Source organism: Nocardia sp. NPDC050710, assembly GCF_040654375.1.
In the GTDB taxonomy this organism is placed as follows: Bacteria; Actinomycetota; Actinomycetes; order Mycobacteriales; family Mycobacteriaceae; genus Nocardia.
This window is the reverse complement of the sequence record NZ_JBFAHV010000006.1, coordinates 114,694-172,364: the sequence shown is the minus strand read 5'-3', so window position 1 is coordinate 172,364 and position 57,671 is coordinate 114,694. Positions and strand designations below refer to the sequence as shown.

Below are 57,671 nucleotides of genomic sequence, written 5' to 3'. Positions count from 1 at the left end.
AGCCGCTCGGCCTGCATCACCGTCTCGACGCTATCCGCGATCACCTCGCGCGAAACCAAGGAGAAGTGCATACCCTCATGGCCCATCGAGATGCCGTCGGAGACCGAGATGGTGCCGAACTCGAGCGGATAGCCCCCGCCCTCGAAGACGCCGTCCTTACACGCCTTGGCCAACCGGTCCAGCGACAGATTGCACGGCGTGATCTCGTTCCACGAGGAGGCGACGCCGATCTGGGACTTGGCGAAATCGGCGTCGCCCATCCCGACCGCGCGCAGCATCCCGCGCGCGGCGGTCTTCTCCAGTCCGTCGGTCACATCGCGGCTGCGCGGCTTGATATCCGCATCGGCCTCGGTTCGGTTCGTCATGCAGATCTCCTCTCCCCTGGGTCAGCGCGGGCCTCGGACATACCGTCGAGCAGCGTCCGATCTGCAACGTACCCCGGTTCGCCGGGCGCCCGGCGCTACGACGCCGAACCGACCGTCGGACGCGGTGCGCCGCGGGAGGTATCGGGGCGGATATGCCGGGGTGGTAGCGCCGATTCCGGTCCGAACGGATTACCCGGCGCGCCGGGGTCGAACTATCGGCGAACGATCCAGCGCCACCACCGTGACCGGCGGCGGCGTGCGGCCGGTTCGGTGGAACGCGGCGCATCGGTGGTGAGGGCGGATTGTTGCCCCTTCGGCGGCGCCGGTACGCGCTCGGCCCGCCACCGCGCGACGACCTCGTCGGCGTCGACCGGGGCGATCGGCACGCGCGGACCCTCGGGGAGCCGCAACCACTCGACGATGCGCATGTTCAACTCGGCGCAGGCCCCGCGCACCTCCGCCTCGGTGTCGAAATCACGCACCAGTTCCGGCAGTCGTTCGGTATCGCGGCGCAGCAGCAGCGACGCTGGGAGCATGACATCGCTGCTCACGCCCTCGCGGCGCAGATAGCCGCGCAACCACCAGTTCTCGTCGACCGGAGCGCCCGCCCCGGGAATCGGCTCGCCCGCGCCCCGGAGGTTGTCGAACTCACCGCGTTCGGTGGCCTCGCGTATCTGCTTGTCGATCCACGATTCGAAGGTGCTGCCCGCCGGCTTCCGCTCGGTCATGGCCGACGGTCTCAGTCGTGGGCGTGGATCCGCGCTTGCACCTCGGGGCGGCGCAGCGGCGGCACGGTCTTCGGGGGCACCTTGCGGTCCGGGAGTTGGGCGAGCAGCCGGCTCGTGGCGGCCGCGATCTCGGCGACGGCGGCATCCACGGCCGGGCGGGTCGCGGCGGAGATACTGGACAGGCCGCCGACCTTGCGGACGTACTGCAGGGCCGCGGCATCGACTTCCTCGGGGGTCGCCGCGGGCTCCAACCCGCGCAGGGCGGTGATATTTCGGCACATACTTCGAGGCTAGCGCGGCGGTCACGACCCCGCGACGGGGTCAGCGGACCCGCAGCACCGTCAACCGCCATCCGTGTGCCGGGGTGCAGACGATGCGCGCCGCGAGCGCCAGGTGGCGCGAGCCGCGCTGATATCGAGCGCAGATCTCCGCGGTCGCGGCATCCACCATGACCACATCCACCCGGGCCAGCACCGCGACACCGAGTCCGCGGGCCGGGACGAGGTCGCCGCTGACCAGCGTTCGCATCGCGGCGACCACCGAGGGTTGCGCGACAGCCGCCAATTGTCCGACCGGCCTGCGATGGTCGAGTACCTCCAGCACGATCCGCAGCGACCGTTCGGCGAATCTCCGTGCGTCCGAATAGGCGTGGCCGGCCGCGGGGGCGGGCCGTACGGGCTCGGTCCGGACCGGACGGCGCGACCGGGACGCCTCGGCGCGGCACGGCACCGCCCGGGGCGACGCCGCGGACTTTCGCATGCGCTCGTACCCGCCGCTACCGCGCAGCGGCGGTTCGAAATTCGGTACCGATGACAATGCCCTGTGGCATTCGGCCATCCCGTGCTCCCCCTCACCCCGGACCCGGCCCGCGACCGGATCTGACCACCCCGTGAATTCCCGCCGATTCTGCGGTGCGGCCCCCGGAGCGGCCCGAGTAGTCGACTACCTGTTTCGACCAGGCACGTTGGTGATGACGAAGATCACCGCGGCCGAGCCCGCGGCTACCGCCGGATCGTCGTTTCCGGGCTTGCCGTGACGTCGACGTCAAGGTTTAGCGTCGTCATCGGGCTGGAAAATGTCTCGCCCACAATGGATATCGGGAGACCCCATGATTCAGACAGACGCCGTTGTCACGGTGACGGATGCGAGCTTCGCCGTGGAGGTCCTCGAGGCCGAGCGGCCGGTGCTCGTCGACTTCACCGCGAGCTGGTGCCCGCCGTGCCGGATGATCGCGCCGGTGTTGGCGGAGATCGCCGCGGAGGAGGGTGAGCGACTGAAGGTCGTGACACTGGATGTCGACGAGAATCCGGCGACCGCGTCGGCCTACAGCGTGCTGTCCATGCCGACGCTCATGGTCTTTCGCGGCGGCGAACCGGTGAAATCCATGGTCGGCGCCCGTGCCAAGCGACGCCTGCTCCAGGACCTCGCCGACGTACTCTGACGCTCAATCCTTGCGCGCGACACCGCCGTAAGCACCCGACTGCCACGGGTGCTCGCCCACATCGGCCGGATTCTCGGGGCGCCACAGGGGCAGGTGGACCAGGCCGGGGTCGACCAGGGACCAGCCGTCGAAATAGGTGGTGATCTCTTCCTTGGCGCGCAGCACGATTTCGGTGGAGGTGCGGCCGGACAGTTTCTGCGCCTCGAGAACCTCGGCAGGCTGCCCGTCGGCGGTGGCGTGGGTGATCGCCAGATAGCTACCGGGGACGACCGCATCCCGCAGCCGCGCCACGCAACCGGCGGGATCGGCGTCGTCGGCGACGAAATGCAGTACCCCGAGCAGGAGTACGGCGACCGGCTTCTCGAAGTCGATCAGGCCGGTCACCTGAGGATCGTTCAGGATGGCGTCGGGCTGGGCGGCGTCGGCGTGGATCACCGCCGTATTCGGGTTGCCATCGAGGATGGCGCTGCTGTGCGCGACCGCGACCGGGTCGATGTCGACGTAAACCACCCGCGCCGAAGGGTTTCCGGACTGCGCGACCTCGTGCACATTGCCGACGGTCGGGATGCCGGAGCCGATGTCGAGGAACTGGGTGATCCCGGCGTCGACGAGGAACCGCACGCAGCGGCGCAGCAGTTCCCGATTGGCGCGCATGGTCTCCGCGATATTCGGGGTGAAAGCCGCGATCTGCTGCGCCAGTTGACGATCGATCTCGAAGTTGTGCATGCCGCCGACGAAGTAGTCGTACACCCGCGACGCACTGGGTCGATCCAGGTCGATTCCCTCAGGAGCCCAACTCGGTCTGGTCATGGATCCCGAAATCCTTTCGCACCGCCCCTATTTCGCCGACACCGCGCGTCGGCGTCAGCATGGTATCCCAGCGCCGAGCGTGATGGGTGGTGTCCACTAGTATGGCTACCCATGGGTTGGGACGCCGGGCCCGGACCAGATCCGGATGGCCCGCACGCCGACCTCGCCGGACGCTGGGCGGCAGCACTCCGTGAGGGGGCCCGTGATCACATCGTGCCGATGAGTGCGGCCGAAGCACGCCTGCTGCTGTCGGAGCTGGTCGCCGAACTCGACGATGCCGCGGAACGCACGCCGCTGCCCACCGATCGGATCGCCGCTGTCGGCGCCCGGCTGGCCCGTTCGCATTTCGTCGGTAACGAGGTGCTCGGACGCAGCATCGCCGTACTCGGCGCGCATTTCTCCGCGTCCGGCAGGGTGGTGGAACTGCTCGGCGCCTTCGCCACCGGCTATCTGCGGGCGTTCCGCCGCTGGCTGCTGACCGAACAGGAGAGTGTCCGGGCCGCTGAGATCGCCGCCCGCCGGGCCGCCGAGGAGCAGCTGCGCACCAGCGAGGCTCGGCTGCGGGCCGTATTCGCCCAGGCCGGGATCGGTACCGGCCTGTCGGATATGGCCGGACGGATCATCGAGGTCAATACCGCGTTCGCGCATATGCTCGGCTACGAGCCCGCCGATATGTGCACACTCTCGGTCACCGATCTCAGCCATCCCGACGACCCTCCCGGCATGTGGGAGCTCTACAGTGCGCTGCTGCGCGGCGAACACGACAATGTCCAACTGGAGAAGGCGTATCCGCATCGCGACGGACACGCGGTGTGGACCAATCTCAATGTCTCGCTGATCCGCGACGAGCACGGCGATCCGCAGTACACCTTGGTTCTGGTGGAGGACATCTCCGAGCGGCGCGCACTACGCCAGCGGCTGCACTACCGCGCCCACCACGACGAGCTCACCGGCCTGCCGAACCGGTCCCGCTTCATCGACGCGCTGACCGTCGCATTCGCCGACCCCACCGCCCGGGTCGGGCTCTGCTACCTCGACCTCGACCATTTCAAGAGCGTCAACGACACCTTCGGACACGCGGCGGGCGACGAACTGCTGATACAGGCCGCCGTCCGCCTGCGTGCCTGCACCGCGCGGCCCAGCGATCTGGTGGCCCGGATGGGCGGCGACGAATTCGTCATCCTGGTGCCACACGCAATCGGCCCGGGGGCGGTGGCCGAATTGGCCCGTACCGTACTCGACGCGCTGGCCCGGCCGTTCGACGTCCAGGGCCACCACCTCACCGTCTCCGCCAGCATCGGGGTGATCGAGGACCGCACCGCGCACGCCACCGCCGACGAATTCCTCCAGGCCGCCGACACCACCATGTACTGGGCCAAGGCCGCGGGGCGCGATCGGTTCGCGGTATTCGACGCCGATCGCGGCAGGCACGAGCACACCCGGGCCGAGCTGTCGGCCGCCATGCCCGCCTCGTTCACCCGCGGTGAGTTCTTCCTCGACTATCAGCCCATCGTCGCGCTCCCCGATCGGCGGCTGGTCGCGGTCGAGGCGCTGGTGCGCTGGCGGCACCCGGATCTGGGCATCCTGCCTCCGGCCCGGTTCGTCGATCTCGCCGAGGACAACGGTCATATCGATGCGCTCGGCGCACTGGTGCTGGAACTGGCCTGCCGTGACAGCAGGCGTTGGCACGACCGCTTTCCCGGCCGCACGCCGACCGTCAGCGTCAATGTCTCCGCCAGCGAGGTGGCGGATCCGGGCTGGCTGGATCGCGTGCAACGCATCATCGCCGACACGGGTGTGCCGCCGGAGCACCTACAACTCGAACTGACCGAGCGCACCTTCATGCAGACCACCGGGCGTCCGCTGGATGCCCTACGAACCCTGGCCGATACCGGAGTCCGTATCGCCATCGACGATTTCGGAACCGGCTACTCCAATCTCGCCTATCTCGGCCAACTACCACTGCACGTCGTCAAGCTGGCGGGCCCGTTCATTCAGCGCATCCGCACCCCGGATACCCCGAGTCGCACCGATCTGGTGGTCCTCGAAACCATCATCGACCTCACCCACGCGCTCGGCCTCACCGTCACCGCCGAATGCGTCGAGACTCCGTACCAGGCCGAGTGCCTGCACGATCTGGGCTGCGACAGCGCCCAGGGCTGGCACTTCCACCGGCCCATGCCCGCCCACCAGATCACCGAACTCCTCGCCGCGTCCGAGGTCGACCCGGTCCATTAGTACAGTGCGGGGCCTATCTCGATATGCAGTCCGCCGGGGCCGTCGGCGACCGATCGCACCGTCCAGATCCGCTCCGGCACCACCGTCCCCGCGCTCGTGGTGTATCCGGCGACCTCGAGCACCTGCTGCCCACGCGCATCGTGTGCGACGGCGGCATCGGTGATCGACCCGTCGGCGAAGAGCACCTGATACTCGTCGGCCGAATCATCCACGCCGACAATGACTCCGGGAAACAGATGGGAATAGTCGACCGTCATCCGGCCCGGCGGGCCGGAACCCGCGCGATGCTGTGCCATGGACCCGCTCCTCCTCGTCGCCGAGCCGACAGACCCCATACCTCCCACAGCAGGGCGGCGACAAGGCCCGAAGCAACTCAACAGATACCATGATCCGGCCCCGGATATCGGCGGATCGCACCGGTTCGCGAATCCGGTTCTCGCACCGAACGCGTCGCCCGGAAACCCGCACGCTGGGCATATCTCCGCACCCGCCGCCGCGCACGGTGGCAGCGACAACACGGCGCGCATCCCGCGTCACCGGTTGCCAGCCCATAACCCGAAAGGGTGGCTCCCATGGTCGCGATCGGTGTCGAAAATATCCCTGGGCATGGGGTGGCGTGCGCTGGCATGCTGACGAGGTGGACACCGGGGAGATCACGATCGACTTCGCACCCGAGCTGGCGCTATTTGTGGGTGCGGCGCGCCGGGGTGTGCGGTCGGCCGCGCGGGTCGACGGCGTGTCGACCCTCGGGCATGTGGTGGAGTCGCTGGGGGTGCCACTCACCGAGGTCGGCGCACTGAGGGTGGACGGACACGCGGTGGATCCGTCGCATGTTCCGGCCGCCGGGGAGACCGTCTCGGTGCGTGCGGTGCCGCGACCGCAACGCCACACCGAACCGCTGCGGTTTCTGCTGGATATCCATCTCGGGACGCTGGCGCGGCGGCTGCGGCTGCTCGGTATCGACGCCGCGTACGAGAATCCCGATATCGGCGACGCGGCACTGGCCACCCGGTCCGCGACCGAGCGCCGGGTGCTGCTCTCGCGCGATCGCGGACTGCTGCGGCGGCGCGAGATCTTCGCGGGCGCCTATATCTACAGCCACCGTCCCGCCGATCAGCTCGACGATGTGCTGTCCCGCTTCGCACCGCGGCTGGCGCCGTGGACCAGGTGCACCGCCTGCAACGGCGTGCTGCGGACGGCGGATAAGGAGTCGATGCGCGGGCAACTGCCGGACAGCACCGAGCAGACCTACGACACCTTCGCGCAGTGCGTCGAGTGCGGGCAGGCGTATTGGAAGGGGGCGCACCACGCGCGCCTCGACGAGATCGTGGCGCGCGCCACGGCGAAGTTCGGAGCCTGACCGACCGGTCTGTTTCCGTTCTGGAAAATACTTCTGCCGCAACGCATTCCGGACAACAGGATGTCCTCGATCTGTCCGGGCCCGCCGCCACGAATACCGACTGATCGCAGTTTTCTCCGATCACGCGTCGGTCCAGAGGAGGGTGGAGCGCTGCCATGGCTCAGGAACTGATCATTTCCCTCGTCGCCGCGGCCCTGGCGATGACCGTATTCGTGGCCGGGGACCGGGTGCGCCCGGAATCCTGGCGACAGACCGGGGACGAGGCCGCGGGCACCCTGGTACTCGACCTGATCAAGACATTCTTCACGGCCGTAGTCGCTTTCGTGGTGGTGATCAGCTGGCAGCAGTACCAGAACGCGCGCAACCACACCATCGCAGAGTCCAAGGCGCTCGTCGACACCTATTGGGCGGCGCACGCCATGCCCGCTCCCGAGAAACTCCGAATCCAGGGCCTGGTACGGGATTACACCGAGCAGGTGGTGGGGACCGAATGGGCGGTGATGGATCGCGACGGACGGCTCAGCCCGGATACACAGAAATCCCTGGACCAGCTCCGCGATGCCGTGGCCATGCTGAGCTCCCCCGATGCGAATGTCTCCGAACTGCGCGCGGAGGCCATGGCCGGCCTGGACCGGGTGGCGCAGGCCCGCCAGGACCGCGCCCTGGATACGCGCGAGGGGCTGCCCGGATTCCTCTATGTCGCACTGATTTTCGGTACGCTGCTACTTCTGCTCAGCCCGGTGCTCTCCGGTGTCCGGGTGACGCGGCGCAGCGTACTGATGACCGGACTGCTCGGCGTCGTGGTCGGGTCCGCGCTGCTGCAGATCCACAATCTCGATCATCCGTTCTCCGGCGGCAATATCGTCTCGAGGGATGCCTTCGACCTCGCGCTGGCCCGCTTCGAGCAGATCAGTTAGCGACGGCGCGGATGAGATCGGGCATATCACGCAGCAGGGCAGGGGTATTCGCGGTGCTCTCGCTGGCCGCCGTGGGCGCGGGCGCACCCGCGACCGCCGATCCGACATTGCCGATCACCCCGGGCGATATCGTGTCCGGCAGTGCGATCCGGGTGGATCCCGGGCTCGCGACCGGCAGTTCCGGGCTCGGCATCCCGCTGAGCCTCGAACCGGCGCCTTCGATGCGAGGATTCGCCGGAACCGGCGGCGCCGCCGTCGAACCCGCCGCGCCGATCGAGGCGGCGATCCCGGATCCGGTGGCGGCGAGCCCGGCCGAGGCCCTGGGGCTCGACACCGGCAGCGTCGCCACCGCGTGCACCGGCAGCGCGGTCATCGGAAGCGCGGCGATCCTGCTCGGAATGGCAACCGGCAGCGGATCGATCGGACCTGCTCTGATCGGTCCGGGCTCCAGCGGATCCGGCCCGGGCAGCGCCGCGGTCGGCAGCGCCGCGACCGGCAGCGCCATCCTGACCTGCCTGCTCTTACTTCCCGGCCCGCCCGCGCCCGCACCCGGCATCCCACTCCGACTCGGCCCGCCCCCGGAGCCCGCACCGGCGGTCGTCCTCGCGCCGCCGGAGCCCGCCGCCGAACCCGCCCCGCGGGCCGAAATCCCCTTCGTCGCCATGCCACCACGGATCAGAGAGGCGGAACCCATCGAACCGGTGGCGGATCTCGTCGCCTGGAACCTGTTGGAACTGGTGACCGTTCTGGTCGTCACGGTCATCGCTGCCTTCCGCGGCGGTCGGACACCGGGCAGCGGCGATCGATCCGAAAGGCGTACGGACACAGCCTGACCGGGACAGAACGCCCGCCTCAGGAGAGTTTGCTGGGCGCGATCCTCCCATGAATGGCGAACAGCGCGACCGCGATATAGCATCGGCCCGCTCCTCACATTGCACAAGGCGGGACAGAACGTGACCAGTGGTATTCAGCGCGCCGCCTCGTCGCGCCGAGTTCGGCCGCGCCGAATGGCGACAGCGCAGGCGCCGACGCTCGCGATGTTGCTGACCGCGGCCGCGGAGTCGAATCCGGATGGGGTCGCGGCGTGTTGCGGCGAGGACACGCTCACCTATCGCGCGCTCGACGCGCGGTCCTCCCAGCTGGCCCGGATGCTGCTGGCGCAGGGCGCCGGGCCCGAGAATGCCGTCGCGATCGCCTTGCCGCGGTCGATCGATTCGGTGCTCGCGGTCTGGGCGGTGGCGAAGACGGGCGCCGCCTTCGTGCCGATCGACCCCGGATTTCCGCAGCCCCGCATCGAATTCCAGGTTCGCGACTGCGGCGCCCGGATCGGCCTGACGCACCGCGATCATCGGTCGACCCTCCCCGGCGACGTGCGCTGGTACGCCCTGGACGACCCCGAATCGGACGCCCTGGTGTCGGCCGAACCGGCCAACCCACTGTCCTATCTCGATCAGGCCGCGCCGGTGCGAATGTCGAATCCGGCCTACATCATCTACACCTCCGGGTCGACCGGTACGCCCAAAGGTGTGGCGGTCACCCACGCCGGGCTGGCCGGCCTGTGCGCCGAACAGATCGCGCGATATGCGCTCACCCACACCGCGCGCACCCTGCATTTCGCCTCGCCGAGTTTCGACGCCTCGATACTCGAACTGCTACTGGCCGTCGGCGCGGCCGCGACCATGGTGATCGCGCCCCCCACCCTCTACGGCGGCGCGGAGCTGGCCACGCTGCTGGCCGAACACGAGATCACCCACGCCTTTCTGACGCCGTCGGCCCTCGCCTCCATCGAACCGGCGGGTCTGGACGCGCTGCGCGTGGTCATTGTCGGAGGCGAACCCTGTCCCCCGGCCCTGGTGCGACGCTGGGCATTCGGCGGACGCGGCTTCCACAATGCCTACGGGCCCACCGAATCCACGATCGTGGCCACCATCAGCGCCTCGCTGACAACCCAGGCACCGGTGACCATCGGGACGGCGGTACCGGGTCTGCGCTGCCAGGTGCTCGATTCGCGGCTACGCCTGGTCGGGGTGGGTGTGGCGGGTGAGCTCTATCTTTCGGGTCCGGCGGTCGCCCGGGGCTATCAGGGCCGTCCGGGGCTGACAGCGCAGCGCTTCGTGGCCGATCCCCACGGCACACCCGGCACCCGGATGTATCGCACCGGCGATCTGGTCCGATGGGGCGCCGCGGGCGAACTCGAATACCTCGGGCGCGGCGACGACCAGGTCAAGATTCGCGGCTTCCGTATCGAACTCGGGGAGATCGACACCGCGCTGGCCGCGCTGCCCGGAATCCGGTCGGCCGTCACCGTCGACCGGAAGACCGTCGTGGGCGAGACCGAACTCGCGGCCTTCGTCGAGGCCGAGCCCGGCAGTGCGCCGGAGCCCGCCGAACTCGCGCACGCGATGGCGGGACGGCTACCCCGGTTCATGCTGCCGAGCTCGATCACCGTCATCGACCGGATACCGCTGACCCCGACCGGCAAGACCGACCGGGCGGCACTGCGCGCCCGGGTGACCGAACAGCAGACCTCGCGACGACTATCCGGTCTCGGCGAGGAACTCGTCGCTGCCGTCTTCGCCCATGTACTCGGCCGGGAGCTGGTCGGCGCGGATTCCGATTTCTTTGCGGCCGGGGGCAATTCGATTCTCGCCACCCAGGTCGCGGCGCGCCTGAGCGAGACCTGCCGATTGCGGATTCCGGCCCGGCTGGTGTTCGACCATCCCACCGTCGCCACGCTGGCGAAGGCCATCCAGTCCCAGCGGTTCGACAGCGCCCGCCCGGCGCTGCTGGCCCGCACGCGCCCCGGACGAATCCCCCTGTCCCCGGCGCAATTGCGGTTCTGGCTGCGCAACCAGTTCGACACCGACTCCGCGGTGGACAATATCGGCTTCGCGATGCGCGTCTCCGACACAGAACTCGACGTGGCGGCATTGCGCGCGGCGTTCGCCGACACCGTGGCACGGCACGAGGCGTTGCGCACCCGGTATCCCGCCGATGCCGATGGACCCCGCCAGCAGGTGCTCGATACCGACAGTGTGGTAGGCGAATTCGCCATCGAGGAGGTGCCCGCCGAGGCGGTCGAGTCCCGGGTACGCGAGATATTGCGCCGCGGCTTCGACGTGGCTGCCGAAGTGCCGCTGCGCATCCGGCTGCTGCGCACCGAGGGCGGGTACGTGCTGGCCTTCACGGTGCACCACATCTGCGCGGACGGCTCGTCACTGGCTCCGCTGGCCGTCGACATCGCCACCGCCTACGCCGCGCGCAGTTCGGGCGCGGCACCGGGCTGGCGTCCGTTGGATGTGCAGTACGCCGACTACGCCCTCTGGCAGCAAGAGGTTCTCGGCGACCGCGCCGATCCGAATTCGCCACTGTCGCGGCAACTCGACTACTGGACACGGGAATTGGCCGGGTTGCCCGATGAGCTCGATCTGCCCGCCGATCGGCCACGGCCCGCCACGGCATCGCTGCGCGGCGCGGCCGCGCAGCGGACGACCTCCGCGCCCCTGCACCGCGACCTTCTCGCCGTCGCGCGGGGGCATAAGGCGACGCTGTTCATGGTGATGCGGACCGCGCTGGCGGTACTGCTCGCCCGGCTCTCCGGGACCACCGATATCGCCATCGGCGTGCCGATGACCAATCGCGCCGAACCCGCGCTGGACCATCTCGTCGGAATGTTCGTCAACACCACGGTGTCCCGGACCCGGATCGACCCGGCGGAAAGTTTCGCGGAGTTGCTCACCCGGACCAGGGAGCGCGACCTCGCGAATTTCGCGCACGCCGAGGCGCCGTTCGAGCACATCGTGGATGCCGTCGACCCGGTGCGCTCGCCGGGGCGTCATCCGCTGTACCAGGTCGGTTTCGCCTTCCAGAACTTCGCCCAGGCCAGTCTCGAACTACCCGGGCTGAGCTTCTCCTTCGTCGATGTCGATGCCACAACGGCCAAGACCGACCTGCATATCGTGGTGGTGGATACGATCGGCGTCGACGGCAGTCCGGGGCCGATCGCCATCCGGTTCTGTTATGCCACCGACCTTTTCGACGAGGAGACGGTGCAGCGGTTCCTCGACTGTTATCTGCGCGTACTGCACGAAGTGGCGGCGGATCCCACGGTCACGGTCGGCGATATCGATATCGTCGACCCGGCCGAGCAGCGGCGGATCCGGACCTGGTCCACCGGACCCGAACGCGGGGTCGCGACGGAGACGCTGAACGCCGCATTGGGACGGCACGCCAGTACGACACCGGATGCGGTCGCCGTGATCCGCGGCGCGGATTCGGTGACCTACGCGCAGCTCTACCGCCGCGGAAATCGACTGGCCCGCTGGCTCATCGCGCAGGGCGTCGGCCCGGAGACGGTGGTCGCGGTGGCGATGCGCCGCTCCATCGACCAAGTGGTGGCGCTCTGCGCCATCGTGGCGGCGGGCGGTTGCTGGGTGCCGATCGATCCCGACCATCCTGGCGACCGCATCCGATATGTGGTGGAAGCCGCCGCACCGCGCTGCGTGCTCACCACCGTCGCGGACGCGTTCGCGGTCACCGCCGCGCATCCGATCGACACCCTGGACCTGACGCCGTTCAGCCCGGAACCGGTGCTCGACGCCGAACGCCGCGCACCACTGTGCGGGGCCAACCCGGCCTACGTCATCTACACCTCCGGTTCCACGGGTCGCCCGAAAGGCGTTGCGGTCAGCCACGATGCGATCGTCAACCAGCTGGCGTGGATGCAGGACCGCTACCGGGTCGACGCCGCGGACCGCTACCTGCAGAAGACCCCGGCGACATTCGACGTATCGCTGTGGGGGTACTTCCTGCCGCTGCGCGCGGGGGCCACGATGATATTGGCCGGGCCGGACGAACACCGAGATCCGGCGGCGCTGGGCCGGTTGATCGCCGAACACCGAATCACCCTCACCGATTTCGTGCCGTCCATGCTCTCGGTCTTCGCGACACATGCCTCCGCCGCCGAACTCGCCTCGCTGCGTGCGATTTTCGTGATCGGCGAGGCGCTGCCGCCGGAGACCGCGCGGGCATTCGGTGCGGTCTGCGCCGCCGAGGTGCACAACCTGTACGGTCCGACCGAGGCCGCGGTGAGCATTACCGAGCATCATGCGCGGGCCGCCGACCAGGTCGCGGCCGCGGTGCCGATCGGTGTGCCGGAATGGAACTCCCGATGCTTCGTCCTGGACGAGCGCCTGCGCTCGGTGCCGATCGGCGCGGTCGGCGAGCTCTATCTGGCGGGTATCCAGCTCGCTCGCGGCTACCACGGAGCGCCCGGGCTCACCGCCGGTCGCTTCGTCGCGAATCCGCTCGACGACACCGGTGCGCGGATGTACCGCACCGGTGATCTGGTGCGCTGGAACCCCCGCGGCACATTGGATTACCTCGGGCGCACCGACTTCCAGGTGAAGGTGCGTGGACATCGGATCGAACTGGGCGAAATCGAAACCGCACTGCTCGCCGATCCCGACGTCGGCCAGGCGGCGGTGGCGGTACAACCGTCCGAGGGCGGGGTCCGGCTGGTCGGCTATGTGGTGCCCGCGCCCGGCGCCTCGGTCGATCCGGATGCGTTGCGGCGCTCGGTTTCCCGGGTGCTGCCGGGATATATGGTGCCCGCGGCGGTGATGTCTCTGACATCCTTTCCCGTCAATACCAGTGGCAAACTCGATCGGAAGGCCTTGCCACGGCCGGTATTCGCCGCGCGTGAGGGAGCCGCACCGTCGACGCCGCTCGAACGCGCGATCGCCGAGGTCTTCGCCGAGGTGCTCACCGTATCCCCGATCGGGGTCGAGGACGACTTCTTCGAGCTCGGTGGCTCCTCGCTGATGGCCTTCACGCTGCACCAACGGCTCTCGGCCCGGCTCGGGCGCGATGTGCCCATGTCCGCGCTGCTCGCCACCCCCACGGTCGGCGCGCTCGCCGCATCGTTCGCCGGGTCGGCGGCACCGGTCCGCGACACCGCCGCGGCCGCCGACGCCGTCCTGGAACCCGAGATCGCCCCCGGTGACACCACGCCGATCCACACCGGACCGGTGCGCGAGGTCCTGCTGACCGGTGCGACCGGTTTCCTCGGCGCACATCTGCTCCGGGAACTGCTGGACCACACCGACGCCCGGGTGTGGTGTCTGGTCCGTGCGGCGGGCGTGGACGCCGGGACCAATCGGATCCGCCGCGCACTGACCCGGTACCGGCTGTGGGATGCCGCGACGGCCGACCGGATCGTCGCCGTCCCCGGCGATCTCGCCGCACCGCGGTTGGGATTATCCGACGCCGATCACGATCATCTCGCCTCGACCATCGACGCGATCTATCACAACGGCGCGCGCGTCAATCACGTCGACCCGTATGCCCGGCTGCGTGCCGCCAATGTCGAGAGCACCAGGGAGGTGCTGCGGCTCGCGTCGACCCGCCGGATCAAGGCGGTGCATTTCATCTCCACCATCGGCGCCACCGTCGGCACCCAGCCGGTCGACGGGCCCATCGCGGAGACGCTGCGGCTGCGCGCCGATCAACTGCCCGACAATGGCTATGCCCAATCCAAGTGGGCCGCAGAAGAATTGGTCCGGCAGGCGGGCGCGCGCGGTATTCCCGTCGGCATCTATCGCCCGGGGACCATCTGCGGTGATCCCCGCGCCGGCGTGAACAGCGCCGACGACTCGTTCTGGAATATGATTCGCGCCGCCGCGATCCTCGGCATGGCGCCCGAGATCGGCGACGCGACCGTCTCGCTGGTTCCCGTGAGCTATGTGGCCCGCGCGATCGTCGAGATCGCCGCGACCGAACCGTCCGCGGCGGTGTATCACCTGGTCAATCGGATCCCGGTGCCGGTAAACGAGGTCTTCGACAGCCTGCGCGAACACGGCTTGCCCGTGGCGATCGAACCGCTGGAGGTCGTCTCCGCCGCGCTGGACCGGGAATCCCGGTTGCGCAACGCCGCGGGCGACGACTCCCTGGTCCGCGCCGCGCTGCTCAGCGCGAACTACGCCGGGCTCGCCGCCGACCTCGACTGGTCCGATTCCGACGCCAGAGAAGCGCTGCGCGGCACCACCATCGAGTGCCCGACGGTGGACCGCCCGGCACTCGACGCCTACATCAGGGAGTTCCTGGTATCCGGATTCCTCCCGGCGAACTGAGCGGTCCCGACACCGAGTTCACTGCGGCTCAGTGCAACCGATAGCGGCTGGTGGGGATGAGGTCGAGATCACGGTCCGCGCCGAAGGTGGCGACGCTGCGCATCATGCGTTCGATGCGGCGGTTCAGCTCCTCGGGGGCGCCGCCGCTGCCGTAGAAGGCGTGCGGATCGGCCAGTGCCTCGATCGGGAACTGTTCCTCGACGATCGCTGCGATCTCGGGCGCGCCCACGGTGGCGGGGGCGAGGACCCGATTCTGGACATAGCCGAAGGTGGCCTGGGTTTCGATGGCGACGGGAGTGTGATGGGTGCGCCAGCACTCGAGCCATTCGTCGTAGGGCTGGGATTCGGGGCGACGCAGGAAGGCGATATTCGCCAGGCCGGGGGTGCGTTCCCCGACCGGGAGCGCGGGGAGTTCGAGCAGCACGCGTTCCTCGACCTGCCAGCCCGCGCTGCGCGCCGCCGCCGACCCGACCGCCTCGATCACCGCTGCCGGATCGCGATCGGCGGGCAGCCAGACGCTCACCACCGCCTGGATCGGGTCGTCGAAGGTGGTGAGCCGCAACATGGCCGAGGCGACGGCGGCATCGGAGACATTCACCTGTAGTCGCCGCGCACCGGCCGCGACACATCGGGCGGTGAACCCGGGGTCCAGTAGGTCGCGGACGCCCCAGAGCGCGAAGACGAGCTTTGTCGAAGCCACCGAACCACCCTCGTTCTGTAACAGGTTTCAGTTTGTTCGCGCAGCGTAAATCGCCATATCCCGGCGGTCAACGATCCATCCCGGAGAACGAGCTATTGACGATAGGGTGCGCCCGCCGCGCCGGCGGCCGCGGTGAACGCCTGCCTGATCTGCGGCCAGAACAACGTGTCGACGCAGGAGTACTGCGGAAAGAAGCCGTTGCAGCCCCCGTCACCGCGCGGTCCGATCTCGATCACCAGCGCGGCGACACCCAGCGCGCCGTACGCCTGGTCCAAACTCGTGCCAGAGACCGGGTAACCGACGGTCTCCTCCGGGGTGCCCGTGCCGAAGCCGGGCGGCGCGATCCGGTCGGCGAGGCGGCGCAACTGCGCGCCGTCCTCGGGCCCGGTCACCGCGGGGGTGAGGACATAGTTGCCGTAGGAGTGCAGGTCGATGATCAGGCCGGAGGCGGTATCGGGCACTTCGACAGGATCGGAACCATCGCGCTGATCGGCGAAGATATTCGACATCAATCCTTCGAGTGCCCGGGTCTCCGGCTCCGAGGTGGGATGTGCGCCGCGATAGTCGCTATCGCACGGCTCGGCGCTGGAACCCGGCTCACCCCACCGTTCGGTGAAGTTCCGTTCCAGATCGACGCCCCGTTCGTAGTAGCGTGCCTCCTCCGTATCGTCCAGACAGGACTCTGGCGGCGCATCGAGATTTTTGCGCTGGAATCCCGGCTGGTCCCCGCCGGATGACACCACGTCGACGCCGTCGGGGTTGGCCACCGGGACGATCCAGACCTCGGTCTCGTCCAGGATCGCGGTCGCCACGGGATCCACGCCGTAGCCGTCGGCGAGATAGTCGATCCAGCGCCACATCAGTTCCCCGGTCGCGAGCTCCCTGGCGTGAATCTGGGCGATCAGCAACAACTTCGGTTTGCTCGACGCCTTCGACATGACACACCCGGCCGGTCGGAACAACCCGAGCCCCACCTTCGCGACCGCCTTCACCTGCGAACCGGCACCCGGTTCGACACCGGTCAGACAGAGCGCCCGCAGCGGATGGCCACCGCGTCCCTGGGTCGCCAACCAGGACTCGCCGATGCCGTAGGCCGTCGCGATTCCCGGGTAGGCCCGGCCCACAGTGTCGACGTGCCGGAGCATATCCGCCGCCGTGTGATACCCGCCGTAATAGGTCGGCCCGTACACCGTGCAGATCGGCCCGGAGCACACCAGCGGTTCCTCCGCGACCGCGCTACCCGCGCCGACGGCGACCAGCAGCCACCCCACCACCGCGGCGACCCACCCGCGCGAAACCCACATCGTCGTCCTCCCCTCCCGTGGATGCCAGGATACCCGGCCGCGAAAGTCCGCCCCGGCGTTCACAATCCGCGCACGCCCGTCAGGACTGCTCGTTCAGCGCGGGAGGCCGCCAACTACCGTCGAGGACCGAGAGTTCGGGCGCGTACAGGCGCATGGTGAGGGAGAACGGACCCGAGGCCGGGATGGGCAGCCAATTGCCGGTCGGTACGTCGGCGCCGGGATCGTCGTGCTGGACCGCGATCTCCACCGACCCGTCGGGTTCCGCGACCACCGGAACCTGATGTCCGACGGCGTAGATATCCGCCGGGTTGTCGATCAGGAAGCTGTCGGCATCGTAGGCGGTGATGGACCAGAACGCGCCGACCGGCGGCAATTGTCCCGGCGCGAAACGAATTCGGAACCGACGTGGTGTGCCGTTGACATCGGCATTGCCGAAGATGGTCGGATATACGGCATCCCGGGGCAGATTGGCGCCGAGCCCACGCAGTGCGACACTGGCGCGGACCAAATAGTCGGTGCCGTAAGCGCCGACATCGACGGCGAACTGCCAGCCGTTCTCGTCCTGGATCTTCGCATCGACGAAGGCGGCGATCCTGCGCTGAGCCTCGGCGGCGGCCGCGTCGAGAGTGTCCGCGGGCTGATTCACGGTGCCGCCCGGGGCTACACCGATGGTCGCGAAACGCTTCATCGCGGGCGCGTCCTCCGGCGCGGGCGGATCGGCGGCCATCAGCGCGTTCATCTTGGCGAAGAAGGTCGAACCGTCCATCGCCGCGACCTGCGCGGTCGGCGAGACCGACTTGTCCGACGGCGGTGCGGCGGCGGTCGGCTCGAGTGGACCATTGTTCCATCGGCTCACCGGTACCAACCTCATCTGCCGTTGTATGGCCAGGACCTTGTCGACATCGTCCTGACCGTCGACCTGGATCCGACCGATCAGCCACGCGATATTCGTCGGCATCGACAGCTGGATGGTGTTCGCGGGCAGCGCACCGGACCATCCCGGGCCCGTGATGACATAGGTATACGGCGGGGTCGCCGCGCCCGCCCGGGTCTGCGGTTCGATGCTGCTCGGATCATGACGGGTATTGCTCCACGCGTCCAAGATCTGCATCAGCCAGTACCGCCCGGCCTCCATCGCGGGCACCTGGAGCACCATGGGCTCGGCCCTCAGATCCAGCCAGGCCTGCGAGTAGAGGGTGTCCAGGTTCAGCCGGACCACTTGGCGGTCGTCCGGGGTGGGCAGCGAAGTCGCGTGATCGAAGGTATTGGCCGGGGCCGCCGTTGCCCGGGTCGCATCCATCAGCACCAGCGGATATCCGAATACGTAGGCGTCGGTGGCTATCGACTTCGCGTCGTCGGCGTCGGCAGGTGGGCTGGGAGTAGTGGCCGAACCGTCACCGTCCGAAGCGCATGCGGTGGTCACCAGTACCGAGACCGTCAGCGCCGCCAGCGCGAGTAGCGACCCGTTCCTCGGGCGTCCACGTCTGCCGAAGACCATCGGCTCTCCTTCGCTCGGTTCGAAGACCTGGGGAACACCACGCACAACCGGCCTGTCGGTACGCGCCCTGATCCGACCGTATGGGCCGGATTTCGGCCCGTCCTCACACATTCCGGATGAGGTGCACGCGCGACGCCGCGCCGGAGTGCGTCACATACCGACCGGTTGCCTCGTGAGGCTCACCGCATTCGGCACGCGATTGTGTTCCGGATTACTCCGCCGTAACATGCATCTGAGACCGGCAAGTGTCACATCATGGGGTGGGCGCCGGCACCGGGAATTCGAGTGAGGAGACCTCGACGATGGGGTTCGGTACAGCGATGCGCTGGATCGCGGCAATCGGCTGCCGCCCTCCGACCGGATCTACTTCAGCCCGGACCTACTTCAGCGTGGAGCGCAATGCCCGCGCGAACGCATTGTCCTGACAGCTCTTCCGCGCAGAAAGTGCCCGTATGAAGTTCCGCCGTAGTACCTGGATGGGTGGATTCGCTGCCACCGTGCTCCTCACCCTGTCGCTGGCATCACCCCTGGCCGCCGCGCAACCCGAGACGACATGCGCCGAGCCGGGGATGGGCGCGGTTTTCGAACGCCGGGACGCGGACGCGGTCGGCATGGATCCGGCCGCGGTCAGCGACGCGATCGAGTTCGGCGCGAGCACCGGCGGCTACGCCGTGCAGATCTACCGGCACGGATGCCTGGTCGGCGAGCGCACCTCGACCGGGAATGTTCCGATGCCCCTGGCCAGCGGCAGCAAAGGGGTCGCCGCGGTCGCGGTGGGGCGGGCGGTCTCGCTGGGCTACTTCGGCGTGGACGATCGACTGGGGCGGTTCTTCCCGCAGGCCGATCCGGCGCATGCGGCGCTGACCGTGCGGCAGGTGCTGACCCAGACCACCGGCCTACACTTCAGCTGGCCCGCGGATATCGCCGGGATCTACACCGACGAGGTATCGCAGAACCTCAACGCTCCCTTCGATTACGAACCGGGCACCACCTTCCAATACGCACAAGCGGTGCTCGCGCTGCTACCGAAGATCATCGAGATCAGCACCGGCATCGACTTCCAGGAGTTCGTACAGCGAGAACTGATGGGGCCCTTGGGCATCGACCGCGACCAATGGGTGTGGCTGCGCGACCGCAGCGGCAACACCGCGGTCAACGGCGGGCTCGCCATGCGGCCGAGCGATCTCGCGCGGATCGGGCAACTACTGCTGCAACAGGGCCGCTGGCGGGACGAGCAGCTCATCGACGCCGACTATCTGCGGCAGGCGGTCGAACCGACCGAGGCCAACGGCGGCTACGGATTCCTGATGTGGCTCAACGCGGGTGACACCTATCGCGGAGTTAATGTTCCTGTCCCCCAGCACTATTCGCATTCAGTCTTCGTCGGCTCGCCGCGCGATATGTACGCCTTCTCCGGAGCGCTCGGCCAGTTCGTCGCGGTGGTGCCGAGCCGGGATCTGGTGATCGTGCGGTTGGGCATACCCAGCCGCGTCGACCCGAGCAATATCACCGGGTTGCTGACCGGCACCTCCAATCCGGATAACAAGGAGTACTTCCGGAGGGTCAATGCGGCGGTCGAGGATATGGCCGACGAACCGTTCGCCGACCCGTATGCCGTCACCGATCCCACCGTCCCGCTCGTCCGGAACCCGGAAGACCTCGCCGAACTCGCCGACCCGCTGAACGCCGCCGCCATCCTGCTCGGTGTCGGCCCCTACGCCTCGACGAATTGCAATGTGCTCTGGTGCAATGGAAAACCGGTGCCCGTCGACGTATTCCGGCTGCTCCTGGATGTGGGCGGCCAGGTGGCGGCCGCGGTGCAAGCCCTCGGCGACAGCCCGCGATAACAGGTCCGCCGATTTCCCACGTGCCGGGTCCGGGTTTCGAGTAGCCCCCTCCGACAACTCGAACCCACAGACCCGGACGCGACATTCGGCCCGCTCGCGGAACGGCGAGCGAGCCTTCGCCGTTCGGCCACGTTGCCGAACGGCGAAGGTCTCATCCCTGGCCCAGGGAGTACAGCGGCACCAACGTGCAGGGTGGCGGCACCGGATGTGCGGGGTCGAGGGCATTGCCGATCAATGCGACCGCGGTCGGTGAATACGGCTGGGCGAAGTGCTGGGAGAAGTCCGTCGGGCAGATGTCGTCGATGTACTGCGTGGTCGTATTCACCGCACCGTCCGGCGCTCGCATGCCACCGAAGAAGCCGATTTCGTCGGCGCGGCCGGTGATCTGGGTGTACCGGATATTCGGCCGCAGCACCTGCGCGGCGACGACCGACCACGGATCCAGGAAGTTGAGACCGAGCGGCGGTACCAACCCGTTGTAGAGGATCGCGTCGTACAGCGGCTTCGGAATCACCTCGCTCGCCACCGCCGCCACATCCACCGGCAGCCCGGTCATGGTGTAGGGCGAGGAGAGCAGCACCACCTGATCGACCTTGTCCTCGCCGCCGGTTTCGTTGACGAAGTACCGCGCGACCAGACCCCCTTGGGAATGTGCGACCAGGTCCACCTTCGACGCACCGGTCGCGGCGAGCACTCGATCGACCAGCGCGCCGAGCTCGGACGCCGACATCGGCATCGGATCCATGCCGTTCAGACCCGGCGGGACCCGGTACATCGAGCGTCCGTAGTTCAGCGTGAAGACACAGAACCCGTGGTTATACAGGTACGGCGCGAGCGCGGTCCAGTTCACCGCGGCGGAGAGGAAGGTCGAGCCGACCAGCACCACCGGCTCCGGATGCTCGACGGAGGCTGTACAGGAGTAGTCGTTGGCACCGGAAACCGCACCGTCCCAATCGGTATGCGCGATCTGCAGCATGCGGTCGTTGCCGTAGTACACCGGCAGTTCCGCCGTGGCGGCGGACCCGCATCCGAATATCACGGCAATGGCGGTGACCATCAGCACTGGTAGCGAAAGAGACTTCATCAGGGACCTTCACATGACGCTGGACGTTCCGGGCGACACGCTAACATGAACATGATTCAGGTTCATATACATCACCGATATTTCCGACCCCGTGGAAAGATGTATGCCGTGCCCTCCGAAGTACCGCTACGCCGCCGCGAACCGATCCAGCGCCGCAGCCGCGAACGCGTCGAGCAGATCTTGCAGGCGGCCCGGGAGTTGCTGGATGAAGGCGGCCCCGCCGCGGTGACCACCCGCGCCCTGGCCGCGCGCGCCGGGGTTCCGGTTGCCACGCTGTACCAGTACTTCGCCAATCGCGAAGCGGTGCTGCAAGAACTGACCCTGCGCAGCGTCGGCCAGATGGATGAGCAACTGTCCGGAAAGCTGGCCGGCATCGAAGCGAAAACCCTCGCCGAGGCGGTGGATCAGATCGTCGCCCTACATCACGCGCTGTATCGCGCGCACCCGGAAATGGTGACGATGTACTACTCACGCCGTGAATCCGGCCAATTCCCGGACGGTTATGAACATCGAATGCGGCTGGCGGGCATGGTGCACGCACTGCTGCTGGATCGCGGGCTGCTGCGCCAGGGAACCGACCGGCTCGTCACCGAGGTGGCCGTCGAACTCGGCGATCGAATCCTCGAATTGGCGTATCGCCGCTCACCCGAGGGTGATCCGACGATTCTCGCGCAGGCTCGAGTGGCGATAACGCGCTATCTGGCGGCGTACGCGCCCGCTGTCAGCGCTTGAAATCGCCCTCCAGCCGGTTGCGGGAACCGGGGTGGATCAATCGGGCGGCGCTCACCAGTCCGTGTTCGGACCAGGTGCGCCTGCGGATCAGCAGACACGGCTCGCCGCGATCGATCTGTAGCAGCCCGCATTCCTCCGGACTGCCGAGCACCGCCTCGACGACGTGCTCGCCGCGCACCAGCGGAGCCACCCGGCTCAGGTAGTCGTTCGGGGTCACCGCGGCGAAGTCCTGCTCTAGATATCCGGGCGCCTCGGTCGGGTTCACGAATCGGTCCTCGACCTGGATGGGGATGTCGTCCTCGTAATGCACGAGCACCGAGTGGAAGGCGCGCGGCCCGATCGCCTCCCGCACGAAGGCCTTGGCCTGCTCGGTCGATTCCTCGCGCACCAGAATCACCTCGGTGCGATGCCGGTGCCCGCACTGCTGGATCTCATCGGCGATGTTCTTGACCTCGAACAGCGGTGAGGACGTCTTGGTGCTGGCGACGAAGGTGCCGACCCCCATCATTCGCACGATCAGCCCCTCGGCGGTGAGTTCACGCATGGCCCGGTTGATCGTCATCCGCGACAGTCCCAGCGCGGTGACGAACTGGTTCTCCGACGGCAATTGGTCGCCCTCGGACCAGCGCCCGGACCGGATCTGGGCGGCCACCAGGTTCTTCACCCGCTCATAGGCGGGCGCCGACGAGCCGCCGACCTCGTCGTACAGCGCGGCGAGTGCTGCGTCCCCGTCGATCATCGCCATCCTTTGCACCCGTCTGTTCGGCCACCGCAGTCTAGCGACCGGAATCGGCCGCCGAGCGGCGCGAATCGAGTTGCCGCGCCACCGAACTCACCCTCTCGTCGATGAACTCCACTCTTGACAGATTTGTATATACAGGAATATACAACTTCCGGACGCAGATTGCGATCCAGCGCACACTCGCCGCCGGTCGTGTTCCGGGCCACGACGCCACCCGGACCGACCGGCAGCGGGCCGCATCCATCGCCGACTGGCCGCTGAATGCCCTGGTCAACACGGCCTCCGGCGCGTCCTGGGTGTCGATCCACCACGGCGGCGGCGTCGGTATGGGCCGATCCATCCACGCCGGTCAGGTGTGCATCGCCAATGGCACTGATTGCGCCTGGAATGTCACAGCCCTGACCTGCTACGGGCTCGGTATCGTCGTCCAGATCCCCTTCCTGGCGCAGAAGTTGTATACCGGTCCGGTCACCGACCTGCTCGGCGGCGCGGATATCTCGTGGATCGTCGGCATCCTGTTCACGGCGGCGATCTACTACCCGCTCGCCGCGCGCACCAGCAACCCGCCCGCCGCCATGATCTATCCGGCACACACCGAGATGGTCGACTCGCGGGCATGAACCAGCGAGGACATACCGTGCCCGACAGCGGTTCCCGGACCACCGTCCTGACGAATATCGGCACCCTCGTCACCAACGACCCGACCCTGGGCGATGGCCCGCTCGGGCTGCGCGACGACGCCACGATCGTCTTCGACGGCGGGGTGGTCGCCTGGGTCGGCGATGCGGCCCACGCACCCGCCGCCGATCACCGGGTCGACCTCGGCGGCCGGGCGGTGCTGCCCGGTTTCGTGGAAAGCCATTCGCACCTGGTCTTCGCCGGGGAACGCGCGGAGGAATTCGCGGCCAGAATGTCCGGCGAGAAGTACGCGGCGGGCGGTATCCGCACCACCATCGCGGCCACCCGGGCCGCCACCGACGAGCAACTCGCGGACAATATGCGCCGGTTGCTCGCCGAGGCGCTGCGCTCGGGCAGCACCACGGTGGAGTGCAAGACCGGATATGGCCAGACCACCCCGGACGAACTGCGCAGCGCCCAGGTGGCGGGCCGGTTCACCGACGAGGTGACCCTGCTTGCGGCGCATGTGCCGCCACCGGAGTACGCGGGGCGGGCCGACGACTACGTCGCGATGGTATGCGAGGAGATGATCGATGCCTGTGCGCCGCACGCGAAATGGATCGATGTCTTCTGTGAGCGCGGCGCCTTCGATCGGGAGCAGGCGCACGCCGTGCTCAGCGCGGGTATCGCGAAAGGGCTGGTGCCGCGAGTGCACGGCAATCAGCTCGGCCACGGTCCCGGCGTTCAGCTGGCGGTCGAATTGGGCGCGGCCTCGGTCGACCACGTCACCTACATCTCGCCCGCGGATATCGATGCCCTCGCGGGCAGTTCGACGGTGGCGACGCTGCTGCCCGGAGCCGACTTCTGCACGCGCAACAGCTATCCCGACGCGCGGGCGCTGCTGGACGCGGGCGTCACCGTGGCATTGGGGGCGGACTGCAATCCCGGCACCTGCTACACCACCAGCCTGCCGTTCTGTATCGCGCTCGCGGTGCGGGAATCGCGGATGACCCCGGCCGAGGCGGTGTGGGCGGCGACCGCGGGCGGCGCGCGGGCGCTGCGGCGCACCGATGTCGGGTGGCTCGGCATCGGGGCCAGTGCCGACGCCATCTCCCTCGACGCGCCGTCGTACCTGCATCTGGCCTATCGGCCGGGGGTGGCGCTGGTGCGCGAGGTGTGGAAGGACGGCCGCCTCGCCGTCGATCCGGAACCGAACGCGGAGGGAATGCGGTGACCGATCTGATCGCGCCGCCACCGTGGACCGGACGATCCGACGGCAGCGGCCTCGAACATCTGCGCTGGCATCACGTCGTGCGGCCGTACGAACCGGACAATGTCGCCGAAAATGGTTGTGTCGTTATCGGTTTCGCCAGTGACGAAGGGGTGCGCCGCAACCGGGGCCGCCCCGGGGCCGCCGCCGGGCCCGATGCCTTGCGGGCGGCGTTGGCCGGGCTGGCCCTGGACCGCGCGCGTTCGATCGAGGACGCGGGCACCCTCGCCGTCACCGCCGGCGAACTGGAGGCCGGACAGGCGGCGCTCGGCCGCACCGTCGCGGCGGCCATGGACGCGCACCGCCTGCCGGTGGTGCTCGGCGGCGGCCACGAAGTCGCCTACGGCACCTATCTCGGCGTCGCCGCCTCGCGGCTGCGGCAGGGCCGACCCCGGCTCGGAATCCTCAACCTGGACGCGCATTTCGACCTCAGGGGCGACCCGATCCCGAGTTCGGGCACACCGTTCCGGCAGATCGCGGCGGCCGAGCGGACCGCGGGCACCACCCACCGCTACGACGTGCTCGGCATCAGTCAGCCGAGTAATACGACGGCCCTGTTCGACACGGCACGGCAACTCGGCGTCCGCTACCTCCTCGACGAGCACTGCGGCAGCTCCGACCGCGACCGCGTGGATGTTTTCGTGACCGACGTCCTGGACGCCGTTGACCTGGTGTATCTGACCATCGACCTCGATGTACTGCCCGCGTCCGTCGCCCCCGGCGTCAGCGCCCCCGCAGCCTTCGGTGTGCCGATGGAAATCATCCAGCGGGTCTGCGACCGAGTCACCGTCAGCGGCAAACTGGCCGCCGTCGACGTCGCCGAACTCAACCCCGCCTTCGACATCGACAACCGCACCGCCCGCACCGCCGCCCGACTCATCCACCGCATCGTCGTCGGACACGTACCGCCCGTGCCAACGACGTGAGGGCATGCTTCGCGACCCGAGCCGCCATTCACGGCGCAATGTCTCATATCAACGAGTCGAGAGAAGATACAATGGCATATCCATCTCGAGCGTGAGTATCGGCAGGTCAGGTGAAGATAGATGGTTCCCGAATACTGGTAACTGGAGCTGCTGGATTCATAGGCTCACAGCTGACCGAGAAGTTAGTCCGGTTGGGTGCCACGGTAACCGCAGTTGACAATTTGCAAACGGGCAGAATTGAAAACTTGAATGACTGCCTGAGTGATATCGAATTCATCGAGCTGGATATTCGCGACTTCGAAGGCGTCCAGCGTCACGGCAGGCATCGAGATGCTATCGTGAACCTCGCCGCAAATGCATCGGTACCGAAGTCTATAGACAGCCCGAAAGCAGACTTCGATATCAATGCCGGGGGCATGGTAAGCATCCTGGAGACGGCCCGACTATGTGGTATAAGACACGTCGTTCAAGCGTCATCCGCAGCCGTTTACGGCCTACCCGAATACCTACCGATCGACGAGAAACACCCACTCAGACCAGTCTCTCCGTACGGAGCTTCGAAATTATCTGCTGAAATACTAGGCAACACCTTCGAAGCCACATACCATCAAACCTTCTCGCCATTGAGAATATTCAACGCATATGGTGGGCGCCAGCGTAAGCATGTGATCTACGATCTCTTGAGTCAGATACCGGCACCACAACGCACTATCCGGATGATGGGACATAGGGACCATATACGTGACTTCATCCATGTAGACGATGTGACGAACTCATTCATCGCATTGATAGAACATCTCGATAATTCTGGAATAGTATGCAATTCCGGAACCGGGAGACCGACCAGAATTTCGGAACTTGTGGAAATTGCGTTACGATCCTCTGGAATCAGCGACCACCGAGTCGAGTTCACGAATCGAAGTTGGCCGGGCGACGTGCCCAGCCTGCTATCCGATACATCCCGAATGAATGGAATTCTCGGAATCAACGCCGGGACCACAATAGAGAAAGGAATTGCAGCACTGGTGAACGATCGTCAAAAGTTCACAACAGTTACATAGCGAGCGGATCGAGTTCGAAACGGGGCTACGAAAAATCCAGCCTCGTTCCGGTAGATTTCAGATGCTCGAACTGCTTCATCAGTGGAACCAATAGAGCAAACTTCTCGTCTGCCCGCTCCATGACATACAGGGGAGCATGGGATGCCGAGCGATCCGATGGATAGTAGCCGATGTACCCAATTTTTCCGTCGATGATCAGCATATGCCATATGGGAAAGGAATCGTACGTATAGAGCTCCAACCGAAGCTCCGGCTGTTTGGTCTTGAGATCACGAAAGCGGGCAATCGAGGCATTGATGTCATTAACCCATATCGAAGGCTCCTCCCCTTCATCTCGAGCCTTCAACTGCAGGTTGTCCGAATCAGGATCAAGTATCAAAAAGGTCACTTGGACACGATTCAGACTCGCCGCAATCAATGCGTCCCGGAATACGCTTTGATTGCTCCACAAAATCTTATGTGAAATCCCCAGAACACTAACCGAAGATTTCGCTCCGCGAATGGCATCGATCTCATCCTGCTCACTGGCAGCGTTGCGACTCTCGTACAGCTCCCTGATCGACGCCAGTTGTACTGCAACCCGCCCGCGCCTCGGACGAAATCGAAGAGCGAAGGTTATGAGCACTGCCGCGATAATTGCGGATATCAGCACTGTTGCAACCAGACTGGCCTGCACAAGCTTCGTAACAACAGCAGTGAGAATAATTGCGGCAGTTGGGACAAGAGCACCCGAGATCAGGCGCTGCTTCAGATCTGGGTCCATGTTAAGATTCTTCTCCAAGAATTCTATCAATGACAGGCCCGAGCAAATGCAGTTGATCGAAATCGATCGAACCATCGCCCGGAAGATCAATTTCCGCACTGTTCAACCGACGGCCAGTACGAACCCAAACGGTTTTCATACCGACCCGCTTCGCTCCCGCTATATCCCGATATGGATCATTTCCAACCATAACAACATCCGATGCCGACATTCCTGTCTCGAATAGAAGCCTTTCGAATATCCTGGGATCAGGCTTAAGAACACCGACCTCTTCACTGATCACAATAGGATCGAATAGTTCGATAATACCCATGCGATATAGTGTCAGTATCTGGTCGTCGATGGATCCATCCGAAACTATAGCGAGCCGATGTTTGGCACGCATATCTTTCAACATTTGCGTCAGATCACTTTTTGGCTCAATGGCTCGCAGCACCGTATCCCGATATACCGATAGCGCAAAGTAGAGCGAAGACCTGCCCGAAAGTTCGATGCTGTCCAACGTTCGCTTCATAATCTCCATCGGCTTGGAGAACAAATGGTTTACAGCAGGTCCGGATATAGACTTCTCAACACTCGCGTACGCGTCGAGGAAATCCGATCGTGAACCTATGAGGTGACGCTCGACCAGCGCATCTGTTGTGGACTGAAGCGCGCGGTCTTGGATCCCATCCACGTCAATCAGGGTGTTGCCGATGTCGAAGGCAACAGTGAAGGATTGCGCCATACGTGCGAATGCTACCGATGGCCTTCCAGGCGGACACCAGCTTTGGGAGCAACGCCCTAGAATCTCGGCCTCTCATCGACTTTGGCGCAGGCATCCCCCGATCGAATCGTAAAGGAGCCTGAACAGCTGGCGACGTCGATTGTAGGCGACGGCAGGGATCATTCCGAGCACTCCAGACAACCATCACCACTGACTGCCACAAGGTTCGCGAGTGGCCAGTGCGTCTCATTCGCCAAAGGACGCGGTCAGTCCACGGTCGGCTCAGGCTTCGATTCTGCGCTCGGCCGAGGCCGGTTCAGAGCATACTCATCACTGTGAACATTGCTATCTCCGGGTACACCGCAGCCGGAAAAACAACCCATGCCCGACTTTTGGCGAAGGAATTAGGCTATGAGATCGTGTGGGCATCCGGAATTCTACTGGAACGACTAGGGTTCGACAGCACCGACGAGAGTCGACTCTGGTTCAATAGAGGAGCCGAGATAGCCCGCCGGCGAGAACTGCACAAAGACGTCGATATCGAGCTCGATCGGTATCTGGCGGAGCGTGTTCGCGATGGTGTCGACCAGATATTCGATGCGCGATTCCTACCGTGGATGTCCGATTCAAAATGCATTCGAGTGTGGGTCGAGTCCGATCTACCTTCGCGAGCAAGAAAGTGCCACGCCTCGCTGGGGAACGAATCATCGCCAGTTCAACAATGCGCGATAAGCATCTACCAGAAGGATTCCGTTGATATCGCCCGGATTGCCCGAGTGTGCGACTCTGTATTCGGTCCGGACCGAACCCTGTTCGACGTCATAATCGACAATTCCAGCCTGACTGCGACATCCGATAGGACCGCTGCGGCCGATGGCATTGCTCGCTGCCATCGGTACCTTTCCGCTGCCGTCGCATCCGTCATCGACGGCAACACCACAGTGCTGGCGAGCCTCGAAGATGCGGATCCGACAGAGTTTCACGACGTCGTGCGGTACGTCCGCGCGTAGATCCTGTACACGAGAATCCCACGGCTGCAAAGTGATCTGTGCGCGTCTTCGGGTTGCCGGTTGTACGAATCAGACGCCGGTAGCGAAATGGTGCCGCCAGGACGGCGGATTCCCACGATCGATGCACGAGGTGATATCGATAACCGCGCAGCCGCCCTGCACTGAGGATCCCCGGGACCGGACGCGCGGGGCGCGTTCTCAGGCGTTGATCGCGGCAGCGCGTCCGCGATAGGCGCGGGGCGGGCCGCCGGTCCAGCGCCGGAAGGCGTGGGTGAAGGCGGCGGTTTCGGCATAGCCGACGCGTTCGGCGATTTCGGCCACCGAGAGGTGGGTTTCGTCGAGGAGTTGCTCGGCGACCTGGCGGCGGACGTCATCGAGTAGCGCCCGGTAGGACAGACCCTCTTCGATGAGGCGGCGACGCAGGGTACGCGGGGTCATGAACAGCGCGGCAGCCACCTGGTCGCCGGTCGGCGGACGGGCGGGGTTGCCCAGCAACAGATTTCGCACCTGACCTGCCACGCCGGTCGCGCCCTGGCGTTCGAGCAGTTCGCGGCACTGCTGTTCGGCCATCGCGGCGGTATGCGGTTCGGCCAGCGGTAGGGGGTCCGCGATACGCGCGATGTCGAACGAGGCGGCGTACCGACCGGCGCGGTACCTCGGCGACGCTCCGAGCAGCGCCCGAATCCCTTCCGGTGCTGCGGGATTCGGCATGGCATAGGGCAGGTCGATGCGCCGGAAGGTCGCCGAGGGTCCGACCAGTTCGCGGTAGAGGGCGGCGGTGACACCGATATCGCGCTCGGCGACGAAGCGGCGCACCGGTTCCGGCGCGGGCTCGGGGTCGACGACCAGGCTCAGGATCGCACCCTCCTCGTGCGCGGTGATGCGGCAGAAGGAGAACGACAGATCCAGGTAGCGCAGGCCCAGGTCGATGGCGTCGCCCAGGGTGCGACTGCTGATCAGTGCGTAGCCCCAGATGCCGTGGGTGGTGACGTGGTACCGAACGCCCGCCGCGATCCCGAGCCCAGGGCGGTCGTCGAGAGCCTCGACGATATTCGCGATGACCACCAGTTCCTGGTCGGGGGATACGACAAGATCGGCGTCGGCCAGCCGCTGCGGGCGCAGACCCGAGCGGCGCAGGCACGCCTGGGCGGACATGCCGTACTCGGCGGCGAACTCCACCAGTAGTCGCACACTCGGCGCCCGGCGTGTCGTTGCCGCGGACCCGGCCATGAGATACCTTCCGATGAACCCTGCATTCGTGGCCGAATCTATCAAATTTCTGTCCGCTGCCACCCTGGGTTCGGCATACCGCCCGGTCGTACATTGGTCGAATGCACGTGACGCGAGTCACGCCAGATCGATGAGGAGACGTGAGTGGCCGAGCAGGATTCCTTCGACTACGTGATCGTCGGCGCGGGTAGCGCGGGCTGCGTTCTTGCCAATCGGTTGAGCGCGGATTCGAAGGTCTCGGTGTTGCTGCTGGAGGCGGGCGGCGCCGACGATGCGGACGAGATCCACATTCCGGCGGCGTTCTCCAGTCTGTTCAAGACCAAATGGGACTGGAACTACGAGACCACCGAGCAGAAGCATATGGACGGCCGGAAAGCGTTCTGGCCGCGTATGAAAGCACTCGGCGGCTGCTCATCGATGAACGCGATGATCTACATCCGCGGCAATAGGGTGGACTACGACGGCTGGCGCGACAACTACGGCGCGACGGGCTGGGGTTACGACGATGTGCTGCCGTACTTCGTGCGCTCGGAGACCAACACCCGGTTCACCGGCGTGCACCACGGCGACAACGGCCCGCTGCACGTCGAGGATCGGCGCTACACGCACGAACTCACCGATGCCTGGGTGCAGGCGGCGGTCAGCAACGGGCTCAAGCCCAACGACGACTTCAACGGCGACTCCCAGGAGGGCGCCGGCCGATACCAGGTGACCTGCAAGAAGGGACACCGCTGGTCGACGGCCGACGGATACCTGCGTCCAGTACTCGACCGGCCGAATCTCACGGTGCGCACGCACGCGTTCGCCACCAAGGTGCTGCTGCGCGGAACCCGAGCCATGGGCGTGAGCTATCGGCGCGACGGCGTCGAACACATCGCCTACGCGGAGCGGGAAGTGCTGCTGTCCGGCGGCTCGATCAATTCGCCACAGCTGCTGATGCTTTCGGGTATCGGCCCGGCGGCGCAGCTGCGCGAGTTCGGCATCGATGTAGCCGCGGATCTGCCCGGTGTCGGCGAGAATCTGCACGACCACCCGGTGGTCCCGATGCTCTGGTACACCAAGGGCACCTCGGATCTGTCCGACTATGTGAACCCGGGCCGGTTGGTGCAGTGGCAGCTGACCGGTCGCGGTCCGCTCGCCTCCAATGTCGGTGAGGGCGGCGCGTTCTTCGCCTCCCGCGAGGGGCTGGCCGCGCCCGATATCCAGATCCACGTAGCGCCGACCGGCTTCTACGACAACGGATTCCGTGAACCGATCGCGCCGATGTTCACCGCGGGCGTCACCCTGGTGCATATCGCCAGCCGCGGCAGGCTGCGGCTGCGCTCGGCCGATCCGGCCTGGAAGCCGGAGTTGGATCCCGGATACTTCTCCGATCCGATCGATATGCGCGCCACCATCGCCGGAGCCCGCCGCACCATCGATATCGCGACGGAGTCGTCCATCGGCCGGTATCTCGACCGGCCGTTCATCCCGGCCCGCACCGCGGGCGTCACCGACGACGACCTCGCCGACCACATCCGGAAATGGGCCCAGACCCTGTACCACCCGGTCAGCACGTGTGCCATGGGCGTGGGCGAGCACGCGGTGGTCGATCCGCAGTTGCGGGTCAACGGGTTCGAGGCCCTGCGCGTGGTGGACGCGTCGGTCATGCCGGAGATCGTCCGCGGCAATACCAACGCGGCCACCGTCATGATCGCCGAGAAGGCCGCAGACCTGGTCCTCGGCCGCACCGCCTAGATCCGAAATACCCACTAGGAGAAGTGAAATGACCGCAATCTCGGAGCAGACCTCGGCGCCGACCTTCGACTCGCTCGACCCGTCCACCGGCGATATCGTCGGCACCTACTCGGTGCACGACGCCGACCATGTCGACGCGGTGGTGGCCAAGGCGAAGGAAGCCGCGGATTGGTGGGGCGGTCTCGGTTTCGCCGAGCGCGGCAAGCGATTGCGCGCCTGGGCCGGTGTGCTGACCCGCCGGATCAACCAGCTCGCCGATGTGGTGCATGCGGAGACCGGCAAGCCGCATTCGGATGCGACGCTCGAGGTCGCACTGGTGCTCGATCACATCGCCTGGGCCGCCAAACACGCGCCGAAGGTGCTGGGCCGCAAGCGGGTATCGTCCGGGCTGGTGATGTCGGATCACTCCGCGTCGGTGGAATATCTGCCGCTGGGCGTGATCGGCGTGATCGGTCCGTGGAACTATCCGGTCTTCACCCCGCTCGGTTCCATCACCTACGCGTTGGCGGCGGGCAATGCGGTGGTCTTCAAGCCGAGTGAATACACCCCCGGGGTCGGCGCATGGCTGGTCGACGCGTTCGCCCAGGTGGTGCCGGAACAGCCGGTGCTGCAATTGATCACCGGCTTCGGTCCCACCGGTGAGGCGCTGTGCCGGTCCGGGGTGGACAAGATCGCCTTCACCGGCTCGCCCGGTACCGGCCGAAAGATCATGCACGCCTGCGCCGACACCCTGACACCGGTGGTGATCGAGGGCGGCGGCAAGGATGCGCTGCTGGTCGATGCCGATGCCGATATCGCCAAGGCCGCCGACGCGGCGGTCTGGGGCGGACTGGCCAACGCGGGTCAGACCTGCGTCGGCGTGGAGCGGGTCTACGTGCACGAACAGGTCTACGACGCATTCGTGAAGAAGGTCACCGATCTGGTCGAGCCGCTGCGGGCGGGCTCGGACGCGTCCGCGAAGATCGGCCCGATGACCATGCCCAGCCAGCCCGAGGTGGTGCGCCGCCACATCGCCGACGCACTCGAGCGCGGCGGTCGCGCCATTATCGGCGGACTCGGCGCGGTCGGCGAACGCTTCGTGCAGCCAACGGTTCTCGTCGACGTACCGCGGGACTCGCTCGCCAATACCGACGAGACCTTCGGCCCGACACTGACCGTCGCCAGGGTCGCCAGTATGGACGAGGCCGTGGAGCTGGCCAACGATTCGAAGTACGGTCTCGGCGCCACCGTCTTCTCGAAGAAGCGCGGCAAGGAACTCGCCCGGCGCATCCGTTCCGGGATGACCGCGGTGAACTCGGTGATCGCCTTCGCCGCCATCCCGTCGCTGCCCTTCGGCGGTATCGGTGAGTCCGGCTTCGGCCGCATCCACGGCCCCGACGGCCTGCGCGAATTCACCTACGCCAAGGCCGTCGCCAGCCGGCGCATGCCGGGCCTGATGAACCTCACCAGCTTCGCCAGGACCGCGTCCAACGACAAGACCCTCACCACGCTGGCGAATCTGCTGCACGGACGCGGCTGACCCGTCGGCCATCCGCCCCGATCCGGTCGTACCGGATCGGGGCTTCGGGTGTTCCAGAAGGCGGCGACCGAGCCCGGAACGCCGATCGGCCGGACGCTCAGTCCCCTTGGATCGCCAGCAGTTCCGCGCTCATGACGCGCAACGCCTCATCGATGCCGGGGCGAGCGCGTAACTGCGGGATGAGCGCGATGTCGTTGATCATCGTCTGCGCGGCCTGCACCCGGATACGTGCGCTGATCGGGTCCCAGCCGGGGTGTACTTCGGTGGCCAGGTGCACCCACTCCGCGATATAGGTGTGCTGCGAGGATCGAGCGCGGTGCCGGTCCGTCTCGGGCAGATGCGCGGTCTCCGAGACCAGCAGCTGGATCAGGTCCGGATTCTCCAGAACGAACCGGGTGTAGCTCGCGACGAGCCGACGCAGCCCGTCGCGGGCGTCGGCCGCCTGGGCGAATACCCGATTCATATCCATCCGCAGCCACTCGTCGCCGCGGTACATGACCGCGGCCAGAATGTCGGTCTTGGCCGTGAAGTGGTTGTACAGGCTCGGGCCCGCGATGCCGACGGCCGCGCCGATATCGTCCATGCTGACCCCGGCGAACCCGTTGCGGGCGAACAGCCGGGTAGCCTCGGCGAGAACGGCTTCGCGCCGGGACTGAGTCGCCAGCGGACGGCCGGATTCCCCGGCGGACGCGGGGGCCGGCAGCACGATCGGGGCGTCGACGATATCGGCGATGAGTTCGCTGAGCAGGGCGGTGAATCCCGGCTCCGGCAGCGAAAGGCTGTGGAACGAGACACTGTTCGCGGTCGCCAGCGCGCACCATGGCAGGAGCTGGGCCTCGGCGACGCCCAGCTCGGCACGGCGTTCCCGGATCAGCTCGGTCATCCGAGTGCCGACGCGTTTGGTCTGGGTGCGCAGCTCCGCCCTGCGCTCCGGGGTGAGGTGACGCGCCTCGCGCTGCCAGAGCACCCCGACGCGGCGGTGCGCCAGGGTGACGGCGGCCAACCGGTCGGCGATATCGTCGGGGGTGGCCACGGCCAGCACCGCGTCCAGCGTGCGCACCGCGTCCGCCACGACGGTGAACAGCAGATCCTGCTTGCCGCGGAAATGCCGGTACAGCGCCGACGGCCCGATGGCCACCGCCTCTGCGACCTCGCCCATGCCGACCTTGGCATAGCCCTTGCGGTAGAAGAGGTCGGCGGCCGCCCGCACGATCAGCTGTCGCCGATTCGCGGGTCGGGTCCCGCGAGCCGGGCTGCGCAGCGCTTGCCCGTCCGTCACACCGACCATCTCCTCCTCCGATCCTCGCCCCGGTAATGAGCGATCATTCTCTCATTACCCGGAAACGAGCAGGCCTAGATGTTGAAGCCACCGATGCTGCCCGCGATCCGCGCCGCCTACGAAGGACTCGTTGCGGTGATCCACTGCGGGGACGGGCCGACGCCCGAGGGCACGGTCTCCTATGAGGAACTCATCGTGGGGGCCGACCCGATCCCCGACGCCCGTCGCGGCGGCGGCGAACTGGCCGGACTGTTCTACACCGGTGGCACCACGGGCTTTCCCAAGGGCGTCATGCTCAGCCACACCAATCTGTTCGCTTCGTCGCTCGGGTCGATCGCCAGCGGCTACCTCTTCAGCCCCGGCGGCCGATACCTGCACGCCGCGCCCATGTTCCACCTCGCGGACCTGGCTGGCTGGCCGAGGTCGCACTCGGCGGCACGCACGTCATGATCCCCGCCTTCGATCCGGTGGCGACGATGCGAGCGATCGAAACCCACCGGGTGACCGACGCACTGCTGGTTCCGGTGATGATCCAGATGCTCGTCGACCACCCCGAGGTCGCCGAGCACGACCTGTCGAGTGTGCAGCGGATCATGTACGGCGCCGCACCGATCGCCCAGGCGGTCTTGGAACGCGCCATGAAGGCCTTCCCGAACGCGGGTTTGACCCAGGCCTATGGCATGACCGAATTGGCCCCGGTCGCCACGCTGCTCGGCCCGGCCGACCACGCCGGTGGACTACTCCGGTCGGCCGGACGGGGCGCCCCGCATGCCGAGGTGCGCATCGTGGACGCCGACGACAATGAGGTGCCGCGCGGCACTGTCGGCGAAATCGCGGTGCAGGGCGACCATGTCATGCTCGGTTACTGGAACCGGCCCGAGGAGACCGCGGCCGCGATCCGCGACGGCTGGATGCACACCGGCGACGGCGGGTACATGGACGAGCAGGGCTATGTGTACGTGGTCGACCGGATCAAGGACATGATCGTCAGCGGCGGCGAGAACGTCTACTCCGCCGAGGTCGAGAATGCCGTCGCCGCACACCCCAGCGTCGCCGCCTGCGCGGTCATCGGGGTGCCGGATCGGGAGTGGGGCGAACGCGTACACGCCGTGATCGTCTGTCTGCCGGGCACTTCGGTGACCGTCGAGGAGATCCGCGACCACGCCAAAACCCTGATCGCGGGCTACAAAGCGCCGCGCACCATCGAAGTGGTCGACAGTCTGCCGGTCTCCGGCGCGGGCAAGATCCGCAAGCGCGAACTGCGCGAGCCGTACTGGGCAGACGCCGACCGCCAAGTGCACTGAGCGCCGCGACGTGAGTCGCCCGCGATCAGTCGGACAACCCGGCCGCGCGCCGGTGCAGGGCTCGGACCTGTTCTTCGAGCTCTGGAACGGGACCGATCACCGATACTCCCGGCGCGACGGTGGTGATGGGCAGCGGACGGAAAACGGCGGGGGCCACGCTCATTTCGGCCAGCCAGCCCGACAGTTGCGACGACGTGCTGGCGACGACGATCCGTCCCAGGCCCACCAGCGCGTGCCCGACCGCGCACATCGGGCAGTGCTCGCCCGAGGTGTACACCGTCGCGGCGGCCCGCGCGTCCGGCTCCAGGTGCTCCTGCGCCCACCGAGCCAATGCGATCTCCGGATGGGCCAGCTGATCACCGGCGGTCACCACCCGGTTCCGATCCTCGGCCAGGACGGTGCCGTCCGCGGCGACCAGCACCGACCCGAACGGATGATCACCCGCCGCGACCGCCTCCGCGGCGAGGTCGATACAGCGCCGCAGATGCCGCAGATCGGATTCGCCCAGCCGCACCGCGTCGGCTACGTGCTCGATCTCCACTCACCACTCCGTTCGCCGGTCGACAGCGTCGGCTCGACAGTAGAGGCAGATAGGGGCACCGTCCGGCCGCCTCGCCGGTGCGTCGACCGGCACTCAGAACAGCGTCATCGGCTCGGTCGGTACTGGTTCGGGCAGCGGCTCCAGCTCCGGGACCAGGGCGCGCACCTCGTCGTGGAAGCGGCGCGCCAGCGGTAGGGCGCTCGCATTGTCAGGGGTGTGCAGGAATATGGTCGGCGAGCGACCCTCGCGCAGCCAGGCCGTGACGACGTCGAGCCACGGTCGCCAGCCCGCGACGGTGCGTTCGAGGTCGTCGCGTCCGTGGTAGCGGAGGATCGGGAATTCGGTGAGCGCCCGGGTGCGGCGCGGCAACCGAGGCTTCTTCGACCACGCCTCCTGTTCCGCGGCGCTGGCCGGCAGGCCGTCGAAAAGCAGTGTGGTGTCGAAGGTTACCCATTCCGCGCCGACCCGGCCGAGCACCCGCTCCAGCTGCTGGGCGGCCCGCTCGTCCTCGAAGAACGCCGGATGGCGCACCTCCACCGCGGACCGGCCCGCATTCGGCAGTCGCCGCAGGAACCCGGCCAGTGCCCCGAGTTCGTTAGGCCCGAACGAGGCGGGCAGCTGCACCCACCAGGCATGCACCCGCGGCCCCAGCGGTTCCATCGCCCCCAGGAACGCCCGCAGTTCGGCATCGATCTCGATCAGCCTGCGCTCGTGGGTGATCGGCTTGGGCAGCTTCACCAGGAACCGGAAATCCGGAGCGGTCTGCGCCGCCCAGGATTGCACGGTCTTCGGCGACGGCGTCGCGTAGAACGTCGTATTCCCTTCCACCGCATTGCACGATCCGGCGTACACCCGCAGCGCCTCCCCCGGTGACAGCTGCCCCTCCTGCCAGGCAGCATGACGCCACATCGCACATCCCACGTGAAGCCGCATACCGGCGACGCTAGCGCACGGCCGTGAATGCTATCGGCAGGTGCGACGGCCCAGGGTGGTCATGACACGGGCCGACAGATCCGGCCAGGGCGGGCGACGGAACAGGGTCGCCATAATCATCACCACGGCCGCCAGGCCGATGAATTCACCCATCAGCGCCACCCGGGTGGCATCGACGGCGGGCGTCCACTCGGCCTTGCCGTCGCGGATGGCGAAAACTCCGAGCGGAGTAGCCATGACGGCACCCGCTTCCGCGCTGCCGCTGCCGCTGACCCGGGCTGCGGTGACAATCGTTGTGCCATCGGCGGTTTCGTACGGATCACCGAAGACGCGGACGCCGCCGGAATCCGGCCGCACCTGCTCCACGAGTTCTCGGAATGTCATATATGCCCCCTCGGCCGATCAGTGAAGTAGTCCATCGATACTCGCACGCGCTGGAACCGATGACCACGACTCGACTACATGTGGGTGCCGCCGTCGACGCGGATTTCGGTGCCGGTGATGAAGGCGCCGTCGTCGGAGGCGAGCATCGCGACCACGCCCGCGACGGTATCCGGCGAGGCGAAGCCCTGGCCGAGGGCCGGAATCAACTTGCTGAACAGGGTGAAGTCCGCGTCGGCGGGCAGGCCGGGTCCGCGGCTGTCGGTCATATCGCTGGAGATCGAGCCCGGCGCCACCGCCACCGCCCGAAGACCCTGACCGAGTTGACGCCGAGCACGGATCCGCTGCGGCTGCGTCTCACCGCGGCAGCCGCCGCCGGAGCGATCCGGATCGCCCTCGAACAGTGGGCCGCAGACCCCACCGTCGACTCTCCCGCCGACCTGGCGATCCGATGTATGCGCGAATTCGGCGCGGGCTTGTCGAGGTGAGTGGCGGTCCGCCACCACGAGAATCCGACCGGTTAGCGGCTGCGGGAACGCGGCACGCCCACCTTCGTCGTGGTCGAGGCGGCGCGGGCACAGATCACCCCGATCCCGGCCTGAGCTCGGGCGGCCCTACTCGGATGGCGGGCCTTGCAGCGGCGCCGGATCGGGTTCGACAGCACGGCGGCGCAGCAGGAGCAAACCACCCATGCAGCCGAGCGTGATCAGCACCGCGGCACCGCCCGGCACCGCGTTGTCCAAGTCCAGTTTCGGGTCGGTACTGAACACCCGGCCCCGCATTGCGACGACCACTCCGGGAACCACCAGCGTGGCGATCGAGAGCATGAGGCTCGGGCTGTGGCTCGGCATGGCAGAGGTGAAGCAGTAGCCGGTGAGCACCACGAGCATCAGCGTCGCGGTCCCCGCCGCGCCGGGGACCGACGTATGCGGGCCTGCGGCCAGTGCCGTGAAGACGCCGAGCGCCACGAGCGCGATCATTCCGATCATCGGCGAGGGCCGCCGTAGCCCCAACCACAGCCCAACCACATTGACCGCCATGAGCACTGGAATATGCCACAGCTCGCCCGGAACCAGCGCGATCGCGGCGCCCACCGCGGCGAGCGCGACGCACATCAGCAGCAATATCCCGTCATGGCCCGGCAGCAGCAGGGCGGTCACGAACGCCGCGGCCACCGTCACCGCGGCGACCAGGAGCACATCGCCGCCTGCGTTGCCGTGCTGCACCAGCCACTCCGAGCTCAGCACCGGCACCGACATACCGACGACCGCGGCGAGAATCGGCCGCAACGGCAGCTCGACGGTGAACATCGAGTATCGGCGCCCGGCTCGGTTGCGTACCGTGAACCACCCGAGTAGCGCGGTCGCGGGCCAGATCAGCCACAGCGGCGGCGAGTCGACGACGAACCAGACGACCGGCGAATACCGGATCGGTTCGCCGGCCTCGCTCGACGACACGCTCATGTCACCGACCACGATGCTGGTGAGGGCACCGAGCACGAAGGCGAGGGTGAGCGGCGGGCGCACCGCGGCGGCCGCCACCAACCCACCCAATAGCATGCCGCCCGCCAGTGAATCGATGTAGTTCAAGGTGGTCAGCGGTGCCATCTCGGAGAAACTGCGCCCGACCAGTTGGTTCAGCAACAGCACCACCGCGCCGCACAGCGCCGACGCCCACGGCACCACCATCGACTCCGCGGTGCTCGCGAAGACCGCGACGACCACCGCCGCAACGCACCCGATGGCGGTGGAGCGCGGCATACTGGTCGCCAGCATTTGGATCTGCAAGGTCGACGTGCCGTGCGCCCAGGCCAGCATGATCGGCGTGGTGAGCGCCAGCCCGCCGATCACGGCCGAGATAAAGGCCGTGACCAGTTCGACGAGCCCGGTGCTGTGGCGCACCTGCCCAAACTAACCGACCCAAGATCGTTTACCGATCATTTGCGCAGGAAATCGGCTACTTTCTCACACCGCTCCATCGTCGGTGACACCGGCCCGGTCGTATTCCACTGCGCGTCCGGCAAGGACCGCACCGGGTTCATCGTGGCGCCGGTGCCGACCGCGCTCGACGACTCCGAGGCGCCGAAGCTCGCCGACTTCGCGCCGCCGAGAGGGCGACGGCGCGGCTCACCGCGGATCGGCGAACGGCGGTGCAGTGTCATTCCGGCAGCGGTACTCCGAGCACCTCCGCACCGATGACACCGGCGAGTACCTCGGTCGAGTAGGCCATCAGCTGGCCCGCCTCGGCATCGCGCAGATGTCGTTGGATCGGTGAGGTTTTCAGGTAGCCCGAGGCGCCGCCGACCCGGACGCCCAGCTGGGCGACATCCACCGCGACCTTGTTCGCCAGATATTTCGCCCGGGACAGATTCGGGAAGAAGCTCGGCAGAGCGTTATCGGCTTCCCAGAGCGCGCGTTCGTAGAGCGCGTGCGCTGCCGCCAACCGAATCTGCACATCGGCCACCTCGTGCTGCACCCATTGCTGGTGCGACAGCGGCGCACCCAGGATCACGCGGGACCGGGCGTGCTCGACCAGCGCCGCCAGCGCCGCGTCGGCGATGCCGAGCGAGATCGCGGGCAGCCCGGCCGGAATGACCGCGAAATCACCCGGTCCCGGCCGCCGCCCGCGATACTCCGCGCGCAGCACGGTCCGCTCGAAGGCCAGCAGCTGGCTGCGAGTTGCTCTCAGCCCCAATGTGTCCCAGATCGGAATGACGGTCACGGTGTCGTCCGGCACCACGCCGAAGAAGGTCGGCACGCCGTCGACGAGCGCGTTCACGAGCAGGTAGTCGGCGATTTCGCTGCCGGAGACGAAGCGCTTGGCGCCGGTCAGCGCCCAGCCGCCGTCCACCGCGACGGCCTCCTGTTGCGGGTTCAGAAACCGGTTCCCACTGGCGGGTTCGGAGAGTGCGTTCGCAAACCGCTTGCCCACGAGGAACTCCTCGGCGAAGTACGCGCCGAGCGTGTCGAAGGTGATCTCCGCGAGCGCCACCCCCGAGCCCGCGTGCATGGTCCAGATCGTCGCGGTCGACGGATCGGCCGCGGCCAGCGCGCAAACCAGCCGGCCGAATACCGAATAGCTCAGTCCGAGACCGCCGACCCGCTCGGGCAATACCGCCCGATCGAGATCCGCGTCGTGCAGCGCGTCCAGATGCCCGACGGCGATCTCGGCCCGCTCGTCGTAGTCTCCCGCCACGGCGCCGAACCCGTCGGCCAGTTCGAGCACCCTGTCGAACACCTTGCGCTCGGCATCGCGGACCGGAACCAGGAATTGCACAGTGGTCACGAAATACTCCCTGCTCGAACGGGATTCGATACCGCCGCAACGGCGGCTGCCGACCAGGGTACGCAGCGGCTGCGCCGAAAACCGGCATTCGGCACCACGTAGGTCAGCGCAGCAATCCGAGCAGGGTGCGCCGCACGGCCGCCGACGCCTCGGCTTCGGACCGGCCGAGCCGCTCGACCAGGTGCTGCCGGAACGGCCAGCCGAGGGTGGCATCGACGGTGTCGAGCAGTTCCTCATCGCCGTCCACCTCCGGTGCGAAGCTTCGCCGCAGGGACTCACGAATGCGCCTGTCGGTCAATCGCATTCGTATATCCATGGCGGGCAGCACCTGCGATCCCAGCAGGCCGAGCACCCGAGGGTGGCGCTGGAGCGCGAAAATTGCCGCACTCTGCCGGACCGCGGATTCGACGCGCTGCTCCAGGGGCAGCTCGGGCGACACCGTTTCGATCAGCGACTCCACCGCCTCGGACTGCCGATCCACGGCCGCGATCGTCAGATCGTCGCGCCCGGGGAAGTGCACGAATATGCTCCGCTCGGAGGTGGCCGCGCGCGCGGCGATGTCCTTCGTCGTCGGCGCGAACTGCCCCGCCTTCAGCAGTTCCAGCAGCGCGTCGATGATCGCGTTGCGGGTCTGCTCCGGATTGCGCCGCCGCCGGACCCTGTCCTCAGCCATGGGCCGATACGATCACAGACCACGTCCGGCCGGTCGCGGCGACTCCGGATTGATCGTCGCCTCGGCGAGGCAGTTCGTCGCCGTGAAGGCCGCTGCCCGCCTTGTATCCCGGCGAACCCCCACCGACTGTTCGGGCCGTCCCTCGGGTTTGCCGAAGCGAAGCCGGCACCGGTATTCGCGGCCGCGGCCATCCGGCATCAGCACCGGGCGGCCCCTCGGCACGGAGACCGGTAACCCGCGCACGACGAGGGCTTCGGGTGATCGGAACCTCATCCGGGGCGATGGCCGGATGGTGTCGAAGCTTACTCATCGTTGGCAACACTCTCCGTATGCGAAAGATTTGCTGCATCAGCGTAGTCGATCGCCCACGGAATCGCCCATTGAGCCACAACCCGCGACTTCTCCACCTTTAGGCGGCCAACCCCGGAGTCGCTATTGCAGAGAGACTGCAATAGCAAGTATCCTCGGAATATCGGCTAACAATTGGCAACACAGCTGGCCGGACGATCGAATCGAGACAGGAGTGCGGCGAATGGTCGGACGCGACGGCGGAAACGACATCGGCAACCCGGGTACCGGCCCGAAGGTATCCCGGCGCGGCGTCTTCGGAGCCGGTGCGGCGGCACTGGCGGCCGCGGGTGTCGGCGTCGGCCTCGCCGGCCGCGGATCCGACGACGAGATCAATCCGTCTGCGACCGCAACCGATCCGACCGATCACATCCTGGCGGCGAATAAGCAGATCAGCGCGACGATGCCATTCTCGGACACCACCGATTTCGCGGACGCCGACCGTGGGTTCCTCGCCGCGCTGGAGCCGGGCACCGTCACCGACGTCACCGGAAAGGTGGTGTGGGACACCGAGTCCTACGGCTTCCTGCGAGAACCCTGCCCGCTGTCGGTGAATCCGAGCCTGTGGCGGCACTCGCAGCTGACGGTGAAGCAGGGGCTCTACGAAATCGCGCCGGGTTTCTACCAGATACGCGGTCTCGACCTGTCCAATATGACGCTGATCGAGGGCGATACCGGCGTCATCGTCATCGACCCGCTGATCTCCGTGGAAACCGCGGCCGCTGGACTCGAGCTGTATCGCAAGCATCGTGGTCCACGACCGGTGACCGGACTGATCTATTCGCACTCGCACATCGACCATTTCGGCGGCACCCTCGGCGTCACCACCCGGGAGGATGTCGCCGCGGGCCGCTGCCCGGTACTCGCACCGTCCGGTTTCCTGGAACACGCGGTGTCGGAGAATATCTACGCGGGCACCGCGATGGCGCGGCGCGCGGCCTACATGTACGGCGCCGCACTCCCGCGCGGTCCGAAGGGTCAGGTCGGTGCCGGTCTGGGTCAGACCACCTCGGTCGGCACCGTCACCCTGCTCGACCCGACGGTGAATATCACCCACACCGGGCAGCAGGAGACCGTCGACGGCGTCCGGATGGAGTTCCAGATGACGCCGGGCACCGAGGCGCCCTCGGAAATGAATTTCTATTTTCCCGACCGCCGCATCCTGTGTATGGCAGAGAACGCCACGCACACCATGCACAACATCCTCACGCTGCGCGGTGCGCTGGTCCGGGATCCGCATATCTGGTCGAAATACCTCACCGAGTCGATCAACCGCTACGGCCGCAATGCCGACCTGGTCTTCTCCTCGCACCACTGGCCGCTCTGGGGCACCGATCGGATCGTGGAATTCCTTTCGGTACAACGCGATCTGTACGGCTACCTCAACGACCAGACGCTGCGCCTGCTCAACCAGGGCTACGTCGGCGCCGAGATCGCCGAGATGATCCAACTGCCGCCCGCGCTCACCGCACACTGGTCGACGCACGGCTACTACGGATCGGTCAGCCACAACGTCAAGGCGATCTACCAGCGCTATATGGGCTGGTTCGACGGGAACCCCGCGCACCTGTGGGAACATCCGCCGGTGGAGAACGCCAAACGCCACGTCGAGGCCATGGGCGGCGCGAGCGAGGTGCTGAAGAAGGCGCAGCGGGCATACGACGCCGGAGATTTCCGCTGGGTCGTGCAGATGGTCGACTACGTGATCTTCGCCGATCCGTCCGATATCAAGGCGAAGCATTTGCAGGCCAGCGCTTTCGAACAGCTCGCCTACGGCGCCGAGAACGCCACCTGGCGCAACTTCTACCTCAGCGGCGCCCACGAATTACGCAACGGCTCGTTCGGTACGCCCGCCGCGGCGACCTCGTCCGGCCTGCTCGCCGCGCTGACCGTGGATCAGGCCTTCGACGCGATGTCACTGCGGATCAAAGGCCCCGAGGCGTGGGATACCACGCTCGTCACCGACTGGCGTTTCCGCGACGAGGCCGACCGGGTGCATCGCAGCGAGCTCCGCAATGGCGTACTGATCCACTACGACCGCACACCCGGCGACGGACTGCCCGCTCCCGACGCCACCATCACCCTCACCCGCGACGCGCTGGCCCGTACCTTCCTGGCGGGCGGTGATCTGAAGGCGGCGGTGCTGAAGGGTGACATCACGGTCGACGGCAATGCCGCCGCGCTGGCCCAGCTGCGCCCGCTCTTCGACAAGCCGGACCCCGATTTCGCCATAGTCACCCCGTAGCGGCGTCTCGCCCCGCGCGCCTCGGTCAGGATTCCCCGCGCCGTGTGTGCGGCAGCGCGGCAGCCGGGCCGACCGGCGCCACGCGACGGGTCATGAGCGTTCCCGCGGAGTAGGCGATCGGAAGCATGATGGTGCCGTAGACACCGGCGGGTACCGCCATCCGGACGTCGTCGAGGACGCTGATGGCGATGGTCATCGCCAGCGTGCTGTTGTGGATGCCGATCTCCATCGAGCACGCGACGGCCTGGGCGCGCGGCACACCCACGGCCTTCGGCACCCAGTAGCCGATGCTCAAGCTCGCGACAGCGAGCGACAGTGCGACAAGACCGATATCGAGCAGGTAGTCGAGGATATTCGCGCGCTCGGCGAATATCGCCGCCAGCGTGACCAGGACCAGGAACACGACCGAGACGATGCGGACCGGGCGATCCATCCGCCGCGCGAATCCCGGTGCGTAGTGCCGCGCCAGCATGCCCGCGGTAACCGGGATCAGCACGATCGCGAACACTTGGAGCACCTTGGTGAGCTGCAGCCCGAGTTGGTCCTGTCCGGTCGGCGCGAAATAGCCGAGCGCGAAGTTGCACAAAAGTGGAAGGGTGATCACGGCGAGTACCGAGTTCACCGCCGTCAGCGTCACATTCAACGCCACATCGCCGCGGAACAGGTGACTGAGTAGATTCGCCGTCGCCCCGCCCGGCGAGGCCGCGAGCAGCATCACCCCGACCGCCAGTGGTGGCTGCACATCGACGAGCACCACCAGCCCGAAGGCGATCGCGGGCAGCACGATCAATTGACAGGTCAGCGCCACCAGCACCGCCTTCGGATACCGGACAACCCTGGCGAAATCATCGACGGTGAGCGCAAGACCGAGTCCGAACATGATGAGCGCCAACACAATCGGTAGCGCAACGGTGACCTGCCAGCCGGCCATCAGTGACACCTCGCCATCTCGTTGCCGCGGCTTCGCTCCGGTCGGCGGCCGAACGCAGCAATGTGATCCACCCTAGCTCGGTGTGACACGCCCCCTCCCCCTTCTTCGAGTTCCCCGGCTGTCGGGCCGATCACGATTCGCGCCCGACTGCCCGAGCAGGACGTTACACTCATTTACAGGCCAGTTCTCCTTTCAAATATTCGAATTGACCACGGACGCAGGATTTCTCGGCACATGGTCGAATGTCCTGTTCCGATAACGTTGGGAGGCAGGGTGATCCAACGCAGCACTAGCGCGCGGGCCACCGTGTCGCCCCCGGACCAACACCGGAGGTGCTGGATGATCGAGGGTTCGTACGCGGCCGAGGCGGGGGATACCGCCGATCCTCGCCATCGTGCGGCCCCCGACGGGCCCGCCGGCAGATTGCCCGCCAACCGAATGTGGACTGTTTCCGCGGTGGTCGTGGCGGGCGACGACCTGAGTCCCCGGCACGGGGTGGTGGCCGCCGCCGACCTGGGTGACGCGGCCGAGCAACTCTGCGAATACCTACCCGAGACCCGGCCGGACGACGGCGACTACTACCTGGTCGCCCGGGAGGTCCCGCTGATGGCGCGCGGGCCTCGCAGCGGCGGGCAATATCCGCGCCGCACCTGGGTCAGCCCGATCGAACGCGACGACGACACCGGGCAGACCACCTACGGGCGCTGGACGGTGGCCGATGAGCATCCACACTTCCGCGGGCACAGTTCACGAAACCTCAACTGACGCCGACGGTACACCGCCGGATCAGGCCGAGCGGCGAATCCGATGCTCGGCGACGTGCACGCGATTCGAGCACCGCGTCGAGCAGAAGCGGCGACGTCCGTTGCGAGAGGTGTCCACGAACACCAGCCCGCAACCCGCCCGCGCACACCGCCCGATCCGGCTGGGATCCTCGCAGAACAGCGCCGCCAATCCCGCCGCCGTGTAGGCCTTGACCCGTTCGTCGATCGGTGCGTCGGCGCGCGCATAGTGCAGGTGCGGTTCACGACCGTCGTGGGTGGAGATATAGGGCTGCCCGGTGGTCTCGGCCAGCAGTTCGTTGAGCAGTTCGACGGTGGGGTTATCGAAGGCCGCGCCCAACCGCGCGATCCACCGGCGCAGTTCGGTGCGCTGATGGGCGTCGAGCGGGCCGAGGGGTTTGTAACCGGAGTCCGCGATCACCTCCAGCAGATCGCCATCCGGCGGCGCGTTCACCAGCCGGGCGGCCAGTTCGGCCGCCGCTCCACCGTAAGGGTTGAAATGCATTGAGCCATTACATCAGGGTAGAAGCATGATCACCACCTGCCCTTCCTGCGCCTGGCCCGCACCCACCCTGGTTTCGTCGCACGGCTCCGTCCACTACCTGCGCTGCGTCTGCGGCCAATGGCTGGTCAGCGATAACGGAACCGTGGTGGCACGGGCGGGCAGCAGCAGCCTCGTCACCGGCGACGCACCCTAGATCCGGTAGCACGGACCTCGCGGCGGCCGGTTGCCCCCGCCGGACTTGTTGCGGTACATGGCCGTATCGACCGAGTGCATGAGTTCATCCACGGCGGCGGGCCGATCCTGGACGAAGACCGTGCCGATGCTGGCGCCGACGACGACCGGATGCCCGGCCACCTCGATCGGCGCCGCCAGGGTCGTGTGCAGACGCCGCGATATCGCCGACAGTTGGTGTTCGCCTTTACATTTCTCGATGAGCACGATGAATTCGTCACCACCGATGCGGGCCGCGAGACCGCCGATGGACTCGACCGTCGCCCGCAGCCGTTGCGCGACATCGTGCAGCACCCGGTCCCCGACGGTATGGCCCCATTCGTCATTGACCGCCTTGAATCCGTCGAGATCCAGATAGCAGACACCCAGCGGCGCAGTCGCATTCGACAGGCGATCGAAGAACAACACCCGATTCGGCAGTCCGGTGAGACTGTCGTGATTCGCGTCGTGCCAGAGCCGATCGGCGAGCTGCTTGCGTTCGGTGACATCGACGGCGACGCCGATCAGGAATCGGATCCGTCCCGCGCTGTCGCGCACCGCGGACATCGAGAGGTCGATATAGGCCAGTCCGCCGTCCGGGCGCACATATTCGGTCTCCACCCGGAAACGGTCGATCTCACCCGCGAGCATGCGCTGCAACTGCTCGAAGGCATATCCGATATTCACCGGCCCGAGCAACTCGGCCACCGACCGGCCCGGCATGGTTTCGGCAGGGATGCCGAGCATTTCAGCGAACGCGGCGTTCACATCGAGCACCTCACCGCGGGTATTCAGCGTGCCGATGCCGATCGACGCGCCCGCGAAAACCGCCTGGAACCGAGCCTCCGACAGTTGCCGCCGCGCCTCGGCCTGCTGCGCGGCCGCCAACGCCGCCCCCATCGTGGTTTCCTGTTCGCCGAGCGCGGCCGCGCGCAACGCACCGGTGAAACCGGCGGCGAACTCGGCCGCGACCAGCACCGCCCGATCGCGGACCGACTCGTAGTCGGCGTCGGAGCGGTCCGGGCAGATCAGCTCCACCATGTCGTGGCAGATCACCGCGATCGATCTGCTGACCGCGACCGGGTCCCGATAGTTCGCGGCCACCAGCACGATCGCGGCCTCGTTCGCCACGCGCAGATCGGCGGTCCCCCGCACCGCCGCTGCCAGGATCTCACCGAGTTCGGCCAGCAGCCCCTCGATCTGTGTTCGCGTGAGTGTCGGGGCTACCACGCCGTCCAGCGCATCGGCCCATCGAACCGCCAGCTCCCGCACACCCACTCGGCAGCCCCCTACCGCTTCCCTGCCCCGCTCAGTCCTTCCGGCCGACCCCCGCGAGCCCGAGCGAACGCCCCGGCTCCTCGTGCCGGTCGCGTTCGGATTCCGGCCGCCACAACGGCAGCTCGACCACCCCGGGTTCCACCAGGTCCCACCCATCGAACATAGCGGCGATCGTGTCGAGCGGGCGGAAGTGGATGCCGATCCGGTTCTGGCTGGCCGCATTCGCGCCGAGCCGGTCGGCGTCCTCGGGCCGGAGCTCGGAGGTCAGGTGCGAGATCGCGATGTAGCTGCCCGGCGCGACGGCGGCGTGCAGTTCGGCGACCATATCGGCCGGCCGGTCCGCATCCGACAGCAGATGCAGCACCGCCACCAGCAGCACACCGACCGGCTGTTCGAAGTCGATCAACCCGTTCTCGCGCACCTTCGCCAGCAACTCCGCGGGCTTGCGCAGGTCCGCCTCGATCGCCGCGGCCCGCTCGTTGCCGTGCAGGATCGCCTTGGCGTGCGCGACCGCGACCGGATCGATATCGGCGTAGAGCACCGTGATCTCCGGGTCGATGCGCTGCGCGATTTCGTGCACATTGCCCGCGGTGGGGATGCCCGATCCGATATCGAGGAACTGCCGAATCCCCGAATCCACCAGGAACCGCACCGCCCGGCGCAGGAAGGCCCGGTTGCTCAGCGCCAGCCGCGGCAGGTCGGGCACCAGCTGTTTGCCCATCTCGGCGGCCTTGCGGTCGATCTCGAAGTTGTGCGAGCCGCCCAGCAGGGCGTCATACATCCGCGCCGGGCTCGCCTGCTGCATATCCACGCTCTCGGGCGCCCACGCCGGCCTGTCCATCCGAAAAACCCCTTGCCTACTCGACGCGGTACCGCCCAGCCACGGTGCGCGTTCGGGCCGCCCGGACACGGGCCGGCCCGCGCCATCCGGATGCGGTGGTGTCGATCACCCGAAAGGTGCATCCGCATAGTAGTCGGGCCGGTGAATCCCGATGCACCACACTCGATCACGAATTCGCGCCGAATCCGCGCGGGCCCGTGCCCGAGAACGCGCACCCGTCGCAATAAATGCAGACATGCGCATGTCTGCACAGTAGGCTACGCTGTGCAGCGAGAGCCGGACGAACGAGAGGGCATCGAGTTATGGGAGATCAGTGCGTGTCGCCGAAGCAGCCCGCGGAACGCGTGACCGCCGCGGCCGAGCACGATCATGCGGCCGAGCACGATCAATCCCATGATCACAGCCGTTCCGGCGATCACGGTCACCATCACGACCACGGCGTGTCCGCCGACTCGGACCCGCGCTGGCTGACCATCGCGCTCGGACTGATCGTCACCTTCATGGCCGCCGAGGTGATCGTCGGCATCCTGGCGCATTCGCTCGCCCTGATCTCCGATGCGGCGCATATGCTCACCGACGCGGCGTCCATCGTGCTCGCGCTGATCGCGATCCGGCTGGCCAAGCGACCCGCGCGTGGCCAGTACACCTACGGATTCAAACGGGCGGAGATCCTCTCGGCCCAGGCCAACGGCATCACCCTGCTGCTGCTTGCCGCCTGGTTCATCTACGAGGGCATCGACCGGCTCATCGATCCGCCGGATGTCGCGGGCCCGCTGGTGTTGATTACCGCGCTGGTCGGCATCGTCGTCAATATCGCCGCCGCGTGGAGCATCAGCCGCGCCAATCGGACCAGCCTGAATGTCGAGGGCGCCTTCCAGCACATCCTCAACGACCTCTACGCCTTCATCGGCACCGCCATCGCGGGCGCCGTGGTCTGGCTGGCCGGCTACCCGCGCGCGGACGCCATCGCCGCGCTGGTCGTCGCCGCGCTGATGCTGAAGGCGGGCTGGTCGCTGGTCCGCGAATCCGGCCGGATCTTCCTCGAAGCCGCCCCGGCCCACCTCGACCCGGACGCCATCGGCACGCGCATTGTGGCGATCGCGCAGGTGGCCGAGGTACACGACCTGCACGTCTGGCTGATCACCTCGGGCCAGCCCTCGCTCTCGGCCCATATCCTGGTCGCCGACGGCGCCGACTGCCACGCGGTCCGCTCGACCATCGAGCGGGCGCTGCACGACGAATTCGGCCTGGAACACACCACCCTCCAGGTGGATCACGTCGGCGACGTCGACCTGCCGCGCACCGATGTGCACTGCGCCGAAGCGCACGGCCCGGTACACCGCGCCTGATCCGCGTCAGGCGGAGTCGGTGGCGCGGGTGCGAGGAGGTGCGCCAAATGCGATTCGACAATCGTGACGTCGGCAGCGGATAGGGCAGGTCGTCAGGCCATTGAATATCCAGGATCCAGGTGCGGCATCAACTCGTCGACAACACCACTTCGATCGCAGATTCGATGTCCTTGATCAGCTGGCTCCAGCTCGGCAATTCATTGATCGGCCCTGAGCAATCGAGTCGCTGTAAGAGTTGACGACGATGCTCGTTGAAACGCTTGGCAACTTGCTCGCGTCGCCGCCCGGTGCTATCAGCGGCTGTGAGGAGACATTGCTGTAGAAGCAGCTTGGGATCAGCAACAGATTCCAGCCTTCGACGCGATGGCAAGCCGAGGTCCTTTCGACCCTTCGGATTTCCAGCTACGCGGCGGATTGCATCTTCATCCAGCAAGAGCCAAGCCTCGGTCATTCGAACCGGAATCACAGGTACCGCAACGGCTCTGGCGGCGACAGATGTAGTAGCGCCAACAATCTCGTTTCGCCGATGCTCTGGGCCTGCGCCATCGGCATCACGATGTACAACGACGACATCCACCGGACCGTCCACAAGATCCAAGCCAGCGCGCACTCTCGACTCGACGTCCTTGGGTACCTTGCCTAGCAAGGCATAGTCCGGCTTGCTCAAACGGACATCCATACCACGCTCGATGAACAGGGTTTCGACGATCTCTGCCAGCGGCAGATCGGAAGTGCCCTCGCAGACGAACAGACCCGAATAAACCTGCCTGCTCATCCTGCGATATCCAACGGCAACCGAAGCTGTGCACCGGCTGGCGCAGCAAGGTAGGGCACAAAATCCGCCTTCGACGCGACGATCGCACCTGGAGCAGCGCGCCAAGTATTTCTGAAAGGCAAAAGCGATAGTGCTGTTGTCACAGTTCCATCTGATGCCCGATATGGCCTGGTCTCTGCCAACAACAAATCAGCAGGCTCGCAGAGTTGGACTACCCCCGGCGAATGCGTGTTGATAATCACCTGTCTGAAAGGATTCTCGGGACCAGGCACCGCCTTCGGATCGACGGCCAAGTCATGCACCAGTTGGACCATCGCGGGAAGATTCGCCGGGTGAATGCCGTTCTCCGGCTCTTCCATACAAACGAGGCCGGTGAACGTAGGATCCTCGAGCAGTACGCAGAGGGCCAGGAAACGCAGTGTGCCCTCGGACAGCGCTCGAGCAGGAAGCTGGAGTCCGCTGCGTTCGCGCAGAAAGAGCGTGAATACCTCGCGGACCCTATCGGGTTCGACCCTCAAGCTTTCCACGTCGACGCCGGAAAGATCGGACAGCCGGTCAGCGACCTGAGCGTAAACAGCCTCGGATTCCGGATGTTCGGCTCCGGGAGGTGCTTCACTGGCGATCCGATAGAGGGTGGCAGCGAGATGTCGTCCGTTCGTCTCCATCGATCGAGGATCTGAGAACCCGTCAGGTGCCCGCAGTGCCGATGGCTCCAAGGCGAGTCGGTGCCAGCTCTGCATTTCCCGGCGAGCCGCCAGGATAGTCGGATAGTCGTTGGTGGTGACGGTGCTGAGGACAGTCCTTCCGGCCCTTCCAGCGCCCCTCGGCTGCGGCTTTCCGAAGCTTCCTCCGTCGCCGTGGACATTGATGACCGTCGCGCCATCGCGCTCTCCGGTTGAGAGAAAAGCGCCGCCCCGTCGTTGACCGAGCACAACCGTGTTGCGAAAATTCCTCGCACTGTGCGGAAAACGCAGATGCTTGGGGGCATCTCCGCGGTTGATATGACGAAGCTCCTCACGGTGCAACGAAAGCCTGCCGACGCTGCTGTCGCCCTCTGGCGCAGAATAGCCGAGCTCCAGCTCGTAGCGCAGGAAGGTGGTTGTCGGCACAGCAGGCGCGCCGAGATCATCTTCTACCTCGGCTGGCACGATCATTTCAGCAGCAAACCAAATATGCCTCTCGTGGTCCCGGTATCCGTCCCAGAAGAGGTCTCGCGGGTCACCCCCCCGCATCCCCGACGCGCTTCGCACCCGTTGTGATGCCTCGAAGAGCGGATCGGTCGCCAGATAGGAGAGAAACTCAATTGCGTCGAACACGTTCGACTTGCCCATCCCATTTGCCCCTGCGATGCAGGTGAAGGGGCCAAAATCCACCTGAACGTCCAAGAGGTTCTTGAAGCCCCGAATCTCCAGCCTGGTGAGCATGACCGTCAGGTTACCGAGTCCAGCGTCGTCGGACACGACCAATACCCGACGACGGGCGTGTTCGGCCGCACCCAATACTGACACACAGCCGATCACGCAATGTTGCCCAGCGGCAATGGGAGACACCGGACGACGAATTCCGCTGAAGCACAGCATATGCAGTTCGTCACGTCCGCGGCGTAGACCTCCAGCTCTCAGGTGCTCCTGCGCCGAAGCGTACGGCCCGGTACACCGCGCCTGATCATCGTCAGGCGGAGTCGGTGCAGCCGCGGGTGACAGTTTGGAGCGGATCGGTAAAAAGATCGGCGAAGGCGAGTTCGGCTGCGCCGATCAGGGTGGCGTCAGCGGCGAGAGCGCTGGTGCGCAGGCGCACCCGTTCGCGGACCGCGAGCAGACCGTTCACGGCGAGCCTGCTGCGCACCTGGGCGGCCGCGGCCAGGTAGATCTCGCGGAGCACGCCGCCGAAGACGACCATCGATGGGTTGAAGATATTGACCAGGTTGGCGACGCCGTAGCCGAGCCATTCGCCGACCTGGTGCAGAGCCTCGCGGGCCCGGACGTCGCCGCGCGCGGCGGCATCCACGATCGCCTCGACCACCATCCGCCCGGGCGGATCGGTCCGCCCGGCCACCGCGATCAGCGCGAGCTCACCGGCCTCGGCCTCCAGACAACCGCGTGAGCCGCAGGCACACGGCCGCCCACCCGGATTGACGACCATATGCCCGATCTCGCCGCCGTAGCCGCCCTCACCGCCGAGCACCTCGCCGCCCATGATGATGCCGCCGCCGATGCCGACATCGCCGTGCAGGTAGATCAGATCCGCCGAGTCGGCGCCGACCCCGCGTTCCCGTTCGGCGAGTGCGCCCAGATTGGCGTTATTGCCCACCCGTACCCGCAGGCCGATGCCGAGCGCGGTGGTGAGGTCGGCCCCGAACGGCACATCGACCCAGCCGATATTCGGCCCGTATCGGACAACGCCGTCCTCCTCCCGGACCATGCCGCAGAAGGCGACGCCGACCCCGACGCACGTCGCACCGGGCGCCGCCCGGCGAATCATGGTGTGCGCCATGGTGGCCAGGGCCGCGATAACGTCATCCGGGTCGAAGGCGCCGCCCACGCGGGCGGCTTCGGTGCGGTCGAGGACCGCGCCGCCGAGTCCGATCCTGGCCGCCGCCAACCGATCCGCGCCGACGTCGAGCGCGACCACGTAGACCCGCTCCGTTTCGGGACGCACCACCAGGGAAGGTCTGCCCGCCTTGCCGGTCTGGCCCGGCAGTTCCTCGGTGACCAGACCGGCGGCCACCAGATCGGTGGTGAGGGCCAGAATGGTGCTGCGATTCAAGCCCATTCGCTCGGCGAGTATCGCGCGCGAGAGCGGGCCGTCGCGGTGCACGTGCCGCAGGAGCACAGCGAGGTTGCGTCGCCGGATCTCCTCCGGGGAGGGAGCTCCCCCGCCCACTGGTTGCGCCGTGTCCCTCCGCATTCACCGTCCTCGCCGAGGCTAGCCGTGTAATCGAGCGCGCTTGCGTGCCAGGGCGTCCACGCCCGCCGCCAAGAGCAGCACGAATCCTGTCACAACGAATTTCGTGCCCGCGCTGTAGCCCATCAGACCCATCCCGTTGTCGATCGCCGCCACCACCGCGGCGCCGAGCACCGCGTCGAGCATCCGGCCGCGCCCGCCGAACAGACTGGTGCCGCCGATCACCGCGGCGCCGACCGCGGTGAGCAGCACATCGCTGCCGCCGGTATTCGGGTCGACGGAGTTGGCGCGCGAGGCTGCGATGAGCCCGCCGACGGCCGCCATGGTCGAGCAGAGCATAAAGGCGCTGATCCGAATGCAATCCACCTTGATACCCGCGCGCCTGGCAGCTTCGGCATTACCGCCGATCGCGTAGATGTGCCGACCGAAACCGGTGCGGTTCAGGACAAAAGTCCAGACCAGCAGGAGCGCCACGATGAGCGGTAGCACGATCGGCATACCCACCAGCGAGTTCACCGCCGGATTGCGGCTGCGCTCGCTGTTCAGGATCAGCACCGCGGCCCCGGCCACCACTGCCACCACCGTGATTCGCAGTGCGATCACCGGCGTCGTCTCCCCGGTCAGCCCGAGTTCGGTGCGGGCCCGGAGTTTCCGGAACTGGATGATCGCGAACCCCACCACGAGCATCGCGTACATGACCCAGCCGAGCGCTGGCGCCACGTTCTTATTCGCGATCGCGACAATGGTGTCATCGGTGATCGAGATATTGCGCCCGTTATCCATGATTTTCAGCGCGACGCCCTGGAGCGCGAGGAAGGCCGCCAGGGTGACCACGAAGGACGGGACCCCGATGCGCACCACGATCACACCGATCGTCAGCCCGATCGCCGCACCGGTGAGCAGCGAGGCCGCCACCGCCGCGTACCAGGGCCAGCCCTTATCGGTGAGCAGCACCGCGAGCACCGCCGCACAGACCCCGCTGGTGAAGCCCGCCGACAGATCGATCTCGCCCAGCAGCAGCACGAAGATCAGGCCCATCGCGATCACCGCGATGGCGGCGCCCTGGGTCAGCAGATTCGCGAAGTTGGCCTCGGTCAGGAAAACCGGGCGGGCGGCCCAGAAGATCACCGACAGCACGATCAGCGCGATCACCGAGGGCAGCGCGCCCATATCGCCGCCGCGGACCCGTTCCACATAGGAGCCGACCAGCTCGGTCACCGGTGCGCTCATCCCACGGCTCCGTTCGGGTGGGTGCCGAGTTCTCCGGAGCGGCCCGCGGTGATCAGCTCGACGACCTGCGCGTGTGTCACATCGGAGGTCCGCACCTGCGCCGCCGTCCGGCCCAGATAGAGGGCGGCGATCCGATCGGAGATCGCGAAGACATCGTTCATATTGTGCGAAATCAGCACCACCGCGAGGCCCTTGTCGGCCAGCGTGCGCACCAGCTCCAGCACCTGCTGGGTCTGCGCCACACCCAGCGCGGCGGTCGGCTCGTCCAGAATCACCACCTTGCTGTTCCACAGCACCGCCTTGGCGATCGCGACGGTTTGCCGCTGGCCGCCCGACAGTCTCGATACCCGTTGCCGCACCGACTTCACGGTCCGTACCGACAGGCCGGCCAACGTCTTTCCGGCCAGTTCCTCCATGACGTATTCGTCCAGCACGATCCCGCGACGCCGCTCGCGGCCCAGGAACATGTTCTGCACGATGTCGAGGTTGTCGCAGAGTGCGAGATCCTGATACACGATCTCGATACCGAGTGCGGCGGCCTCGCGCGGGTGGTGCACCTGGACGGGTGCGCCCTCGAAGAGGAATTCGCCCGCATCGATCGGATGGGTGCCGCCGATGCATTTGACGAGCGTCGACTTTCCGGCGCCGTTATCGCCGACCAATGCCGTCACCTCCCCCGCGTGGGCTTCGAAGGCGACCTGGTGCAGCACCTGAACGGCACCGAAACTTTTGTCTATGCCCCGTAATTCGATCACTGGGGTATCGGTCATGGGTACAGCTCCCGGACAGCGGGCCCCTTCCGCGGGCCCCTCATCGAACCGCGGAAGGGGCCGGTGGATATCAGATTCCGTTGTCCGCGCACAGCTTGGCGAACTCACCCGTGCACAGCTCGCTCTTGGTGACGTAGCCGTCGGCGACCACATCCTTCACCTCGGCCCGGTAGATCGGCTTCGGTTCCAGCAGCACCGCGGCCACCTCCGCATTGGATTCCGGATCCCGCACCGTGCCGTTGGTGACACCCGGCTCACCCTTGGTCAGTGCGATCGCCAGCCGCGCCGCCGCGTCGGATTCCTGCTTGATCGCCTTGTAGATGGTCAGGCACTGATCGCCCGCCAGCACATTCTGCAAGCCCTGCACGGTCGCGTCCTGACCGGTGACCGGGATCTGGCCGTTCAGCTTCTGTTTGCGCAGCACCGCGATCGCGGCATTGCCGAGCCCGTCATTGGCCGCGACCACCCCGCCGAGGTTGGGCGTCGCGGTCAGCATCTGTTCGAAGATGGTGCCCGCCTTGGTGTTATCCCATTCCGGTACCGCCTGATCCGGGCCCTTCACATATTCGCCGGAATCGAATCTGGGCTTCAGTGCGCCGTCGTAGCCATTGCGGAACAGGGTGGCGTTATTGTCGGTCGGGCCGCCGTTCAGGTATGCCACAACGGGTTTGACCGCTTTCTTCTCGGTCAGGCATGCGGCCAGCCCCTCGCCTTGCAGCTGCCCGACCTTGGTGTTGTCGAACGATACGTAGTACTGCGCGCCGCCGCCCAGCGTGAGCCGGTCGTAGTCGATCACGGTCACGCCCTGGGCACGCGCCTTCTGGATCACCGCCCTGCCGGTTCCGCTGTCCAGATTCGTGATCAGCAGGACGCGCACGCCGTTGGTGATCATCTGATCCGCGATGGTCTGGAATGCGCCCTTATCTCCCTGCGCGTTCTGGATATCGGCCTTCACTCCGGCCGCGTCGAACGCCTCCCGCAGGTACTTCCGATCCGCGGTCTCCCAGCGCGCGGAGGTTTTGCTATCCGGCAGGATCACCCCGATCTGCGCACCGCCGGAACCCTTGTCGTCGTCTCCGCACGCGGTCAGCATGCCGAGCAGAGCGGTGGAAACGGCGATGACGGTGAGAATGCCCTTGCGCATGGTGGGCCTTTCGTGGAACCGCCCGGGTGGATCGGCGGTCAATCGAATGTTGTTCGATACAACATATTCGACGACGCGGTGCGGCACAGGCGATTCCGGGAAGTCGATCGGCCACCCACATAACAATCCCGGCACACCCGGTCGCCATGCGCCGGGCCGGTTTTCACCTGCGCGCTGTCAGGACCGCGCTCGTATGGGTTATCCAGCGTCGTGGAAGACCAAGCCGA

General features: G+C 66.7%; 52 protein-coding genes and 3 pseudogenes (2 of these 55 only partly in view). 22 read left to right on the top strand and 33 right to left on the bottom strand.

Features of this window, described 5'->3' with window-relative positions:
* The 4 genes from ilvD to AB0H61_RS14400 all read right to left on the bottom strand — a co-directional run.
* On the bottom strand, window positions 1-365 hold the 5' end (the start) of the coding sequence (gene ilvD, locus AB0H61_RS14415; RefSeq protein ID WP_357303603.1) for a dihydroxy-acid dehydratase. 1,345 nt of this gene lie to the left of the window's left edge; the window shows 365 of its 1,710 coding nt (coding positions 1-365); it begins with the start codon at window positions 363-365; the stop codon falls past the left edge of the window.
* 212 nt (window positions 366-577) lie between these two features.
* The gene (locus AB0H61_RS14410; protein ID WP_357303600.1) at window positions 578-1,093 is read right to left on the bottom strand and encodes a DUF1992 domain-containing protein; all 516 of its coding nucleotides are present in this window, start codon (window positions 1,091-1,093) and stop codon (window positions 578-580) included.
* An 11-nt stretch (window positions 1,094-1,104) separates the two neighbouring features.
* The gene (locus tag AB0H61_RS14405) at window positions 1,105-1,374 is read right to left on the bottom strand and encodes a DUF2277 domain-containing protein (RefSeq protein ID WP_357303598.1); all 270 of its coding nucleotides are present in this window, start codon (window positions 1,372-1,374) and stop codon (window positions 1,105-1,107) included.
* Between the two features lie 40 nt (window positions 1,375-1,414).
* Window positions 1,415-1,930 (bottom strand): Rv3235 family protein, encoded by a 516-nt coding sequence (locus AB0H61_RS14400; RefSeq protein WP_357303595.1) that lies wholly within the window; start codon window positions 1,928-1,930, stop codon window positions 1,415-1,417.
* 271 nt (window positions 1,931-2,201) lie between these two features.
* On the opposite strand from AB0H61_RS14400, the gene trxA reads away from it, so the two are divergent.
* On the top strand, window positions 2,202-2,534 hold the full coding sequence (gene trxA / locus AB0H61_RS14395) for a thioredoxin (RefSeq protein ID WP_357303592.1): 333 nt from the start codon (window positions 2,202-2,204) through the stop codon (window positions 2,532-2,534).
* A gap of 3 nt (window positions 2,535-2,537) precedes the next feature.
* On the opposite strand, the gene AB0H61_RS14390 is transcribed toward trxA, so the two are convergent.
* Window positions 2,538-3,344, bottom strand: coding sequence for an SAM-dependent methyltransferase (locus tag AB0H61_RS14390; protein WP_357303590.1), 807 nt, complete (start codon window positions 3,342-3,344; stop codon window positions 2,538-2,540).
* Between the two features lie 111 nt (window positions 3,345-3,455).
* Here AB0H61_RS14390 and AB0H61_RS14385 point away from each other — a divergent pair, with 111 nt between their 5' ends.
* A complete protein-coding gene (locus AB0H61_RS14385) occupies window positions 3,456-5,582 on the top strand; it encodes an EAL domain-containing protein (RefSeq protein ID WP_357303587.1) in 2,127 nt (708 codons plus the stop codon).
* Here AB0H61_RS14385 and AB0H61_RS14380 read toward each other — a convergent pair.
* Window positions 5,579-5,878 carry a hypothetical protein gene (locus AB0H61_RS14380; RefSeq protein WP_357303585.1) on the bottom strand — a complete coding sequence of 100 codons (300 nt, stop codon included), beginning with the start codon at window positions 5,876-5,878 and terminating at the stop codon, window positions 5,579-5,581. The two genes, AB0H61_RS14385 and AB0H61_RS14380, sit on opposite strands and share 4 nt — an antisense overlap.
* A 341-nt stretch (window positions 5,879-6,219) precedes the next feature.
* Between AB0H61_RS14380 and AB0H61_RS14375 the strand changes: the two genes are divergently transcribed.
* From AB0H61_RS14375 to AB0H61_RS14360, 4 genes are all read left to right on the top strand, one after another.
* The gene (locus AB0H61_RS14375; RefSeq protein WP_357303582.1) at window positions 6,220-6,942 is read left to right on the top strand and encodes a Mut7-C RNAse domain-containing protein; all 723 of its coding nucleotides are present in this window, start codon (window positions 6,220-6,222) and stop codon (window positions 6,940-6,942) included.
* A gap of 155 nt (window positions 6,943-7,097) precedes the next feature.
* Complete coding sequence (locus AB0H61_RS14370; RefSeq protein ID WP_357303579.1) at window positions 7,098-7,859, top strand: hypothetical protein; 762 nt, start codon at window positions 7,098-7,100, stop codon at window positions 7,857-7,859.
* An 11-nt stretch (window positions 7,860-7,870) separates the two neighbouring features.
* Window positions 7,871-8,692 (top strand): hypothetical protein, encoded by an 822-nt coding sequence (locus tag AB0H61_RS14365; protein WP_357303577.1) that lies wholly within the window; start codon window positions 7,871-7,873, stop codon window positions 8,690-8,692.
* Window positions 8,693-8,866: 174 nt separating this feature from the next.
* Complete coding sequence (locus AB0H61_RS14360) at window positions 8,867-14,989, top strand: amino acid adenylation domain-containing protein (RefSeq protein WP_357303574.1); 6,123 nt, start codon at window positions 8,867-8,869, stop codon at window positions 14,987-14,989.
* A 28-nt stretch (window positions 14,990-15,017) separates the two neighbouring features.
* Here the strand turns inward: AB0H61_RS14360 and AB0H61_RS14355 are convergent, their stop codons facing one another.
* The 3 genes from AB0H61_RS14355 to AB0H61_RS14345 all read right to left on the bottom strand — a co-directional run bounded on the left by AB0H61_RS14355 (window position 15,018) and on the right by AB0H61_RS14345 (window position 18,491).
* Window positions 15,018-15,689 carry a hypothetical protein gene (locus AB0H61_RS14355; protein WP_357303571.1) on the bottom strand — a complete coding sequence of 224 codons (672 nt, stop codon included), beginning with the start codon at window positions 15,687-15,689 and terminating at the stop codon, window positions 15,018-15,020.
* A gap of 92 nt (window positions 15,690-15,781) precedes the next feature.
* Window positions 15,782-16,993, bottom strand: coding sequence for a M14 family zinc carboxypeptidase (locus AB0H61_RS14350; RefSeq protein ID WP_357303569.1), 1,212 nt, complete (start codon window positions 16,991-16,993; stop codon window positions 15,782-15,784).
* 79 nt (window positions 16,994-17,072) lie between these two features.
* Window positions 17,073-18,491: a DUF1254 domain-containing protein gene (locus AB0H61_RS14345; RefSeq protein ID WP_357303566.1), complete on the bottom strand. Its 1,419-nt coding sequence runs from the start codon at window positions 18,489-18,491 to the stop codon at window positions 17,073-17,075.
* 452 nt (window positions 18,492-18,943) lie between these two features.
* Here AB0H61_RS14345 and AB0H61_RS14340 point away from each other — a divergent pair, with 452 nt between their 5' ends.
* Window positions 18,944-20,338, top strand: coding sequence for a serine hydrolase (locus AB0H61_RS14340; protein WP_357303563.1), 1,395 nt, complete (start codon window positions 18,944-18,946; stop codon window positions 20,336-20,338).
* 151 nt (window positions 20,339-20,489) lie between these two features.
* Here AB0H61_RS14340 and AB0H61_RS14335 read toward each other — a convergent pair whose 3' ends face one another.
* A complete protein-coding gene (locus AB0H61_RS14335) occupies window positions 20,490-21,422 on the bottom strand; it encodes an alpha/beta fold hydrolase (protein ID WP_357303561.1) in 933 nt (310 codons plus the stop codon).
* A 108-nt stretch (window positions 21,423-21,530) separates the two neighbouring features.
* Here AB0H61_RS14335 and AB0H61_RS14330 point away from each other — a divergent pair, with 108 nt between their 5' ends.
* Window positions 21,531-22,154 carry a TetR/AcrR family transcriptional regulator gene (locus AB0H61_RS14330; RefSeq protein ID WP_357303558.1) on the top strand — a complete coding sequence of 208 codons (624 nt, stop codon included), beginning with the start codon at window positions 21,531-21,533 and terminating at the stop codon, window positions 22,152-22,154.
* Here AB0H61_RS14330 and hutC read toward each other — a convergent pair.
* Window positions 22,144-22,899, bottom strand: coding sequence for a histidine utilization repressor (gene hutC, locus AB0H61_RS14325; protein WP_357303556.1), 756 nt, complete (start codon window positions 22,897-22,899; stop codon window positions 22,144-22,146). The genes AB0H61_RS14330 and hutC overlap by 11 nt on opposite strands.
* A 230-nt stretch (window positions 22,900-23,129) precedes the next feature.
* On the opposite strand from hutC, the pseudogene AB0H61_RS14320 reads away from it, so the two are divergent.
* The 4 genes and pseudogenes from AB0H61_RS14320 to AB0H61_RS14305 form a co-directional block, all read left to right on the top strand.
* Window positions 23,130-23,279 (top strand): annotated as a pseudogene (locus AB0H61_RS14320) (hypothetical protein); the annotation flags it as partial.
* 254 nt (window positions 23,280-23,533) lie between these two features.
* Window positions 23,534-24,748 carry an imidazolonepropionase gene (gene hutI, locus AB0H61_RS14315; protein ID WP_357303941.1) on the top strand — a complete coding sequence of 405 codons (1,215 nt, stop codon included), beginning with the start codon at window positions 23,534-23,536 and terminating at the stop codon, window positions 24,746-24,748.
* 5 nt (window positions 24,749-24,753) lie between these two features.
* A complete protein-coding gene (hutG, locus tag AB0H61_RS14310) occupies window positions 24,754-25,710 on the top strand; it encodes a formimidoylglutamase (RefSeq protein WP_357303938.1) in 957 nt (318 codons plus the stop codon).
* Between the two features lie 110 nt (window positions 25,711-25,820).
* Window positions 25,821-26,771 carry a GDP-mannose 4,6-dehydratase gene (locus AB0H61_RS14305; RefSeq protein ID WP_357303554.1) on the top strand — a complete coding sequence of 317 codons (951 nt, stop codon included), beginning with the start codon at window positions 25,821-25,823 and terminating at the stop codon, window positions 26,769-26,771.
* Between the two features lie 25 nt (window positions 26,772-26,796).
* On the opposite strand, the gene AB0H61_RS14300 is transcribed toward AB0H61_RS14305, so the two are convergent.
* Both AB0H61_RS14300 and AB0H61_RS14295 read right to left on the bottom strand, forming a co-directional pair.
* Entirely contained in the window at window positions 26,797-27,534 is a 738-nt protein-coding gene (locus AB0H61_RS14300) for a hypothetical protein (protein WP_357303551.1), read from the bottom strand.
* Between the two features lies 1 nt (window position 27,535).
* Window positions 27,536-28,261 (bottom strand): HAD-IA family hydrolase, encoded by a 726-nt coding sequence (locus AB0H61_RS14295; protein WP_357303549.1) that lies wholly within the window; start codon window positions 28,259-28,261, stop codon window positions 27,536-27,538.
* A gap of 314 nt (window positions 28,262-28,575) precedes the next feature.
* Here AB0H61_RS14295 and AB0H61_RS14290 point away from each other — a divergent pair, with 314 nt between their 5' ends.
* Window positions 28,576-29,250: a hypothetical protein gene (locus AB0H61_RS14290; RefSeq protein ID WP_357303546.1), complete on the top strand. Its 675-nt coding sequence runs from the start codon at window positions 28,576-28,578 to the stop codon at window positions 29,248-29,250.
* A gap of 198 nt (window positions 29,251-29,448) precedes the next feature.
* On the opposite strand, the gene AB0H61_RS14285 is transcribed toward AB0H61_RS14290, so the two are convergent.
* Entirely contained in the window at window positions 29,449-30,480 is a 1,032-nt protein-coding gene (locus AB0H61_RS14285; protein ID WP_357303543.1) for an AraC family transcriptional regulator, read from the bottom strand.
* A 144-nt stretch (window positions 30,481-30,624) separates the two neighbouring features.
* Here AB0H61_RS14285 and AB0H61_RS14280 point away from each other — a divergent pair, with 144 nt between their 5' ends.
* Window positions 30,625-32,217 carry a GMC family oxidoreductase N-terminal domain-containing protein gene (locus AB0H61_RS14280; RefSeq protein WP_357303540.1) on the top strand — a complete coding sequence of 531 codons (1,593 nt, stop codon included), beginning with the start codon at window positions 30,625-30,627 and terminating at the stop codon, window positions 32,215-32,217.
* A gap of 28 nt (window positions 32,218-32,245) precedes the next feature.
* Entirely contained in the window at window positions 32,246-33,736 is a 1,491-nt protein-coding gene (locus AB0H61_RS14275; RefSeq protein ID WP_357303538.1) for an aldehyde dehydrogenase family protein, read from the top strand.
* Window positions 33,737-33,833: 97 nt separating this feature from the next.
* Here the strand turns inward: AB0H61_RS14275 and AB0H61_RS14270 are convergent, their stop codons facing one another.
* On the bottom strand, window positions 33,834-35,015 hold the full coding sequence (locus AB0H61_RS14270; RefSeq protein WP_357303535.1) for a TetR family transcriptional regulator: 1,182 nt from the start codon (window positions 35,013-35,015) through the stop codon (window positions 33,834-33,836).
* Window positions 35,016-35,108: 93 nt separating this feature from the next.
* On the opposite strand from AB0H61_RS14270, the pseudogene AB0H61_RS14265 reads away from it, so the two are divergent.
* Window positions 35,109-36,319 (top strand): annotated as a pseudogene (locus AB0H61_RS14265) (AMP-binding protein); the annotation flags it as partial.
* A 25-nt stretch (window positions 36,320-36,344) separates the two neighbouring features.
* Here the strand turns inward: AB0H61_RS14265 and AB0H61_RS14260 are convergent.
* From AB0H61_RS14260 to AB0H61_RS14245, 4 genes and pseudogenes are all read right to left on the bottom strand, one after another.
* Complete coding sequence (locus tag AB0H61_RS14260) at window positions 36,345-36,860, bottom strand: nucleoside deaminase (protein WP_357303534.1); 516 nt, start codon at window positions 36,858-36,860, stop codon at window positions 36,345-36,347.
* A gap of 93 nt (window positions 36,861-36,953) precedes the next feature.
* A complete protein-coding gene (locus AB0H61_RS14255) occupies window positions 36,954-37,793 on the bottom strand; it encodes a DUF72 domain-containing protein (RefSeq protein WP_357303531.1) in 840 nt (279 codons plus the stop codon).
* A 30-nt stretch (window positions 37,794-37,823) separates the two neighbouring features.
* Complete coding sequence (locus AB0H61_RS14250; RefSeq protein ID WP_357303528.1) at window positions 37,824-38,177, bottom strand: hypothetical protein; 354 nt, start codon at window positions 38,175-38,177, stop codon at window positions 37,824-37,826.
* Between the two features lie 74 nt (window positions 38,178-38,251).
* Window positions 38,252-38,491 (bottom strand): annotated as a pseudogene (locus AB0H61_RS14245) (SDR family oxidoreductase); the annotation flags it as partial.
* Between the two features lie 6 nt (window positions 38,492-38,497).
* Between AB0H61_RS14245 and AB0H61_RS14240 the strand changes: the two are divergent.
* A complete protein-coding gene (locus AB0H61_RS14240) occupies window positions 38,498-38,662 on the top strand; it encodes a hypothetical protein (protein ID WP_357303956.1) in 165 nt (54 codons plus the stop codon).
* 126 nt (window positions 38,663-38,788) lie between these two features.
* On the opposite strand, the gene AB0H61_RS14235 is transcribed toward AB0H61_RS14240, so the two are convergent.
* Window positions 38,789-40,075: a hypothetical protein gene (locus tag AB0H61_RS14235; RefSeq protein ID WP_357303954.1), complete on the bottom strand. Its 1,287-nt coding sequence runs from the start codon at window positions 40,073-40,075 to the stop codon at window positions 38,789-38,791.
* On the opposite strand from AB0H61_RS14235, the gene AB0H61_RS14230 reads away from it, so the two are divergent.
* A complete protein-coding gene (locus AB0H61_RS14230) occupies window positions 39,974-40,372 on the top strand; it encodes a tyrosine-protein phosphatase (RefSeq protein ID WP_357303525.1) in 399 nt (132 codons plus the stop codon). The genes AB0H61_RS14235 and AB0H61_RS14230 overlap by 102 nt on opposite strands.
* Here the strand turns inward: AB0H61_RS14230 and AB0H61_RS14225 are convergent.
* Window positions 40,332-41,459, bottom strand: a complete 1,128-nt coding sequence (locus AB0H61_RS14225; protein WP_357303523.1) for an acyl-CoA dehydrogenase family protein — start codon at window positions 41,457-41,459, stop codon at window positions 40,332-40,334. The genes AB0H61_RS14230 and AB0H61_RS14225 overlap by 41 nt on opposite strands.
* Before the next feature lie 103 nt (window positions 41,460-41,562).
* The gene (locus tag AB0H61_RS14220; RefSeq protein WP_357303520.1) at window positions 41,563-42,132 is read right to left on the bottom strand and encodes a helix-turn-helix domain-containing protein; all 570 of its coding nucleotides are present in this window, start codon (window positions 42,130-42,132) and stop codon (window positions 41,563-41,565) included.
* Window positions 42,133-42,883: 751 nt separating this feature from the next.
* Here AB0H61_RS14220 and AB0H61_RS14215 point away from each other — a divergent pair.
* Window positions 42,884-44,725 carry an alkyl sulfatase dimerization domain-containing protein gene (locus AB0H61_RS14215; protein WP_357303935.1) on the top strand — a complete coding sequence of 614 codons (1,842 nt, stop codon included), beginning with the start codon at window positions 42,884-42,886 and terminating at the stop codon, window positions 44,723-44,725.
* A gap of 25 nt (window positions 44,726-44,750) precedes the next feature.
* On the opposite strand, the gene AB0H61_RS14210 is transcribed toward AB0H61_RS14215, so the two are convergent.
* Window positions 44,751-45,656 carry a bile acid:sodium symporter family protein gene (locus AB0H61_RS14210; protein ID WP_357303517.1) on the bottom strand — a complete coding sequence of 302 codons (906 nt, stop codon included), beginning with the start codon at window positions 45,654-45,656 and terminating at the stop codon, window positions 44,751-44,753.
* A gap of 339 nt (window positions 45,657-45,995) precedes the next feature.
* Here AB0H61_RS14210 and AB0H61_RS14205 point away from each other — a divergent pair, with 339 nt between their 5' ends.
* Window positions 45,996-46,421, top strand: coding sequence for a hypothetical protein (locus AB0H61_RS14205; RefSeq protein ID WP_357303514.1), 426 nt, complete (start codon window positions 45,996-45,998; stop codon window positions 46,419-46,421).
* 21 nt (window positions 46,422-46,442) lie between these two features.
* Here AB0H61_RS14205 and AB0H61_RS14200 read toward each other — a convergent pair whose 3' ends face one another.
* Complete coding sequence (locus tag AB0H61_RS14200; RefSeq protein WP_357303511.1) at window positions 46,443-46,943, bottom strand: CGNR zinc finger domain-containing protein; 501 nt, start codon at window positions 46,941-46,943, stop codon at window positions 46,443-46,445.
* Window positions 46,944-46,968: 25 nt separating this feature from the next.
* Here AB0H61_RS14200 and AB0H61_RS14195 point away from each other — a divergent pair, with 25 nt between their 5' ends.
* A complete protein-coding gene (locus AB0H61_RS14195; RefSeq protein WP_357303508.1) occupies window positions 46,969-47,136 on the top strand; it encodes a hypothetical protein in 168 nt (55 codons plus the stop codon).
* On the opposite strand, the gene AB0H61_RS14190 is transcribed toward AB0H61_RS14195, so the two are convergent.
* The gene (locus AB0H61_RS14190) at window positions 47,133-48,431 is read right to left on the bottom strand and encodes a sensor domain-containing diguanylate cyclase (protein WP_357303505.1); all 1,299 of its coding nucleotides are present in this window, start codon (window positions 48,429-48,431) and stop codon (window positions 47,133-47,135) included. The genes AB0H61_RS14195 and AB0H61_RS14190 overlap by 4 nt on opposite strands.
* Window positions 48,432-48,462: 31 nt before the next feature.
* Window positions 48,463-49,272: an SAM-dependent methyltransferase gene (locus tag AB0H61_RS14185; RefSeq protein WP_357303502.1), complete on the bottom strand. Its 810-nt coding sequence runs from the start codon at window positions 49,270-49,272 to the stop codon at window positions 48,463-48,465.
* Window positions 49,273-49,712: 440 nt separating this feature from the next.
* On the opposite strand from AB0H61_RS14185, the gene AB0H61_RS14180 reads away from it, so the two are divergent.
* Window positions 49,713-50,621, top strand: coding sequence for a cation diffusion facilitator family transporter (locus AB0H61_RS14180; protein ID WP_357303932.1), 909 nt, complete (start codon window positions 49,713-49,715; stop codon window positions 50,619-50,621).
* Window positions 50,622-50,748: 127 nt separating this feature from the next.
* On the opposite strand, the gene AB0H61_RS14175 is transcribed toward AB0H61_RS14180, so the two are convergent.
* The 7 genes from AB0H61_RS14175 to AB0H61_RS14145 all read right to left on the bottom strand — a co-directional run.
* The gene (locus AB0H61_RS14175) at window positions 50,749-51,396 is read right to left on the bottom strand and encodes a hypothetical protein (protein WP_357303499.1); all 648 of its coding nucleotides are present in this window, start codon (window positions 51,394-51,396) and stop codon (window positions 50,749-50,751) included.
* Window positions 51,393-52,976 (bottom strand): AAA family ATPase, encoded by a 1,584-nt coding sequence (locus tag AB0H61_RS14170; RefSeq protein ID WP_357303496.1) that lies wholly within the window; start codon window positions 52,974-52,976, stop codon window positions 51,393-51,395. The genes AB0H61_RS14175 and AB0H61_RS14170 overlap by 4 nt, the downstream gene beginning before the upstream one ends.
* 91 nt (window positions 52,977-53,067) lie before the next feature.
* Window positions 53,068-54,303 (bottom strand): ROK family protein, encoded by a 1,236-nt coding sequence (locus AB0H61_RS14165; RefSeq protein WP_357303494.1) that lies wholly within the window; start codon window positions 54,301-54,303, stop codon window positions 53,068-53,070.
* Window positions 54,304-54,321: 18 nt separating this feature from the next.
* Window positions 54,322-55,530, bottom strand: a complete 1,209-nt coding sequence (locus tag AB0H61_RS14160) for an ABC transporter permease (protein ID WP_357303492.1) — start codon at window positions 55,528-55,530, stop codon at window positions 54,322-54,324.
* A complete protein-coding gene (locus tag AB0H61_RS14155; RefSeq protein ID WP_357303490.1) occupies window positions 55,527-56,300 on the bottom strand; it encodes an ATP-binding cassette domain-containing protein in 774 nt (257 codons plus the stop codon). Before AB0H61_RS14155 ends, AB0H61_RS14160 begins: the two co-directional genes overlap by 4 nt.
* Window positions 56,301-56,370: 70 nt before the next feature.
* Window positions 56,371-57,486, bottom strand: a complete 1,116-nt coding sequence (locus AB0H61_RS14150) for a substrate-binding domain-containing protein (protein ID WP_357303487.1) — start codon at window positions 57,484-57,486, stop codon at window positions 56,371-56,373.
* Window positions 57,487-57,642: 156 nt separating this feature from the next.
* On the bottom strand, window positions 57,643-57,671 hold the end of the coding sequence (locus tag AB0H61_RS14145; RefSeq protein ID WP_357303930.1) for a 2OG-Fe(II) oxygenase. The gene runs 604 nt beyond the window's last position; the window shows 29 of its 633 coding nt (coding positions 605-633); the start codon falls outside the window, past its right edge; it ends in the stop codon at window positions 57,643-57,645.

Bases quoted from the DNA above. Each gene is read 5' to 3' on its own strand.
- AB0H61_RS14340 (WP_357303563.1), top strand. From the start codon at position 18,944: ATGAAGTTCCGCCGTAGTACCTGGATGGGTGGATTCGCTGCCACCGTG.
- AB0H61_RS14170 (WP_357303496.1), bottom strand. From the start codon at position 52,976: ATGCTGTGCTTCAGCGGAATTCGTCGTCCGGTGTCTCCCATTGCCGCT.
- AB0H61_RS14295 (WP_357303549.1), bottom strand. From the start codon at position 28,261: ATGGCGCAATCCTTCACTGTTGCCTTCGACATCGGCAACACCCTGATT.
- AB0H61_RS14380 (WP_357303585.1), bottom strand. From the start codon at position 5,878: ATGGCACAGCATCGCGCGGGTTCCGGCCCGCCGGGCCGGATGACGGTC.
- AB0H61_RS14200 (WP_357303511.1), bottom strand. From the start codon at position 46,943: ATGCATTTCAACCCTTACGGTGGAGCGGCGGCCGAACTGGCCGCCCGG.
- AB0H61_RS14350 (WP_357303569.1), bottom strand. From the start codon at position 16,993: ATGTGGGTTTCGCGCGGGTGGGTCGCCGCGGTGGTGGGGTGGCTGCTG.
- AB0H61_RS14210 (WP_357303517.1), bottom strand. From the start codon at position 45,656: ATGGCCGGCTGGCAGGTCACCGTTGCGCTACCGATTGTGTTGGCGCTC.
- AB0H61_RS14300 (WP_357303551.1), bottom strand. From the start codon at position 27,534: ATGGACCCAGATCTGAAGCAGCGCCTGATCTCGGGTGCTCTTGTCCCA.
- AB0H61_RS14215 (WP_357303935.1), top strand. From the start codon at position 42,884: ATGCCATTCTCGGACACCACCGATTTCGCGGACGCCGACCGTGGGTTC.
- AB0H61_RS14185 (WP_357303502.1), bottom strand. From the start codon at position 49,272: ATGGACAGGCCGGCGTGGGCGCCCGAGAGCGTGGATATGCAGCAGGCG.
- AB0H61_RS14250 (WP_357303528.1), bottom strand. From the start codon at position 38,177: ATGACATTCCGAGAACTCGTGGAGCAGGTGCGGCCGGATTCCGGCGGC.
- AB0H61_RS14405 (WP_357303598.1), bottom strand. From the start codon at position 1,374: ATGTGCCGAAATATCACCGCCCTGCGCGGGTTGGAGCCCGCGGCGACC.
- AB0H61_RS14195 (WP_357303508.1), top strand. From the start codon at position 46,969: ATGATCACCACCTGCCCTTCCTGCGCCTGGCCCGCACCCACCCTGGTT.
- AB0H61_RS14255 (WP_357303531.1), bottom strand. From the start codon at position 37,793: ATGCGGCTTCACGTGGGATGTGCGATGTGGCGTCATGCTGCCTGGCAG.
- AB0H61_RS14275 (WP_357303538.1), top strand. From the start codon at position 32,246: ATGACCGCAATCTCGGAGCAGACCTCGGCGCCGACCTTCGACTCGCTC.
- AB0H61_RS14345 (WP_357303566.1), bottom strand. From the start codon at position 18,491: ATGGTCTTCGGCAGACGTGGACGCCCGAGGAACGGGTCGCTACTCGCG.
- hutC (WP_357303556.1), bottom strand. From the start codon at position 22,899: ATGGCGATGATCGACGGGGACGCAGCACTCGCCGCGCTGTACGACGAG.
- AB0H61_RS14205 (WP_357303514.1), top strand. From the start codon at position 45,996: ATGATCGAGGGTTCGTACGCGGCCGAGGCGGGGGATACCGCCGATCCT.
- AB0H61_RS14335 (WP_357303561.1), bottom strand. From the start codon at position 21,422: ATGAAGTCTCTTTCGCTACCAGTGCTGATGGTCACCGCCATTGCCGTG.
- AB0H61_RS14365 (WP_357303577.1), top strand. From the start codon at position 7,871: ATGAGATCGGGCATATCACGCAGCAGGGCAGGGGTATTCGCGGTGCTC.
- AB0H61_RS14155 (WP_357303490.1), bottom strand. From the start codon at position 56,300: ATGACCGATACCCCAGTGATCGAATTACGGGGCATAGACAAAAGTTTC.
- AB0H61_RS14360 (WP_357303574.1), top strand. From the start codon at position 8,867: ATGGCGACAGCGCAGGCGCCGACGCTCGCGATGTTGCTGACCGCGGCC.
- AB0H61_RS14165 (WP_357303494.1), bottom strand. From the start codon at position 54,303: ATGCGGAGGGACACGGCGCAACCAGTGGGCGGGGGAGCTCCCTCCCCG.
- AB0H61_RS14175 (WP_357303499.1), bottom strand. From the start codon at position 51,396: ATGAGCAGGCAGGTTTATTCGGGTCTGTTCGTCTGCGAGGGCACTTCC.
- AB0H61_RS14400 (WP_357303595.1), bottom strand. From the start codon at position 1,930: ATGGCCGAATGCCACAGGGCATTGTCATCGGTACCGAATTTCGAACCG.
- AB0H61_RS14410 (WP_357303600.1), bottom strand. From the start codon at position 1,093: ATGACCGAGCGGAAGCCGGCGGGCAGCACCTTCGAATCGTGGATCGAC.
- AB0H61_RS14370 (WP_357303579.1), top strand. From the start codon at position 7,098: ATGGCTCAGGAACTGATCATTTCCCTCGTCGCCGCGGCCCTGGCGATG.
- AB0H61_RS14285 (WP_357303543.1), bottom strand. From the start codon at position 30,480: ATGGCCGGGTCCGCGGCAACGACACGCCGGGCGCCGAGTGTGCGACTA.
- trxA (WP_357303592.1), top strand. From the start codon at position 2,202: ATGATTCAGACAGACGCCGTTGTCACGGTGACGGATGCGAGCTTCGCC.
- AB0H61_RS14390 (WP_357303590.1), bottom strand. From the start codon at position 3,344: ATGACCAGACCGAGTTGGGCTCCTGAGGGAATCGACCTGGATCGACCC.
- AB0H61_RS14160 (WP_357303492.1), bottom strand. From the start codon at position 55,530: ATGAGCGCACCGGTGACCGAGCTGGTCGGCTCCTATGTGGAACGGGTC.
- AB0H61_RS14385 (WP_357303587.1), top strand. From the start codon at position 3,456: ATGGGTTGGGACGCCGGGCCCGGACCAGATCCGGATGGCCCGCACGCC.
- AB0H61_RS14220 (WP_357303520.1), bottom strand. From the start codon at position 42,132: ATGGCTGAGGACAGGGTCCGGCGGCGGCGCAATCCGGAGCAGACCCGC.